This window comes from Nonomuraea sp. NPDC049141 (assembly GCF_040648415.1).
Lineage (GTDB): Bacteria > Actinomycetota > Actinomycetes > Streptosporangiales > Streptosporangiaceae > Nonomuraea.
This window is the reverse complement of sequence record NZ_JBEZDR010000011.1, coordinates 57672-114367: the sequence shown is the minus strand read 5'-3', so window position 1 is coordinate 114367 and position 56696 is coordinate 57672. Positions and strand designations below refer to the sequence as shown.

At 69.3% G+C, this 56696-nt stretch carries 53 protein-coding genes and 1 pseudogene (2 of these 54 cut by a window edge); 23 read left to right on the top strand and 31 right to left on the bottom strand.

Annotation, left to right across the window (positions count from 1 at the left end; genetic code table 11):
* Positions 1-638 carry the 5' portion of an aldo/keto reductase gene (locus AB0B91_RS31630; protein ID WP_358327282.1) on the bottom strand. It extends 340 nt beyond the left edge of the window, so the window shows 638 of its 978 coding nt (coding positions 1-638); the start codon lies at positions 636-638; its stop codon lies beyond the left edge, outside the window.
* A 198-nt stretch (positions 639-836) separates the two neighbouring features.
* Between AB0B91_RS31630 and AB0B91_RS31625 the strand changes: the two genes are divergently transcribed.
* Positions 837-1739 (top strand): helix-turn-helix transcriptional regulator, encoded by a 903-nt coding sequence (locus tag AB0B91_RS31625; protein ID WP_358327280.1) that lies wholly within the window; start codon positions 837-839, stop codon positions 1737-1739.
* A gap of 179 nt (positions 1740-1918) precedes the next feature.
* Here AB0B91_RS31625 and AB0B91_RS31620 read toward each other — a convergent pair whose 3' ends face one another.
* Positions 1919-3085, bottom strand: a complete 1167-nt coding sequence (locus AB0B91_RS31620) for an NAD(P)/FAD-dependent oxidoreductase (RefSeq protein WP_358327278.1) — start codon at positions 3083-3085, stop codon at positions 1919-1921.
* Between the two features lie 147 nt (positions 3086-3232).
* Here AB0B91_RS31620 and pafA point away from each other — a divergent pair, with 147 nt between their 5' ends.
* From pafA to AB0B91_RS31605, 3 genes are all read left to right on the top strand, one after another.
* Complete coding sequence (gene pafA, locus AB0B91_RS31615) at positions 3233-4591, top strand: Pup--protein ligase (RefSeq protein WP_358327276.1); 1359 nt, start codon at positions 3233-3235, stop codon at positions 4589-4591.
* 247 nt (positions 4592-4838) lie between these two features.
* Positions 4839-5522, top strand: coding sequence for a type 1 glutamine amidotransferase domain-containing protein (locus AB0B91_RS31610; RefSeq protein ID WP_358327274.1), 684 nt, complete (start codon positions 4839-4841; stop codon positions 5520-5522).
* Positions 5523-5833: 311 nt separating this feature from the next.
* Complete coding sequence (locus tag AB0B91_RS31605; protein WP_358327272.1) at positions 5834-6217, top strand: dihydrofolate reductase family protein; 384 nt, start codon at positions 5834-5836, stop codon at positions 6215-6217.
* Here the strand turns inward: AB0B91_RS31605 and AB0B91_RS31600 are convergent.
* Entirely contained in the window at positions 6172-6345 is a 174-nt protein-coding gene (locus AB0B91_RS31600; protein ID WP_358327270.1) for a LuxR C-terminal-related transcriptional regulator, read from the bottom strand. The two genes, AB0B91_RS31605 and AB0B91_RS31600, sit on opposite strands and share 46 nt — an antisense overlap.
* On the opposite strand from AB0B91_RS31600, the gene AB0B91_RS31595 reads away from it, so the two are divergent.
* Positions 6338-6631 carry a hypothetical protein gene (locus AB0B91_RS31595; RefSeq protein ID WP_358327268.1) on the top strand — a complete coding sequence of 98 codons (294 nt, stop codon included), beginning with the start codon at positions 6338-6340 and terminating at the stop codon, positions 6629-6631. The genes AB0B91_RS31600 and AB0B91_RS31595 overlap by 8 nt on opposite strands.
* An 11-nt stretch (positions 6632-6642) precedes the next feature.
* On the opposite strand, the gene AB0B91_RS31590 is transcribed toward AB0B91_RS31595, so the two are convergent.
* Together AB0B91_RS31590 and AB0B91_RS31585 are read right to left on the bottom strand one after the other, a co-directional pair.
* Positions 6643-6852 carry a hypothetical protein gene (locus AB0B91_RS31590; RefSeq protein WP_358327266.1) on the bottom strand — a complete coding sequence of 70 codons (210 nt, stop codon included), beginning with the start codon at positions 6850-6852 and terminating at the stop codon, positions 6643-6645.
* Entirely contained in the window at positions 6821-7042 is a 222-nt protein-coding gene (locus tag AB0B91_RS31585; protein ID WP_358327264.1) for a hypothetical protein, read from the bottom strand. Before AB0B91_RS31585 ends, AB0B91_RS31590 begins: the two co-directional genes overlap by 32 nt.
* Before the next feature lie 123 nt (positions 7043-7165).
* On the opposite strand from AB0B91_RS31585, the gene AB0B91_RS31580 reads away from it, so the two are divergent.
* The 4 genes from AB0B91_RS31580 to AB0B91_RS31565 all read left to right on the top strand — a co-directional run bounded on the left by AB0B91_RS31580 (position 7166) and on the right by AB0B91_RS31565 (position 9229).
* The gene (locus AB0B91_RS31580; RefSeq protein ID WP_358327262.1) at positions 7166-7723 is read left to right on the top strand and encodes a YceI family protein; all 558 of its coding nucleotides are present in this window, start codon (positions 7166-7168) and stop codon (positions 7721-7723) included.
* Between the two features lie 42 nt (positions 7724-7765).
* Entirely contained in the window at positions 7766-8368 is a 603-nt protein-coding gene (locus AB0B91_RS31575; RefSeq protein WP_358327260.1) for a dihydrofolate reductase family protein, read from the top strand.
* Positions 8369-8372: 4 nt separating this feature from the next.
* Complete coding sequence (locus tag AB0B91_RS31570; protein WP_358327259.1) at positions 8373-8960, top strand: dihydrofolate reductase family protein; 588 nt, start codon at positions 8373-8375, stop codon at positions 8958-8960.
* A gap of 68 nt (positions 8961-9028) precedes the next feature.
* On the top strand, positions 9029-9229 hold the full coding sequence (locus tag AB0B91_RS31565) for a Tn3 family transposase (protein WP_358327883.1): 201 nt from the start codon (positions 9029-9031) through the stop codon (positions 9227-9229).
* Between the two features lie 151 nt (positions 9230-9380).
* Here the strand turns inward: AB0B91_RS31565 and AB0B91_RS31560 are convergent, their stop codons facing one another.
* A complete protein-coding gene (locus AB0B91_RS31560) occupies positions 9381-10652 on the bottom strand; it encodes a serine hydrolase domain-containing protein (protein WP_358327257.1) in 1272 nt (423 codons plus the stop codon).
* Between the two features lie 201 nt (positions 10653-10853).
* On the bottom strand, positions 10854-11138 hold the full coding sequence (locus AB0B91_RS31555) for an LLM class flavin-dependent oxidoreductase (protein WP_358327255.1): 285 nt from the start codon (positions 11136-11138) through the stop codon (positions 10854-10856).
* 169 nt (positions 11139-11307) lie between these two features.
* On the opposite strand from AB0B91_RS31555, the gene AB0B91_RS31550 reads away from it, so the two are divergent.
* Positions 11308-11625, top strand: a complete 318-nt coding sequence (locus AB0B91_RS31550; protein ID WP_358327253.1) for a DUF4158 domain-containing protein — start codon at positions 11308-11310, stop codon at positions 11623-11625.
* A 246-nt stretch (positions 11626-11871) separates the two neighbouring features.
* Here the strand turns inward: AB0B91_RS31550 and AB0B91_RS31545 are convergent, their stop codons facing one another.
* From AB0B91_RS31545 to AB0B91_RS31520, 6 genes are all read right to left on the bottom strand, one after another.
* Positions 11872-11997, bottom strand: coding sequence for a hypothetical protein (locus tag AB0B91_RS31545; protein WP_358327251.1), 126 nt, complete (start codon positions 11995-11997; stop codon positions 11872-11874).
* 94 nt (positions 11998-12091) lie between these two features.
* Complete coding sequence (locus AB0B91_RS31540; protein WP_358327249.1) at positions 12092-13189, bottom strand: FAD-dependent monooxygenase; 1098 nt, start codon at positions 13187-13189, stop codon at positions 12092-12094.
* Entirely contained in the window at positions 13186-14913 is a 1728-nt protein-coding gene (locus tag AB0B91_RS31535; protein ID WP_358327247.1) for a LodA/GoxA family CTQ-dependent oxidase, read from the bottom strand. Before AB0B91_RS31535 ends, AB0B91_RS31540 begins: the two co-directional genes overlap by 4 nt.
* 16 nt (positions 14914-14929) lie before the next feature.
* Positions 14930-16156, bottom strand: coding sequence for a ferritin-like protein (locus tag AB0B91_RS31530; RefSeq protein ID WP_358327245.1), 1227 nt, complete (start codon positions 16154-16156; stop codon positions 14930-14932).
* Positions 16153-18405 (bottom strand): hypothetical protein, encoded by a 2253-nt coding sequence (locus AB0B91_RS31525; RefSeq protein ID WP_358327243.1) that lies wholly within the window; start codon positions 18403-18405, stop codon positions 16153-16155. The genes AB0B91_RS31530 and AB0B91_RS31525 overlap by 4 nt, the downstream gene beginning before the upstream one ends.
* Positions 18402-21761: a hypothetical protein gene (locus tag AB0B91_RS31520; protein ID WP_358327242.1), complete on the bottom strand. Its 3360-nt coding sequence runs from the start codon at positions 21759-21761 to the stop codon at positions 18402-18404. Before AB0B91_RS31520 ends, AB0B91_RS31525 begins: the two co-directional genes overlap by 4 nt.
* A 212-nt stretch (positions 21762-21973) precedes the next feature.
* Between AB0B91_RS31520 and AB0B91_RS31515 the strand changes: the two genes are divergently transcribed.
* Complete coding sequence (locus tag AB0B91_RS31515; RefSeq protein ID WP_358327240.1) at positions 21974-24832, top strand: AAA family ATPase; 2859 nt, start codon at positions 21974-21976, stop codon at positions 24830-24832.
* Positions 24833-24976: 144 nt separating this feature from the next.
* Here the strand turns inward: AB0B91_RS31515 and AB0B91_RS31510 are convergent, their stop codons facing one another.
* From AB0B91_RS31510 to AB0B91_RS31495, 4 genes and pseudogenes are all read right to left on the bottom strand, one after another.
* Positions 24977-26971 (bottom strand): FAD-binding protein, encoded by a 1995-nt coding sequence (locus AB0B91_RS31510; protein WP_358327238.1) that lies wholly within the window; start codon positions 26969-26971, stop codon positions 24977-24979.
* A gap of 203 nt (positions 26972-27174) precedes the next feature.
* Positions 27175-27522 (bottom strand): annotated as a pseudogene (locus AB0B91_RS31505) (DUF4158 domain-containing protein); the annotation flags it as partial.
* A 71-nt stretch (positions 27523-27593) separates the two neighbouring features.
* On the bottom strand, positions 27594-27887 hold the full coding sequence (locus AB0B91_RS31500; RefSeq protein ID WP_358327236.1) for a hypothetical protein: 294 nt from the start codon (positions 27885-27887) through the stop codon (positions 27594-27596).
* Positions 27888-28144: 257 nt separating this feature from the next.
* Positions 28145-28501: a hypothetical protein gene (locus tag AB0B91_RS31495; RefSeq protein WP_358327234.1), complete on the bottom strand. Its 357-nt coding sequence runs from the start codon at positions 28499-28501 to the stop codon at positions 28145-28147.
* A gap of 35 nt (positions 28502-28536) precedes the next feature.
* Between AB0B91_RS31495 and AB0B91_RS31490 the strand changes: the two genes are divergently transcribed.
* Entirely contained in the window at positions 28537-28758 is a 222-nt protein-coding gene (locus AB0B91_RS31490; RefSeq protein ID WP_358327232.1) for a hypothetical protein, read from the top strand.
* 475 nt (positions 28759-29233) lie between these two features.
* Here AB0B91_RS31490 and AB0B91_RS31485 read toward each other — a convergent pair whose 3' ends face one another.
* Complete coding sequence (locus AB0B91_RS31485) at positions 29234-29749, bottom strand: hypothetical protein (RefSeq protein WP_358327230.1); 516 nt, start codon at positions 29747-29749, stop codon at positions 29234-29236.
* A 35-nt stretch (positions 29750-29784) separates the two neighbouring features.
* Positions 29785-30426, bottom strand: coding sequence for a TetR/AcrR family transcriptional regulator C-terminal domain-containing protein (locus AB0B91_RS31480; RefSeq protein WP_358327228.1), 642 nt, complete (start codon positions 30424-30426; stop codon positions 29785-29787).
* A gap of 71 nt (positions 30427-30497) precedes the next feature.
* Between AB0B91_RS31480 and AB0B91_RS31475 the strand changes: the two genes are divergently transcribed.
* Together AB0B91_RS31475 and AB0B91_RS31470 are read left to right on the top strand one after the other, a co-directional pair.
* Complete coding sequence (locus AB0B91_RS31475; protein ID WP_358327226.1) at positions 30498-30746, top strand: hypothetical protein; 249 nt, start codon at positions 30498-30500, stop codon at positions 30744-30746.
* A complete protein-coding gene (locus tag AB0B91_RS31470; protein ID WP_358327224.1) occupies positions 30743-31702 on the top strand; it encodes a zinc-binding alcohol dehydrogenase family protein in 960 nt (319 codons plus the stop codon). The genes AB0B91_RS31475 and AB0B91_RS31470 overlap by 4 nt, the downstream gene beginning before the upstream one ends.
* 31 nt (positions 31703-31733) lie before the next feature.
* Here the strand turns inward: AB0B91_RS31470 and AB0B91_RS31465 are convergent, their stop codons facing one another.
* From AB0B91_RS31465 to AB0B91_RS31440, 6 genes are all read right to left on the bottom strand, one after another.
* A complete protein-coding gene (locus tag AB0B91_RS31465) occupies positions 31734-32153 on the bottom strand; it encodes a family 43 glycosylhydrolase (RefSeq protein ID WP_358327222.1) in 420 nt (139 codons plus the stop codon).
* Positions 32154-32229: 76 nt separating this feature from the next.
* Positions 32230-33084 (bottom strand): carbohydrate ABC transporter permease, encoded by an 855-nt coding sequence (locus tag AB0B91_RS31460; RefSeq protein WP_358327220.1) that lies wholly within the window; start codon positions 33082-33084, stop codon positions 32230-32232.
* Positions 33081-34016, bottom strand: a complete 936-nt coding sequence (locus tag AB0B91_RS31455; RefSeq protein WP_358327218.1) for a sugar ABC transporter permease — start codon at positions 34014-34016, stop codon at positions 33081-33083. The genes AB0B91_RS31460 and AB0B91_RS31455 overlap by 4 nt, the downstream gene beginning before the upstream one ends.
* Positions 34013-35248 (bottom strand): extracellular solute-binding protein, encoded by a 1236-nt coding sequence (locus AB0B91_RS31450; RefSeq protein ID WP_358327216.1) that lies wholly within the window; start codon positions 35246-35248, stop codon positions 34013-34015. The genes AB0B91_RS31455 and AB0B91_RS31450 overlap by 4 nt, the downstream gene beginning before the upstream one ends.
* A 147-nt stretch (positions 35249-35395) precedes the next feature.
* Positions 35396-37582: a hypothetical protein gene (locus tag AB0B91_RS31445; protein ID WP_358327212.1), complete on the bottom strand. Its 2187-nt coding sequence runs from the start codon at positions 37580-37582 to the stop codon at positions 35396-35398.
* Between the two features lie 43 nt (positions 37583-37625).
* A complete protein-coding gene (locus AB0B91_RS31440) occupies positions 37626-38843 on the bottom strand; it encodes a family 1 glycosylhydrolase (RefSeq protein WP_358327210.1) in 1218 nt (405 codons plus the stop codon).
* Between the two features lie 265 nt (positions 38844-39108).
* Between AB0B91_RS31440 and AB0B91_RS31435 the strand changes: the two genes are divergently transcribed.
* Both AB0B91_RS31435 and AB0B91_RS31430 read left to right on the top strand, forming a co-directional pair.
* Positions 39109-40095, top strand: a complete 987-nt coding sequence (locus AB0B91_RS31435; protein WP_358327208.1) for a LacI family DNA-binding transcriptional regulator — start codon at positions 39109-39111, stop codon at positions 40093-40095.
* Between the two features lie 112 nt (positions 40096-40207).
* On the top strand, positions 40208-42778 hold the full coding sequence (locus AB0B91_RS31430) for a glycoside hydrolase family 2 TIM barrel-domain containing protein (RefSeq protein ID WP_358327206.1): 2571 nt from the start codon (positions 40208-40210) through the stop codon (positions 42776-42778).
* Between the two features lie 772 nt (positions 42779-43550).
* Here AB0B91_RS31430 and AB0B91_RS31425 read toward each other — a convergent pair.
* The 3 genes from AB0B91_RS31425 to AB0B91_RS31415 all read right to left on the bottom strand — a co-directional run bounded on the left by AB0B91_RS31425 (position 43551) and on the right by AB0B91_RS31415 (position 46583).
* Positions 43551-44510, bottom strand: a complete 960-nt coding sequence (locus AB0B91_RS31425) for a LysR family transcriptional regulator (protein ID WP_358327204.1) — start codon at positions 44508-44510, stop codon at positions 43551-43553.
* Positions 44507-45202 (bottom strand): hypothetical protein, encoded by a 696-nt coding sequence (locus tag AB0B91_RS31420; RefSeq protein WP_358327202.1) that lies wholly within the window; start codon positions 45200-45202, stop codon positions 44507-44509. Before AB0B91_RS31420 ends, AB0B91_RS31425 begins: the two co-directional genes overlap by 4 nt.
* A 736-nt stretch (positions 45203-45938) precedes the next feature.
* Positions 45939-46583 (bottom strand): TetR/AcrR family transcriptional regulator, encoded by a 645-nt coding sequence (locus AB0B91_RS31415; protein ID WP_358327200.1) that lies wholly within the window; start codon positions 46581-46583, stop codon positions 45939-45941.
* Positions 46584-46675: 92 nt separating this feature from the next.
* On the opposite strand from AB0B91_RS31415, the gene AB0B91_RS31410 reads away from it, so the two are divergent.
* From AB0B91_RS31410 to AB0B91_RS31395, 4 genes are all read left to right on the top strand, one after another.
* Positions 46676-47641 (top strand): 2-dehydropantoate 2-reductase N-terminal domain-containing protein, encoded by a 966-nt coding sequence (locus tag AB0B91_RS31410; RefSeq protein ID WP_358327198.1) that lies wholly within the window; start codon positions 46676-46678, stop codon positions 47639-47641.
* Positions 47642-47800: 159 nt separating this feature from the next.
* Positions 47801-49006 carry a cytochrome P450 gene (locus tag AB0B91_RS31405; protein ID WP_358327196.1) on the top strand — a complete coding sequence of 402 codons (1206 nt, stop codon included), beginning with the start codon at positions 47801-47803 and terminating at the stop codon, positions 49004-49006.
* Between the two features lie 38 nt (positions 49007-49044).
* On the top strand, positions 49045-49239 hold the full coding sequence (locus AB0B91_RS31400) for a ferredoxin (RefSeq protein WP_358327194.1): 195 nt from the start codon (positions 49045-49047) through the stop codon (positions 49237-49239).
* Between the two features lie 228 nt (positions 49240-49467).
* On the top strand, positions 49468-49695 hold the full coding sequence (locus AB0B91_RS31395; RefSeq protein WP_358327192.1) for a hypothetical protein: 228 nt from the start codon (positions 49468-49470) through the stop codon (positions 49693-49695).
* On the opposite strand, the gene AB0B91_RS31390 is transcribed toward AB0B91_RS31395, so the two are convergent.
* From AB0B91_RS31390 to AB0B91_RS31380, 3 genes are all read right to left on the bottom strand, one after another.
* Positions 49675-50844 (bottom strand): cytochrome P450, encoded by a 1170-nt coding sequence (locus AB0B91_RS31390; RefSeq protein WP_358327190.1) that lies wholly within the window; start codon positions 50842-50844, stop codon positions 49675-49677. The genes AB0B91_RS31395 and AB0B91_RS31390 overlap by 21 nt on opposite strands.
* A 12-nt stretch (positions 50845-50856) precedes the next feature.
* Positions 50857-51573: a helix-turn-helix domain-containing protein gene (locus AB0B91_RS31385; RefSeq protein WP_358327188.1), complete on the bottom strand. Its 717-nt coding sequence runs from the start codon at positions 51571-51573 to the stop codon at positions 50857-50859.
* A 647-nt stretch (positions 51574-52220) separates the two neighbouring features.
* On the bottom strand, positions 52221-53558 hold the full coding sequence (locus tag AB0B91_RS31380; protein WP_358327187.1) for a hypothetical protein: 1338 nt from the start codon (positions 53556-53558) through the stop codon (positions 52221-52223).
* 350 nt (positions 53559-53908) lie between these two features.
* On the opposite strand from AB0B91_RS31380, the gene AB0B91_RS31375 reads away from it, so the two are divergent.
* The 3 genes from AB0B91_RS31375 to AB0B91_RS31365 all read left to right on the top strand — a co-directional run.
* Complete coding sequence (locus tag AB0B91_RS31375; RefSeq protein ID WP_358327185.1) at positions 53909-54112, top strand: hypothetical protein; 204 nt, start codon at positions 53909-53911, stop codon at positions 54110-54112.
* Entirely contained in the window at positions 54109-55248 is a 1140-nt protein-coding gene (locus tag AB0B91_RS31370; protein WP_358327183.1) for an NACHT domain-containing protein, read from the top strand. The genes AB0B91_RS31375 and AB0B91_RS31370 overlap by 4 nt, the downstream gene beginning before the upstream one ends.
* A gap of 497 nt (positions 55249-55745) precedes the next feature.
* Positions 55746-56696, top strand: the beginning of a protein-coding gene (locus AB0B91_RS31365) for a S8 family serine peptidase (protein WP_358327181.1). Its footprint extends 1089 nt past the window's final position; 951 of the gene's 2040 nt are visible here — the first part of the coding sequence; it begins with the start codon at positions 55746-55748; the stop codon falls past the right edge of the window.

The window sequence follows — 56696 nt, the reverse complement described above, 5'->3', positions numbered from 1 at the left end:
TTCCCGGTCAGGAAGCCGCGCCCCAACGGCGAGAACGGCACCAGGCCGATGCCCAGCTCGCGCAGCAGCGGCAGTACCCGCTCCTCCAGGCCCCGGGTCCACAGCGAGTACTCCGACTGCACGGCCGTGACCGGGTGGACGGCGTGGGCGCGGCGGATGGTGTCCGGGCCCGCCTCGGACAGGCCGATGTGGCGGATCTTGCCCTGCTCGACCAGTTCGGCGAGCGCGCCTGCGGTCTCCTCGATGGGTGTGTTCGGGTCGACGCGGTGCTGGTAGTACAGGTCGATGTGGTCGGTGCCGAGCCGCTTGAGCGAGCCTTCGACCGCGGTGCGGACGTTGGCCGGGCTGCTGTCCAGGTTCCAGGGGCCCGCGCCGCCGTGCGAGACCAGGCCGAACTTGGTGGCCAGCACGACCTGGTCGCGGCGGCCCTTCAGAGCCCGGCCGAGAAGCTCCTCGTTGGTGTACGGGCCGTAGATCTCGGCGGTGTCGATCAAGGTGACGCCGAGTTCCAGCGCCCGGTGAATGGTACGGATCGACTCGGCCTCGTCGGTGCCGGCGCCGGTGTAGCCATGGGACATCCCCATCGCGCCCAGACCGATGCGGGAGACCTCCAGGTCGCCCAGCATGATGTGCTTCATCGGGGTTTCTCCGTTTTCTGAAATGGATGTCGTGCGGCGTAGAGAACAGATGTCGCTCGTTGGTCGCGACAGATATCCACCTTCGTGTCGTCCCAGCTCCGGTGCCAGGGCGGGTCGTACCGGGGAGTGGCGTTCGGGGTAATGGCAGGGCCTCCCACCCGGCCACCGAGCACACCTGCGCGGTGTGAAACTGAAGACATGGCACTTCAGCGCACCACCAGCGGCAGCGATTCGGAGCTGGGCCGGTTCCTGCGCGCCCGCCGTACGCAGACCAGCCCCGAGCAGGTGGGCCTCATCATCGGCATGGGCCTGCGCCGGACTCCTGGGCTGCGCCGGGAAGAGCTGGCCACCCTCTCCGGGATCAGCATCGACTACTACGTACGTCTCGAGCGCGGCAAGGAGACCCGTCCCAGCCCTTCAGTGATCGACGCCCTCGCCCGCGCCCTGCAACTCGACGACCAGGAACACCAGCACCTGCGCGAGCTGGCCGCCCGCGCCGCCCACTATGCCTCCGAGCCGCCGCCTCCACCCAGCCGCACCGTACGCCCGCACCTGAAGCTGCTGCTGGAGACGATGCGCCCCAGCCCCGCCTACATCGTCAGCCGCAGCATGGACTTCCTCGCCTGGAACCCCGGCGGGCTCGCCCTGTACGCGGGCCTGGACGACTGGCCGCTCAAGCAGCGCAACCTCGCCCGGTACCTCTTCCTGCACCCCGCCTCCCACGACCTGTTCCCCGACTGGGACAACCAGGTCCGCGGCTGCGTCGCCCGCCTGCGCGCCCAGGCCGGCATCGCGCCGGACGCGCCCGACCTGACCAGCCTCGTCGGCGAACTCCTGCTGAAAAGCCCCGACTTCGCCAAGCTGTGGGAACGCTACGACGTGACCGGCCGCAAGCACACCCACAAGACCTTCCACCATCCCCACGTGGGCACCATCAAACTCAGCGCCCAGTCCATGAACCTGGAGGGCACCCCCGGCCAGCGCCTCGGCGTCTATGTCGCCGAGCCCGGCACCCCGGACCACGACGCGATGCTGCTGCTCGACATGAGCGCACCCCAGCGTGCCGCGAAGAACGAGACACAGCCTCACGCGCAGTCCTGACCCGCGCCTTCGAGACCCGACGAGCGCACGCCCACCCTGGCTCGCTAACGCCACGTTGCTGCTCACCGCCCCGTGGCGGAGTTCGTGTGGCGGGCGATGGATCTGCCGGAAGGAACCGCGGCGGTGCCGTGCTGTCCCGTGAAGCCGTGGCGAGCTGCTGGTGCTCTCGCGCTCGGCGGTCAGGATGGCTGGACTTCTTCGAAGATGGCGAGGGCTTGAGTGGGGTCCGGGCTCACGAGGCGTTCCAGACCGGCCGTCGTGATTTTCGCCCATCTGCCGGCCCGTGCCCACATCTGCTCCTCGAAGGCGCGGACGGCCTCGTCCAGATCTCTAGGGCCGGCGGCGATGGACTCGGCGAGTTCTGCGCCTTCCAGCATCGCGAGGTTCGCACCCGCCCCCAACGGGGGCATCAGGTGGGCGGCGTCGCCCAGCAGCGTCACCCCGGGGACGTGCGCCCAGGTGTGGGACACGGGCAGGACATAGAGGGGGCGGTGGACGAAAGCGGTGCCGTGGCGGAGGAGGTCGAGGACGGGAGCGGCCCAGCCGTCGAACACGGCCAGCAGGCTTGATCGCACGGCCTCGACGTCGTCCAGGTCCAGGCCCACGTCCAGGCCTGCGCGCCCGTTCAGGCCCATATGCCGGTCCAGGTTCGTGTGCCAGTCCAGTGGCGCGCGGAACTGGGCGCCCACCTTGATGTGGCCGCCGCTGTTGCGCTGGGCGACGAGGTTGCGGTTCACGCCGTACACGGCCATGGAACCGTCGCCGATCAGCCGGGCGAGGTCGGGGTGGCGGGTGTCGATGTCGTCCAGGGAGGTCTCGACGCGGGTGACGCCGGTGTAGTGCGGCGTCGCGGACGAGATTGCCGGGCGAACTCTGGACCAGGCGCCGTCCGCGCCGATCACGAGGTCGAAGGTCTCCTGTCGCCCGTCCGCGAAATGGACGAGCACGCCGTCCCGGGTCCCCGGCACTACCTCCGTCACGCCACGTCCCCACTGAATGTCGAGGGGGCCGCGCAGCAGGTCGCGGAGTTGCCCGCGGTCGATCTCGGGATTGGCCAGTTCACCCGGACGGGGTTTCCAGTCGCGAAGGACGGTCCCGTTCGTGTCCAGGATGCGCATGGCCTGCCCCTCGGGACGGGACAGCTTCTGGAACTCCGCCAGTAGCCCCGCCTTCTCCAGTGCGAGCTGGCCCATCCCTTCGTGCAGGTCCAGCGTGCCGCCCGGGGGACGGGCGTCGGGGGCGGGATCACGTTCGAGGACGGTGACGGGGTGACCATGGCGGTGCAGGACGCGGGCGAAGGTAAGGCCGGCGGGGCCGCCCCCGATAACGGCGATACGGTGTCTCATGGCGATACACTGTATTTGTTCGTGACGGTGTAACGCAACAGTACGACGTAGCGGCCATGCGCGCATACTCTTCGACGCCGACCACCAGGTCCTCACCGACCACCGGATGACCTGGGCGAGAGCGTGATGGGGGAGTAGCGTGAGGCAATGGATCGTCGCATCTTCGGCCTGGAGAACGAGTACGGCGTCACGTGCACGTTCCGGGGACAGCGCAGGCTGTCCCCGGACGAGGTGGCCCGCTACCTGTTCCGGCGGGTCGTGTCCTGGGGCCGGTCGAGTAACGTCTTCCTCCGCAACGGCGCCCGTCTGTACCTGGACGTCGGCAGCCATCCCGAGTACGCCACGCCCGAGTGTGACAACGTGATCGAGCTGGTCACGCATGACAAGGCGGGGGAGCGTATCCTGGAGGGCCTGCTCGTCGATGCCGAGAAGCGGCTGCGCGAAGAGGGCATCGCCGGTGACATCTATCTCTTCAAGAACAACACCGACTCCGCGGGAAACTCCTACGGCTGTCACGAGAACTACTGTGTGGGCCGGCACGGCGAGTTCGGGCGGCTGGCCGACGTACTGATCCCGTTCCTGGTCACCCGGCAGATCATCTGCGGCGCGGGCAAGGTGCTGCAGACCCCGCGCGGCGCGGTCTACTGCGTCTCGCAGCGCGCCGAGCACATCTGGGAGGGCGTGTCGTCGGCCACCACCCGGTCCCGGCCGATCATCAACACCCGGGACGAGCCGCACGGTGACGCCGAGCGGTTCCGCCGCCTGCACGTGATCGTCGGCGACTCCAACATGAGCGAGACCACGATGCTGCTCAAGGTCGGCGCGACCGATCTGGTGCTGCGCATGTTCGAGGCGGGCACCGTCATGCGCGACCTGTCGCTGGAGAACCCGATCCGGGCGATCCGCGAGGTCTCCCACGACATGACCGGGCGGCGGCGGGTGCGCCTGGCCAACGGGCGCGAGGCCTCCAGCCTGGAGATCCAGCAGGAATACCTGTCGAAGGCGAAGGACTTCGTCGAGCGCCGCGGCGGCGACGCGATCGCGCACCGGGTGCTGGAGCTGTGGGAGCGCACGCTGCACGCGGTCGACACCGGCAACCTCGACCTGGTGGCGCGCGAGATCGACTGGGTGACCAAATACCAGCTCATCGAGCGCTACCGCAATAAGTACGACCTGCCGCTGTCCTCGCCCAGGGTGGCGCAGCTCGACCTCGCCTACCACGACGTGCACCGCAAGCGCGGCCTGTTCTACCTGCTGCAGAAGCGCGGCTCGGTGGAGCGGGTGACCTCCGACATCAAGATCTTCGAGGCCAAGTCGGTGCCGCCGCAGACCACCAGGGCGCGGCTGCGCGGCGAGTTCATCCGCAAGGCGCAGGAGAAGCGGCGCGACTTCACCGTCGACTGGGTGCACCTGAAGCTGAACGACCAGGCCCAGCGCACCGTCCTGTGCAAGGACCCGTTCCGCAGCGTCGACGAGCGGGTGGACAAGCTCATCGCCGGCATGTGAACGAGCGGCCGGCCGGCACCTGGAGCTGAACGGCCGCACGCCGCCGGAGGATCGCCGTGGCGCTGAGTTACGGCAGGGCGACGGCGATGCCGCGGCCGCCGAAGAAGCTGTCCGTAGGTCGGAGGGATTGGCGGTCCTCTTTCTGGCGTACCTCTACAAAATGAGCCACACGGAGCCACGACAACAAGCCGAAGACTGAGCCGCTCTCTTGAAGCGCTCGCGGAAAGGAGATCATCAGGTGTCACAAGTGCTCGTCATCCTGACGTCCCACGGACAACTGGGCTCGACAGGACAGGCAACGGGCGTGGGGTTGCAGACGTTCGCGTCACCGTACTACGCACTGAAGGAGGCTGGCGTCGAGGTTGTCGTCGCATCACCCCTTGGTGGCGACCCGCCGGTCGATCCGTTGAGCTTCGGCGAGGGCGTCGAGACGGTGGCATTGCGGAGGTTGAACGAGGATGTCGACGCGCGAGCGCTACTGCGTGCGTCGCTGCCCCTGCGGAACGCGGCATCGACTGACTACGACGGCCTCTTTTTCGCGGGTGGCCATGGCGGGATGTGGGACTTCCCCGATGATCCCGTGGTCGGTGGCCTCATCGCCGCAGCGCTGAACGCGGGCAAGCCCGTCGCCGCGGTGTGCCACGGTGTTGCCGCATTGTGCGGGGCCGATCCGGTGAGCGGCCGACCATTTGTCGAGGGTCGGAAGGTGACGGCACTGACGAACCGGGAGGAGGCCGCACTCGAACGCGACGCTCTCGTGCCGTTCTTGTTGCAGGAGCGACTCATGAAACTGGGTGCCGAGTTCGAGGAGGCGGCCGAATTCACCTCGCACGTCGTGGTCCACGGCTCTCTGATCACCGGGCAGAACATGCGGTCGGCAGACGAAGCTTCGCGCGCCTTTCTAGCCGCACTCGCCTCGCGGTGCGCATAGGACCAGGTCGCACCGACCCACAGCCAAGAGTCGAAACCAACCTCCTCGACAACGCGGCCGGAGCGGTTGAGGAAACGCTCTCCGGCGGAGTGCTGATGGTCCGTAACACCGGCCCGCACGTTCCCCAGGAACGCTTGCGCGTCCCGATTTGAGGGCTCATAGCCGGGCGCTGGCTCGTCGGTCAGAGGGTGTCAAGGCAAGCGTGATGGGGCTCATCGACGCGGTCGACACGCTGATTCTCGGCGCGAATACCTACGCCCAGGCCAAGGGCTACTGGCCGACGCCCCTGGGGCGACTTTCCTGCCGCGACCGTGACGCGCGACCCTGCCGCCACCATCCGGGAGCTCAAGGAGCAGAGCGGTAAGGACATCTGGCTGTGGGGGAGCTTGAAACTCATGCACTCCCTGCTGGACGCTGGCGTCGTCGACGTAGTCCAGATGCTGGTCTGCCCGGTGTCACGCGGCAAGGGAATGCGCATTTTCGAGGATCGGCAGGACCTGAAGCTCGTTCGAAAACGGCGTGGCACTTCTGCGCTACGAGATCAAGAAATATGCGGAAGGTCCGCACTTTCGAAGAATCGGACGCCGTCACAGACAGCAGCCATCCCGCCGCGGCCGCACTTACCCCACTGTCCTGGAAAGCCTGGCCTTCACGTGTGTGCCGCGACTCCCGACGTCAAGGAGACGGCATGGTGATCGAGGAACAGCCGGGCGACCAGGTCGCCGCGTGAACCGGTGCCCGACTTGGCGAAGATCGACTTCAGGTGGTCCTGCACGGTGTACGACGACACGTGCAGCCGACCGGCGATCTGCTTGGTGGACAAGCCCTTGGCCACCAGCCTGGGTGCGCGCTCGGGCCCTGGCCGGCCGGAGATCGGTCGGCGCAGGTGCCGCACTCGTTGCCGGGCCGCAGAGGGAACGGGCCTGGCGGGCGACAGCGGAGATCACCAGAGGCAGCCGAGCGCCCGCTCTGTCACCGGTGCCCAGCTCGTCCAGCAGGCGATCCGCTGCCTTGTCGGACATGCGCACGCCGTCATCGGCGTCGAGGATCAGCAGACCGACGTCGTCGTCACCGGCCTGTGCGTCACCGAGCAACAGGCCGCGCCGTAGTCCATCGGTGATCAGGGGGCGATCGACGATACGAACTCCACCTCGGCCAAGGAGAAGTACGGGCGCTTGGCCTCCCGGAACACGGTCAGCTGCCCCCAGGTCCCCGTGCTGCCGGCGAGCACCACCCGCAACTCATCGGAGAATCCTCCGGGGCGACGGATCTCCCGCTGGCGCAGGCTACGGTCGAGGTCACCGGCGGGTCCGCCGCAGCGCCGCCTCATTGTCGATCTGCCCGGGCGGCAACGCGGCCGCGGCCACGCCGTCGGCAATGCCGATAAAGGCTTGATTCTCAGAAACCCTCGATTTCCAGAGAAGATCACCAGACGGCTTCGCAGGGCTGGTGCGCAAGGTCATCGCGTACGGAATCGGCGTCCCCCACGCGGTGCGCAGGCGTTTTGCGGTCGTGTTCACCAGCAGAACTCATCGCCTGCGCGGTGACATTTGTATCTGTTCACCGGGGCGGCCACGGCGACAAGGTGGACTTCATCGGAGACCGCCCGGGCAGGCCGGGCCGCACAAAGGGAGCCCAACGCCATGATCACCGTCGATAGCACCCTCGCCGCCGGCGCCTGGGTCGGCGATCCCGTTCATTCCGACATCTCGTTCAAGGTCCGCCACATGGGCGTCGGCAAGGTCAGGGGGAAGTTCGCGCTCGCCTCGGCGGCGCTGAGCGTCGGCGAGGGCGGCGGCCGGGTGACCGCCCTCATCGACCCCGCCTCTGTGCACACCGGCAACGAACAGCGCGACCAGCACCTCCGGTCGGCCGATTTCCTGGACGTGGAGAAGTACCCGCAGATCGAGTTCACCTCGACCGAGGTCCGCGGCTTCGACGGCGAGACCTTCATCCTGGTGGGAGAGTTGACCCTGCACGGTGTCACCAGGACCGTCGAGATGGAGGCCGAGTTCCTCGGCGTCGTCGACGACCCGTCAGGCGCGGAGCGGACCGGGTTCTCGGCGACCACCACCATCAGCCGCGCCGCGTTCGGCGTCGACATCCAGCTCGGCTTCGGCGCAGGCAACGTCGTGGTCGCCGACACCATCGAGATCGCCATCGAGATCGAGTTCACGGCCACCGAATCGGACCCGCGATGACTCTCGTGGCACCGCGTTGGACGTACTGAAAGGACCGGAAACGTGAGTAAGACCGTGCTGTACATGTCGATGTCGGTGGACGGGTTCATCGCCGGGCCGAATGCGGGGCCGGGCAACGGGCTCGGTGACAAAGGGCATCGGCTGCATGAGTGGTTTCTGCCGGATGCCGACGCCGATCACAGGAGAGACCTCGACCGCCTGGCGGGCGTGAACCATGAGGTCATGGACGAGGTCATGGCCACCGGGGCGGTCGTCGTCGGCCGGCGGACGTTCGAGCTCGCCGACGGCTGGGACGGCGACCACCACGATGGCGTGCCGATCTTCGTCCTGAGCCGTCATCAGCCCGATCCAGAGCTGCGATGGCCCAGGGTCACCTATGTGAGCGACGTAACGGCCGCGATGAACATGGCCAAGGACGTGGCCGGCGACAAGGACGTACTGGTCCACGGAGCCCGCACCGCTCAGCTGGCACTTGCCGCCGGCGTCCTCGACGAGCTGCAGATTCACCTGGTCCCGGTCCTGATCGGACAGGGTGAACCGCTCTTCGAGGACATGCCGCCCGACCACATCGAGCTTGAACTGCTCCGTGCCGCGGACGGGCCGGGCGTGACGCACCTGCGTTACCGCGTGAGGACGGGGGGCTGAGGCGATGGCGCTCATCCGGCTGTACATGACCATGTCCCTGGACGGTTACGTCACCGGGCCGCAGGACAGCCCGGACACCCCGCTGGGAATCGGCGGGTTCCGGCTTTTCAACTGGCTCGACCGGCGCAACGCCCCGGGACCCAGCGGACAGGTGTACACCGAGGCGCTGGCCACCCGCGCCGTCATCGCCGGCCGCCGCACCTACGAGCACGCCGACCGCTGGCAGGGCGACCATCACGACGGCGTCCCCGTCTTCGTCCTGACCCACGACGTCCCGGACGACCCGCCGCCGGGCAGCGTCCGCTACGTCACCGACGTCGGCGAGTGCGCCGCACAGGCCCGCGCGGCGGCGGGGGACGGCGACGTGATGGTGCACGGTGCCGGGGCGGCGCAGGCGCTGCTGCGGGCAGGGCAGCTCGACGAGTTGGAACTGCATGTCGTACCGGTCCTGCTCGGGCAGGGACGTCGGCTGTTCGACGACCTGCCGGCCGAGCACATCGAACTCGACCCGGTCCGCCGGTTGACCACGCCGCAGGTCGAGGACCTCACGCAGCACGTCACGCACCTGCGCTACCGCATCCACCGCCCATGACCCCGCGAAGCCCCGGCTTCAACTGCGTCACCCTGTGACAGATACATCACGGAGAGTGAAGCGACTACCTGACCGAGGAGGAACTGCGCCGCGAAATCCATGAGGGGCTCAACGTGGTGGAGAACTGGAACTCGGCCAACAAGGACATCTTCTACGGCAAGGCCGGTGATCTGACCGGCGACGACCGCGATCACGTCAAGGTCTCCGCGCTGGCCCTGCACCTGGTCCAAGCCGCGATCGACCGCCACGACCCCGACGGCATCGCCTGAGCAGGGTGCGGTCGTGGCGGTAGGTGGCGGCGAGGATCGCGAAGCTGATGGCGTCGATCGCGATGACGGCCGCGGCGTTGGTCGCGCTGATGAGGATGCTCGCCAGCAGCCTCACATGAAGGGCGAGGCTCAGCTCGTTCGTGGCAGCGCGTCAGCCCCCGCCTGGTGGGTCGCTTGGCCGGCCGGTGATGGCCTGATCCTGCCGCTGGAGGATCTCCTCGAACTCCTGGAGGTCGTCGTAGTTGCTGAGGACGATGCCGACCCAACCGGAGTCCAGGTAGATGGTCCAGCTGGCGCTGACACCGCCGCTGCCACCGCCGCGGTTGAACACCCACTGGCCGTTGTTGATGTGGAGCGGACCCACGTACGCCTTGAACGCCGGGGCGCCGAGTCGGTCACCGGGGCCGGGGAGCTTGGCCCCGGTGTACAGGTCGGCGTAGGGCCGGTCCAGCACCGTGCCGTCGCTCAGCGCGCGCGCGAACCGGGCCAGGTCCGGCGCGGTGGCGAAGACGTTGCCGATGAAGCTGCGGCCCGGATTCTCGTATGGTCCCTGCTGGCTCAGGCTGTCCTTGTCCAGGTTGCGGACGGCGTCCACCCGGCTGCCGTCGGGCTGCCGCATGTACGGGTGCGCGATGTGCTCGTCGGTGAGCCATTGCGTCCTGGTGTAGTACGCCGAGCCGCGCATGCCCGCGCGTCCGAAGACGTGCTCGTGCATGTAGTCCCAGTACGTCGTGCCGGTCACGGCCTCCACGATCTGCGCGGCGATGGCGCCGGCGACGGCGCCGCCGGCGGTGTGGCCGCTGGAGCCCGCGCCGGGGACCCCCACCAGCCTCGCCTGCCGGGCCCATTGCTGGTTGTACTCGTGCACCTCTTCCCGGCTGTTGAAGACGCGATGCACGTCCAGCACCGGCGCGTCCATCCAGGACATGCCGATGATCAGGTGGTGGATGGTCACCTTCTCGGCGATGTCTGTGGCGATGCCGTCCAGGTAGGTGCCCACCGTGTCCGACAGCTTCACCTCGCCGCGCTGCACCAGCTGCAGGACGGCCATGGGCAGGAACGGCCCGCCCGCCGAAGAGAGGTTGAATGCGACGTTCTCGTGGTTGCGGATCCCTCTTTCCCTGTCGGCCATGCCGTAGCTGCGCGACAGCACCGTCCGGCCCCGGTACGACAGCAGCACCACGCCGGAGAACTTGTCCTGTGCGGCCAGCTGCGCCACGAACCGGTCGTAGGCCCCGCCGGGCAGGGTGTCCGGCGGGATCCGATCCTGCCCGGACGGCTCGGACGCGGCGGCGGGGGCGGTGTCGGCGTGGCCGAGCCCAGCGCCTGACAGCGGCGTGCCGACCGCCATCACACCGGCTGCCAGCCCGCCCCATCCGAGCAGCCGCCGTCGCTCGACACCACGTACGGAATCCGAGTCCATGTCATCGCCCTCCCCGCGCGAGGGAGGAGGCGAGTGCTCGTTGAGGGACGCGATGGTTCCGCGCGCTGTTGGTCATGGCTGCGATACTTCGTCGCCAATGTCATCGGCCCGCGCGCATGATGTCACCGTCTCTCGACAAGCCCCTGATCTCGACCGGGACTCCGTGACAGTGGGTGTCGGCCGCAGCGCGGTACCGGAGTTTTAGGTCGGCGGCTTGCGGGCGACGATGCCCACTGTGTCGGCCACCCTGGCGGCGAGCGACAGGACCCGCTTGCCGAACGCCCCCACCCGGATCGGTGGGTGTGGCTGCTGCACGGGTTTGGGGAGGCCGTTGAGGGTGTGTACGGTGTAGTGCTCGCCCTTGAACTGGAAGGGCTCCGGTCCCCACAGGCCCTTGATCACCTGGACGGATTCCTCCAGGCGGCTGGCACGGACGTCGAGCGGATCCCGGCCCAGTCCGAAGAACAGCTCGTGCTCGACCTGCACGCGCCGGCGCCGATGCCGAGTTCCATACGCCCGTCGGAGAGCACGTCGATGGTGGCTGCGTCCTTGGGGGCCGGCCGGAATACGCCAGAAACGGGCCGCGTGGTGGTGAGAGGGGTTGATCGCTAAGGTAGGAGCGCTGCCAGCTCGGTGATCTTTCCGGGGGCTAGGGATGACGTCGATCGATCGGACGGCGTATCCCCGGTTTGCGCGGGTGATGTCGGCCCGCGAGTTGGCCGAGACCTTCACCCCCACTGATGATGAGGTGGACTGGGCCCGGGGCCGTACTCAGGACGAGCAGCATCTGCTGGCTCTGCTGGTGTGGTTGAAGTCCTACCAGCGGCTAGGTTACTTTCCGAAGCTGGATCAGGTGCCGTCGGCGGCGGCCGCGCACGTACGCGGCATGCTGGAGCTGCCGGAGTCGGTCGAACTGGAGCAGGCCGCAGAGCGGTCGGCCAAGCGGCACCGGCAGTTCGTGCGGCGGACCTGATCAATGTGGCGCTGGAGGAGTTGGGGTGCCGTTAACCAACGTGTCATAGGCCGCCAAACCTCGAAGATCCCTTGCCTGACCTTCTGTAATGCCGAAGGGCCCGGCGCGGATCTATGGGCATGGAACGTCCGCCGCTTGGCATGGATGAACTCATCGAGCACTGGACTGTGTTGAGCGATGAGGCTGGCCTGGTCAGTGCGAAGCAGGAAGGCACTCGTCTGGCCTTCGCGCTTTTGCTGGGGTACTTCACGCAGCACGGGCGCTTCCCGGGCTTCCGGCCGAGGTGGATCCCGCCTGCCTGCTGGTCATGCTGAGGGCCGCCGCCATGGCGACCACCACGCTGCCGAACGTCGTCGAAGGCGTCTGCGGCACGGATCCCAGTCTCCCGAGTTCCCCGAGCATTTCGCCGATCAGGTCGCGATCCTCGCCCGGCTCATCGGGCTCGACCCCGCCTGACCCCGCGGCGCTACCTGCCCGGCGCGCCCGCAACCGGCCGGGAGGCGGCCGAGCGTCTGTGCCAGAACGGGGCGTCCGGCCAGCGGGTCTCGACGCCGTAGTAGCCGCGGCGTTGCAGCAGGTAGGAGGTGTAGCGGGCGCGGGTCCGCCGTTCGTGGGCGGCAAGGGGGAGAGGGTCGCCGCCGAGGGCCGCGCGGACTCCGGCCGCCACCGCGAACCCCGAGCGCAGGGCAGTCACGACGCCGGCCGAGGAGAGGGGGTCCAGCGCGGTCGCGGCGTCCCCCGCCGCTGCCCAGCCAGCGCCGTACAGGCGTGTCAGGCAGTACGAGGCGGCCGGGACCGTACGCACGGCCGGCGGCGGGCCGGGACGGCCGAGCAGGCCGAAGACCTGCCGGGTGCGGCGCAGGAGGGCATGCCAGCCTGCCGGGGCGGCGGCCGACGAGCGCCGGATGACGTCGGGGTCGCTGAAGAACGCCGCGACGGTCCGCGCCGGGCCGAGCGCGGCGGCGTACCACCAGCCGTCCTCCGCCGATTCGAGCACGGTGTGCTGCGGCGTCCCCGGCATGCGGGGGACGTGCGCGTACGCGCACATCTGCCGGTCCGCCCGGAGCGGCGCGGCGAGCCGCCGGGCCAGCACGCCGGCCCGGCCCGAGGCGTCCACCGCGAAGCCCGCGCGCACTTCGCCGCCCGGCACCACCAGCCGCCAGCCGTCGCTGTCCCGCCGCGCCCCGGCCACCCGCGTCCCCTCCAGCACGACCGCCCCCGCCGACCGGGCCGCCGCGACGAGGCCCGCGTCGAGGACGTCGCGGTCGACCAGCCAGCCGCCGCCGAGCGGGTCGGTGAAGGCGTCCCGGCGGGCCAGGCCGGGCGCCCCCCACGCCGAGGCGACGCCCGGCGATGGCGGGTGCCCGTCCCGCTCGAACCGCTCCCACGCCCCCATCCGCCGCAGCAGCGGGCCGGCCTCCGCCGGGATCGACTCGACCATCCGGGGCCGCTCCCGGCGCTCCTCGCCGAGGAGGACCACGCCGACGCCGGCCGCCCGCAGCGCGACCGCCGCCGCGCATCCGGCCGGCCCGGCGCCGACCACCGCCACCTCGGCCCGGATCATCGGGCGCCCGGGGGTTCGTCGCGGGGCAGGGTCCGCTCGACCTCGACGAACAGGGGGTCGTCCGCGGTGCCCTTGTTGACCACGAAGCCGAGCCGGGACCAGAGGGTGACCATGTCCAGGTCGTCGGCGAACCCGACGTAGTCGTCGGCGTTCTGGTCCCCGTCCGTACCCACCCAGGGCACCTGCCGCAGTCCGTCCTTGTCCTCGACGTACACGAAATCGGGCCGCTGCACCGGCCACCACCAGACGAACCGATCGCCGACCTGCTGCTGGGAGCACTCGTTGAAGTCGGCCTGCCAGGGCAGCGCCATGTACTTGGACAGGTCGCCGGGCTCCAGCCCGAGGCTCGGGTCGCCGCCGAGCGAGAGCGGCGGCCGCACGCCGGTCTTGCGGCGGATCCGGAACGGCTCGGCGTAAATGTCGGGGTTCCGGCAGATCCAGGTCATCTCGATGCCCGGGGAGAACGCCCCGCCGACGCATGCCGACAGCGCGACCCGGTCCCGCAGCTCGCCGGGGGACGGCTCGGGCGCGCCCTTGACCGTGAAGTTCCCCGCCGCCCACTGCTGCAGGAAGAAGAACTGCGTCCTGGTCAGGGTGAGGTAGCGGGACGCGAGCGGGCCCGGCTCGAAGCAGTTGTCCCCGCACAGGAACGGCATCAGCGGCAACCCGCCGTCGGGCGAGGCGAACAGGTCGGATCTGTCGGGCGGCCGGATGAGGTCGAGGTAGAAGCGGCGCAGCCCGTTGAAGACGGGGGAAGGGTCGCCGAGCTTGTCGAAGTCGGGATCGTGTGGGTGGGACGGGATCGCGACGACCCACCGGTAGTGGTGCGCCCGCGAAAGGATCGGCTTGATGTCAGCCTCCCAGTCGGGCAGGTGGTCGCGCTGCCAGAGTCCGTCGTGGAAGATCTCCGGCCGCAGGCCCAGCTTCCGCACCGCCACGTCGAAGATCGTGTCGTGGAGCGTGACGAGGTTGGTCAGCTCGGGGGCGAACCGGGGCGGGGCCGCGATCACCCACACGGACGCGTCCACGTCCACCGTCCGGCCGTCCCGCATGACGATTCGGGCCGTGACCGGGCCGTCGGCGGTGTCGTCCCACCACGAGTCGTTGTTGGCGTAGTCGTCCACGACCGGATCGGCGGCGGTGCTGCCCGAGGCGCCGTAGCCGCCGAGCACGATGAGCCGCCCTTCCTCATCGGTGCGCAACTCGCCGAGGCTGTCGACGGACCTCGGCCGGAGGTTCTCCGGCGGGAAGGTCATCGGGTAGCCGTCGGGGTTATCGGTCCGTGAGAAGGCGACCCTTTGACCGGGCTTCGTCAGCGTACGCGGCCCCGGATCGATGATCATCTTTTCCCGTTCGGCGGGATCGGTCACTCCGGCGTTGCGCAGCGGGTGGTCCGGTGCGTAACCCGACTCGCCGGCGTTGACGATGAACTCGTACCAGATCGCCTTCTTGTTGGCGAGATGGACGGTCCACTCGATCCGCTCGACGCCGTCCCGCCCGGGACGTACCGGGCGGCCGGGGTCGGTCTCGTCGCGATAGGAGTAGACCTCGAACCGCTCGCCCTGCCGGCGCAGCCGCCCCTCACCGTCCCGGAAGTCGGCGGGGGTGAATGTGCCGCCGCCGGGCAGGATCGGCAGGCTGCCGGGCCGCTCCGGGGCGAGGTAGAACTCGGGGCTGTCGCCGACCCGGACGACGCCGATGGCCGGATGGATGCGATAGGACATTGCTGCGGTCTCCCTGTCATCCGTGCAGCGGGCTGAACGCGGCATCTGCGGCGACGGCGGCGGCCAGCGTCCGGTGGGCGATGCCGATGTTGTGGCGCCAGAGCAGGCGGTAGTCGCCGCCCAGGGATGCGGGCGGCCGGGCGAGCAGGTCGGTGGCCTCGGCCACGATCTCCGCCGCCTCGCGGAAGCGGTACACGAACGCGGGCCCGGCGTTCGGCCCCAGCGCGGGGTCGGCGGCCGGGTTCAGCGGAGTCCGCAACAGCAGGGTCGCCAGGGCGGGCAGGGCCGCCTGCATGACGGGAAAGGCCGTCTGGAAGAACGGGCGGGGCGCGGTCGTCTTGCCGAACGCCTCGCCGAGCGCGGTCAGCACCAGTGTGTAGCAGTTGTCGAACAGGTGGGACAGACGGCGGAAGTCGCCGTCGAGGGCGGCGTCGGACGGGTTCGGCTGCATCGGATGGATAGGCGGCAGGCCGACCTCGCCATCGGCGATCCGCTGGAAGCGGCGGTAATGGGAGAGCTCCCAGGGGACGCCGATGATCGGCCCATAGGTGCCGTCAAGCCGGTCGCCGTAGTGGTCGTAGCCGCCGTACGGCTCCTCGTACGGCGCCGGCGGCTGCTGGATCAGCGCCCCCTCGCCCTGCTGCATGATCTCCATGATCGCCGCCTTCGCCGTGGCGAGATCGTGGACGATGTGCAGCTGCCCGCCGCCCGTGCCGACGTAGGTGTCGTCCCGCTGGAACCCGGTGTCGTGCCCGAACACCTCCTTCTCGCCGTACTTCGCCACGCAGGCGACGAAGCCCTCCTCGATCGCCTTGTAGAACTGCCCGATAGTGTCGTACAGCTCGCCCTCGGCCGGCGCGTCCGGGCTCGGCTCCGGCTCCTCGATCCGCATGAACACGGTGCGCGCCAGTGCCGGCGAGAGCGGCTGAAGCTGGATGAACGGCCCGCCCGCGGCGTGGCCGAGCAGGTACGACGGGTAACTCGGCACATAGTCGGGCCGCAGCGAGGGGATGCGGCCGATCGCGTTCATCAGGTTGGCGACCTGCATCATGTGCAGCATTTCTTCGATCACCACGCCGCGGATGAGGCGGCACGCCTCCGAGGCGGGGTCGCTGACCGAGTAGAGGGCGCACAAGTACGGCGGGATCGTGGACAGCTCGATCCCCAGCGCGCTCTGGAGATGGTCGCCCAGCGCGGCGATGGTGTCGATCGGCCTGTGGATCAGGGGCAGGGGTGGGCTCATGACGCATCGTCCGTTCGTCGGGCCGGGAGGTCGTTCGCGGCGGGCCGCAGGACGGTGCCGGCGTCTTCCTCGGGGGCGTCGGGGGTGAGGAGCACGACGGCGGTGCCGCCGATGGCGGGGGTGCGCGGGTCGGCGGCCAGCACCAGGACGGCCTGCGGAGCGTCCACCCGCTCGGGCGCGGTGTAGACGCCGTTCCGGTCGATCGTGCCGACCTGCGGCAGGACGCTCCACGCGGCCGGGAACGGGTCGCCGGAAAGCGTCGCGGCGAAGGACAGCGTGCCGCCCGGCCCGAGCGGCGCCGGGGCGTACGGGGTGACTTGCACGGCGGCGGGCGTCGCCGGGAAGACGACGATCCGCGCCTCGCCGGTCCGGTCGCCGATCCGCGCGCTGATCGTCACCGGGGTCGGCTTGTCCAGCTTCCTGGGCGGCGTGTAGCTGCCGTTCGCGTCCAGCTTGCCGACGGCCGTGGAGAGGGACCAGGTGGCCTTGTCCGCGGACCCGGGCAGCGCGGCGGTGAAGGCCTCCGGCTGGGCGCCGGCCTGGAGGACCGAGATGATCGGCGAGATCCGGACGTCGGCGGGGGTCACCACGACCGCCGCGTACGCCTGCTGCCTGTCCGCGGCGGCGGTGACCACGACGACCTTGGACCCGGTCACGGCGGCCGGCGGCCTGTACCGGCCGGTCGCGTCGATCGTGCCGCCACCGCGCGGGACGGACCAGGTCACCGGCCGGTCGGCGGTGAACTGGAGCGTCTCGCCGGTCGCCACGGAGGCTACCGGGGGCGTTACGTCGAGGTCGGATGCCCGCAGGGTGCCGAACACGACCAGGTCTCCGGGCACGTGCGCGCTCTCCAGGCGGGACGTCTGCCGCCCGGGGAACAGCAGGTTGGTCACCGCGAACGCTCCGACGTGCGGGATCTCGAAGCCGACCAGCAGTTCGGCGAACAGGTCCCTGATCTGGCGGGCGATCCAGTCGCAGACGGTCTGCTCGATCTGCTTCCAGGGCAGGCCGAAGAGGTCGGCCAGCCAGTTCGAGTCCGAGGCCGAGAAGCTCACCGCGATCCCGCCCGCGGCGGCGAAGGAGATCATCCCGGTGACCGGGTCGACCGACGGCCGGTGCGCGACGGCCAGCTTCACCATCATCGTGGCCTGGCCGTCCTGGCAGATGAGAGTGGTCATGCTCCACGGCTGCGGCCAGTCGTGCTTCCACTCACCGGCGAGGCCGTCGGCGGCGGGGGCGAAGGAGATCCCCTTCAGGGTGACCATCACCGGCTCCGGTTTTCCGCACCACCCGGACTGCATGTTCCCGAGCTGCAGATCGAAACTGCAGGGCACGTGGACGCGCCCGTCCGTGACCGTCGCCGACCACAGGTCGGCGGCGTCGCCCGCCGCGGAGACGACGACCCCGGTGGCGTGTGGCGACAGGGCGTTCTCCAGGGCTTGCCGCAGGATCTGGCCGACCAGCACTCTGCCGGACACCAGCAGCGCCGTATCCATTCCGGCGGGCACCGGGTTGGCGAGGGGCAGCACCGTCTGGTTTCCGCCCTTCGGGTGGTAGGTGGTGGGCACGAACAGCAGCACCCGTCCGGCGTCGGCCGTGTCGCTCTGGTCCCGCTGCGTGGCCAGCTCGAAGTCACCCGCGGGGGTGAGGTCCGTCTTGTTGGGCGTGTAGTCGAGGGTGCCGAGCGCGTACCGGTACCCCGTGGCGTGATCGCGGAGGAAGCCGAGGAAGTAGGTGCCGAGGATGGTGCCCGCGGCGTCGGTCATGCCGAGGTCGGCGAAGAACTCCTTGCCGTCCTCGATCCGCAGGACGACGTGGGTCTGGCTCTCGACGTCGCCCCGCACCTTGCCGAGGGGGACGGTGCCGGTGACGGTGTACCCGTGCCCCTCGGTGATCCACTGGGTGGAGACAACGCTGGTGCTCGCGCCGTCGGCCACGACGACGCGGACGATCCCGGCGAGGACCGGGATCGTGAGCAGCGCCGCCTGCGGGTCCTTCTCGGGGTCGAACGCGATCAGCGGGCGGCCCAGCACGACGTCCTGGAACTCGACCGCGTAGTCGCCGATGACGGGCACGCTGCCGGTCAGGGGCGGGAGGTGGTCGCCGTTGGCGAGGTCCATGGCGAACTGGCGCTGGAACAGGTCGTTCACCTTGTGCGCGGCCAGGGCGTACACGACGTCCCAGCCCTGCGTCACGCCCCTGTCCCGCAGCCGCGCGAGGATGTCCGCGGCGGTCGGCCCCGTGGTCATGACTTCTCCAATACGTCGTAGTCGAAGTCCCCGAGGACGTCGAGGACGAGCTGCACCGCGAGCGAGCCGCCCTCGCTCGAGTCGACGACCTCCGGGATCAGCAGAGGCTGGCCGACCCAGGGGAGGGGGGCCATCACGGCCTCGAAGATGTCCACCGGGGTGGTGTCGGGGTCGTGGTCCTCAAGCTGGTAGGAGGCCCCGGCGACGCCGGAGCCGATCAGGGCGAGGCCCATCAGGCAGTCCATCACGGTGTTGGCGCGGAAGAGCTGGGACGAGTCCCTGTCGGAGATCTTCTTGAACAGCCCGCCGAAGTCGACAAGCGTGAAGGCCGCGTCGGTCAGGATGGGCACCCAGAAGCAGCCGTACGTCTCGTTGCTGAGCTGGGCGCCCCTGGTCGTCGACCGCCATTCGTCCGCGGTGGGCGCGAAGAGGCGCTGGACGACGGCGTTGGCGACGAAGTCGAACGCGTTCCAGCACACCGCCGCCTTGTCGCTGACCGCTACCTGCATGTTCGCGTAGTTGACCAGGTCAGTCACCGCGTCGACGCCCATCAGGACGCACGACATGGCGACCTGCGCGTCGGCGAGTCCCCGGTCCGTGGCAGACGCCCCCTGCGCGCTTGCCGTCACCCTCGGGTCGTACGGCCCGCGACCGGTGCGGAGCAGGCACGCGAGCGTGACCGGGGCGGCGTACGCGAGGCAGATCAGCCTGCCCAGCGTCATCTTGTCCGTACGGCCGTCCGGCCGCACCACGTTCTCCCAGAACCAGGTGAGCAGCGGATCGTCGGTCATCGGCGCGCCAAGGGCCGCGGAGAGCCCGCGCACGACCTCGGCGGCGAGGTCCAGCAGCGCGACCGCAGCCACGTCCACGCAGTCCAGGGCCAGGTCGATCAGATCGCGGAGCACTGTCAGCAGGTCGGCTGCCCGGGTGCGCCCGAGGGCGGCAGGGTCGCGGAACCAGGGCTCGCACAGCGCGGTCAGGTCGCGTACGGCCCTATCGCCGTCCCGCAGGAACCCGGAGTCCTCCACCGCCTTGATCAGCCGTTCCCCGAGGCTGTCGGACAGCCCCGGGACCTTCGGCAGCGGGTGGCCGGCGAGGCTGGTCATGACCTTCGAGAGCACGTACTCGTTCTGCGCCGTGCTGCCGGGCACGGCGGACATCGCGCCGACCGGCGGCTTGATCGCGGTCAGGCCGCGGCCGGCGGCGATCTCGGCGATGGTGCGGTCGCCCAGGGCGGCCACGGCCCGGTCGAGCCCCGCGTCCACCTCCGACTTCAGGTCCGCGAAGAAACGGCCGGCAGCCACCGCGGCCGAGTCCTCGAGCCAGGTGGAGACCTGCGACAGGCCGCCGGTCACGTACCCGTGGAAGGCGTCCATGGTGCGCCAGACCGAGTCCCAGTGCAGTTCGTCCTGCACCCAGTCCTTGAACCGGTGCCAGGCGGCGCCGATCGCGTCGAGCACGCCCCGCAGGAACGAGCCGAACTCGGCCGCGCCTTCGACGACCAGGCCCTTGGCGAGGGACCACACTCCCTCGGCGTACTCCAGCAGGGCCGAGGCGGTCTGCGTGTTCGGGTCCACGATGAAGTTGACGAGCTTGGCCGCGCCGGTCGAGATCGCGTGCCAGAGGTCGGCGAACCAGCTCCCCAGGCTCTCGGCGAACAGCTCGCCCGCCAGGTCCGAGTCACCCACGGCGAGCTCCACGGCGGCGGCCTCGCGGTGGAAGTCCGCCATCCTGGCTGCGACCGCCTCGCTGGTGTCGTACCGGACGAACCGGGGGGAGGCCTGGTCGCGCAGGTCCAGCTCGAACCCGCCCTCGGCGGGCTTCGCGTCCGTGCAGGCCCTCGCGATCTCCATGATCGCGCCCGCCGCTGCGTCCGCCAGTTCGGGGGTCGAGTCCGGGAGCAGGGGCTTGCCGCCCGCCCGCGCGCCGAGCAGTGTCTGCGCGCTCATCGGCGGGATCGTCGCGCGGCCCGTGAACACCGGCGCGCGACCGGCGAGCGCGTCGAGCAGGTAGCCGTGCGGGGTGATCGCGAGCGCCGCCGGGGCGCCGTCGGCGCGCGCGGTGAACGTGACGGGGTCCAGGCCCGTGGCGGGCTGGGTGAACTCGACCGCGCCGGTCTCGTCCGTGGTGAGGACGGCGGGCAGCGCCGGCCGCGCGACCGCGCCGCGCCCCGCGATCTCCAGCCCCACCAGCCGCGAGGGAGTCAGCTCCACCCGGACGCCCTGGCACGGCAGGCCGTTCGCGTCGGTGACGGTAAGGCGGGTCCGGTAGCGGGAGACGCGGGTCGGTGCGGCGGCGGACGCCGCGTGCACCGGGACCCGGGTCCACCGGCCGGCTGGCCCGTCCCGGCTGAGCAGGTCGAGACCGCCGTCCACCCGGGTGACGGCGACCACGCCGGAGCCTGCGGCGGGGGTGCGCACCTGGACCGCGTCGGTGTCCAGCGGGAAGATCGGCGCCCACTTCGGCGAGCCGTCCCCCGCCCAGGAGGTCTGCCGCAGCAGCCAGAGCCTGCCGTTCGGGTCGCATCCGTAGCAGCGCAGCAGCCCGTCGTCGCCGACCTCGGCCGAGCCTTGGACGACCACGCCCAGCGGGATCTGGGTCGGCGTGTCGCTGAAGCCGGCCGAGGTGTACAGGTTGTGCGCGGTGTCGGTGAACACCGCCATCGCGGAGTCGGCGTGCGCGTACGTGGCCAGCAGACGCGCGACGGGCGCCTTCACCTTGACCACCGCGGGATCGGCGGCCACCCGCCCCTCGACGCCGGGCCAGATCCGCAGCTCGCCCCCGGCCGCGCCGAACAGCACCCACGCGTCCGGGGAGGTGTACGCCAGCCGGGCCTCCCCGCCGAGGAGCCTGCCGCCAAGGTTCACCTCGACGGCGCCCCACTTCCCGCCGTCGGCCGTGCAGAGGACCAGGTCGCCCTTCGCGGTCACCCCGGTGACCGCGAATGCCCCGGTCAGCGGGATCTCCGAGACGCTCAGTCCGGCGCACGGCGGCAGATCCTGAGAGGCGGACCACTTGCCGCCGCGCCGGACGGCGTGCAGCAGGGCGGTGTCGGTGGCGTAGAACGCGTGCACGAGTCCGTCCCCGTCCACCAGCGACACGATCTCCGAGGCGTCCGCTCCGCGCGGCAACGGGCGCAGCGTGCGGCCCGGCGAGGAGTCCGCCGGGTCCCGTAGCTCCACGGCCCCGGCGCCCGGGGTGATGGCGAGCAGCAGCGTGTTCCCGTCGGCGTCGATTGCGACGGACATGTGGTTGGGCGCCTCCGGGGCGACGCTGACCTGTTCGATCAGCAGCACGTCGGCGGACAGCCGCGAGTCCGCGGCGACGCGCAGGGGAGGGGTGTGGTCGATCGGCATGGGCTGCTCCAGAAAGAGGTCTCGGATGCGGCGGCGGGGTGTGGTGGGCGGCGCTCGGCGGGGGGTGTCAGCGCAGTCTCATGCCGCGGCGGCGCGGCCCGCGTCAGGGTGCCGACCCTGACATTTGCCGCCTGCCCTCCGCGGGCTGATCTGGATGCCGCGGGCTGATCTGAATCTGTTCACCGCGGCAGGGGCCGACATACGGTGGGTGCGTGGCGGAGCGGGTCGGCGAGGGGTCCCTGCTGGAACGTGGCAAAGAGGTCGCCGCGCTGCGGGCGGCGATGGAGGACGCCCGCGCCGGCCGCGGCTCTCTGGTGGTGGTACAGGGGCCGCCGGGTGTGGGGAAGACCAGGCTGTGCGCGGCGGCCGCCGAGTGCGGCCGGGCGGCCGGGCTGCGGGTGCTGGAAGGGCGGGGCCGGGAGCTGGAGCGCGAGATCGCGCTGGGCGTCGCGCTCGAACTGCTCACACCGCCGGTCACCGCCGCGACGCCAGCAGAGCGCGCCCGGCTGGTGCACGGCATGGCCGCGCCGGCCGCCCCGCTGTTCCCCGGCCTCCTGCCCGGGGCGGAGTCCGCCGCGCGCCTTGAGGCGGACGTCATGCTGTTCGGGTTGTGCTGGCTGGCCGCGAACCTCACCAGGTGGGATATGTCCGGCATGGAGGTCCAGCCCATGCTGGTCGCCGTGGACGACGCCCAGTGGGCGGACGAGTCGTCCGTGCGTTTCCTGGCCATGCTGGCCGACCGGGCCAGCAGGCTGCCTCTCTCCATGGTGGTCGCGGTGCGCGACGGCGAGGGCGAGACCGACGTGTCCGCGCTGCGCGCGCTGACTGCCCGGCCGCCGCACCGCCTGCTGGCTCCCGAGCCGTTGTCCGCCGCGGCGGTCGACCGGCTGGTGGCCGAGGCGGCGCCGGGCGCGGCTGCCGGCCTTGCCGCCGCGGTGGCCCACGCCAGCGGTGGAAACCCGTTCCTCGTCGGCGAGCTGCTGCGATACCTCCAGGGTGGCGGTACGGTGCCGGCGGCGGACGCGGTCGCGGGCATGGTGCCCGACACGGTGATCCGCTCGGTGCTGGCGCGGCTTGCCCGGCTGCCCAAAGGCGCGGGCCGGCTCGCCGCCTCGACGGCCGTGCTCGGCGACGGCACCCCGCTGCGCCGGGCCGCCGCGCACGCCGGCCTGGAGCTGCCGGCTGCCGAGCTCGCCGCCGACGCCCTCGCCGGGGCGCACCTGCTCCGCCCCGGCGACCCGCTGGCGTTCGCGCACCCCCTCGTCGCCGCGGCCGTGCACGCCGACCTGCCTGCCTTCGCCCGCGCCCGCGCCCACCGCAGCGCCGCCGACCTGCTCGCCGCGGACGGCGAAGGGGTCGAGAAGGTCGCCGGGCATCTCCTGGCCGCCCGGCCCGAAGGCGACCCCGCCGTGGCCGGCGTGCTGCGCGAGGCGGCGCGCCGCGCGCTGCGCCGGGGGGACCCGGCCGCCGCCATCCGCCTGCTGCGCCGCGCCTTACCCGACGAAGCGCCCGGCGAGCGGCGCAGCGAGCTTCTGCTCGAGCTGGCACGCGCGCAGGTGATCGCCGGCGATGTCGCGGGGCACGCCTCGGTCACCGAAGCCCTCGCCCTGCTCGACGGCGCGCCGCCGGACGTCAGGAGCAAGGCGCTGAACCTGCTCGCGCAGATCAGGCACGCCCGCGGCGACTTCTCCGGCGCTGCGAAAGAGCACGACGCGGCGCTCGGCCTGCTGGAGCCGGGCAGCGCGAAATGGCAGGACGCGCTGGCCGGCTATTTGATGGTCGCCACGTTCCACCCGCCGCTGCGCGGCGACGGCGAGCGGCGGATCGCCCCGGTGCTCAGGGAGGCCCGTCTCGGCCGGCCGCCCGACCGGCCTGGCCTGCTGGCCCACGTGGCCCTCAGGCTCGCGCTCGCCGGAGACCCGGTGCCCGAAGTGCGGCGGACGGCCGCGCTCGCGCTCGCCCGGGACCCGCTGGTGGGCACGGGCGGCCACGGCGCGCTGCTCGGGGTGGTCGTGCACAGCCTCGTCATCGTCGGCGAGCTCGCCGACGCCGAGGCCGCGGCCGACGCCGCCCTGTCCGCCGCCGCCGGCCGTGGAGACGTGCTCGCCTACGCCAGCGCGAGCTTCCACCGCGCGCTCGCCCGTTACCATCAGGGAGGTCTCACGGCGGCGCTGGCCGACGTCGAGGCAGCCCGGGTGCCGTACGCCGAGGGCTGGATCTCGGCCGGGGGCTGGATCGGTTTCCTGCTCGCCCGGCTGCATCTCGAACAGGGCGACGCCGCCGCCGCGGAGGAGGCGCTCCACCTGGCTGACCGGCGCCCGCCCGATGGCATGGACATGGCCTTGGTCCTCGACTCCCGTGCCCGGCTGGCCCTGCTGCGCGGCGAGCCCGCGGTGGCGCTCGACACCGCCCGCGCCGCCGGCCGGCAGCTCCAGCAGATCTACGAGATCGACCATCCCGGCCTGCTGCCGTGGCGTACCACCGCCGCCCTCGCCGCGCACCACCTCGGCGACCACCGCACCGCCCAAGGCCTCGCCGGCCAGGAGGTCGACCGCGCCCGCGCCGTCGGCGTGCCGCAGGCCGTCGGCGCCGCGCTCCGCGTCGCCGGCCTGGTCGCCCGGCCCCGCCCCGACATCGACCTGCTCGCTGAGGCGGCCCGCACGCTGCAGCAGACCCCGGCGGCGCTCGAACAGGCCCGCGCCCTCGTCGACCTCGGCGCGGCGCTGCGCCGCGCCGGCCGGCGGAACGACTGCCTGCAGCCGCTCCGCCAGGGGCTGGAGCTCGCCGACCGCATGCGTGCCCGCCCGCTCGCCGAGCGCGCCCGCGCCGAGTTACACGCCGCCGGCGTGCGGCCGCGCAGGGCCGCGGTGGCCGGCATCGAGGCGCTGACCCCGGCGGAGCGCCGAGTCGCCCTCCTCGCCCTGCACGGGCACAGCAACGGGCAGATCGCGCAGGCCCTGTTCGTCACCATCAAGACCGTGGAGACCCATCTGGCGCGCGCCTACCGCAAGCTCGCGATCAGCAACCGCCGCCAGCTTCAGCAAGCCTTCGGCGCCGCCGCCGCCCGGTGACACCGGGGGTGCTGAGCTGTGGCCAAGGCCCGCCTTCAGTCGCGTCACCGGCTCCCCGGCGCCGAAGCTCACGACAGTCCCATACCCGGTGCTGTGGACCGCCGGAGTGTTCGTACCGCTCATGCGTGAACTGCGTATCACTCACTACCAATGGGACCGGCCGTTCGTCGCGGACTCCACGGCCATCACCCAGACCTTCGGCCTCAAGCCCCAGCCCATCGACGACGCGCTGCGCGAAGCGGCACAGCTCGTGGGGGGCTGACGGCTTGCCCACGCTGCGCCTGTGTGACGCATCCCGCGCCGATCCGCGGTCTTCTCCGTCGTGCGGCGGTGGAGGGCCTCACGCTGTCCCGGGGCGGCAAGCCCGTCCGAGCTCGAGCATGGCTCGATATAGGGCGGTGGGTGCCGGGGCGGGGGCAGGGAAGAGTGCGCCGCTGAAGGGGGATCCGCGCCGTCGAGTGCCGCCGTCGCGCCGAAGTCCAGCGCGGCGCGCCGAGCGCCTTGCCGTAGATCGGTCGCCACCGTGCCGGCTGCCCCGGCGTGGCGGGCCAGCGCGATGACGCACAGTCCGACGCCGCCCGCGCCGATGACAAGCACGCGTTCGCCGCTTGTCAGGCGCGCGGCGCGGTGTACGGCTCCGTATGCGGTCAGGCCCGCGCAGCCGAGTACCGCGGCGTCGGCGAGCGGCCATGCCGATGGCCAGTCGTGGGGCAGGGGGAAGACGGCGGTCGAGGGCAGCACGACGTGTCTGGCCAGGCCGCCGACTCCGGAGGCGCGCAATGATGCGCCGTCGGGGAACCGGTACCGGTGAGTGCCGTCGAAGCGCAGACCGTCGCGCTGCATCGCCGATCGGAAGGCTGCGCAGTCGTCGTCCGCGCCGGCGGCGCACGCGGCGCATTTGCCGCAGGGGACCAGGAAGGAGCAGACGACTCGATCGCCCGGCCGTACTCGGCCGACCGATGGGCCGGTCTCGGCGATGGTGCCGGACAGCTCGTGCCCGAACACACAGGGCGGGGCGACCGTGCCGTGTCCCCGCAGCTTGTGCACGTCGCTGTGGCATGCTCCGCAGGCCGCCACCTCCAGCAGGACTTCGCCTTCCTGTGGTGCGGCCACCTCCACGGGACGGATCTTCAGCCCGGGGTCGACCCCTTCGAACACTGCCGCGACTGTGGGCCTCCACCCGCTCACCTGACACCCCCATCCGTGTGCGAGCCCGCCACGCCCGCAGTATCTATGGAGGAGCGTGCGCCCGGCGGCGCCCGCGATCCTGCCGAAGACGGCTCCCGACGTCAGCCCGCTGCCGCCCGGGTAGTTGCCCGAGAACAGGCCACCCACCAGTTCCCCCGCCGCGTACAGCCCTTTGATCGGCCGTGATTCCTCGTCCAGCACCCGGGCGCTGGTGTCAACGTGCAGCCCGCCGAAGGTGAACGTGATGCCGCAGCTCACCGCATACCCATAGAACGGCGGTGCCTCCAGCGCCAGCGCCCAGTTCGACTTGGGCGGTTCGGCCCGCGCCCGCCGCCCGTCCTTGATCGAGGGGTCGAACGGTTCGTCCACGATCGAGGCGTTGAAATCGTCCACCGTCGGGCGCAGTCCCTCGGGGGAGATGCCGAGCCGGCTCGCGAGCTCCTCTACAGTGTTCCCATCGGCCCAGGTGATCGGCCGGCTGTCGTATTCCTCGGTACGCAGCATCGGCCGGGTGGTGGCGTCGAACAGCTGCCACGCGATGCTGCCGGGCCGCCGGAGGATCTCACGACCGTACTTGGCGTAGGTGTAATTGCGGTAGTCGGCGCCCTCGTCCACGAAGCGGCGGCCGTCGCGGTCCACCACGATGCCCAAGGGGTAGCTCTGGCGGGTGTACTGGTTGGTCAGGCGTCTGTCGCCGCCGCCGGGTGGGGCTCCGGCGTCCCACGCGACGCTGTGGCAGGTGCCGTAGTCGCCGTAGGGGGCGGCGCCGAGGGCGAGGGCGAGTTCGAGGATCGCGCCGTCGTTCGTGGGGGTGCCGCGGACGATCGCTCGGGCCCATTCCGGACCCAGGTGGCGGGCCCTCAGGCACGAGCTGGCCTCGAACCCGCCCGCGGCCAAAACGACCGCGTGGGCTCGCACGGTGTGCTCACCGCTCGCGTCGGCGTACGTCACCGCGCGGTCACCGCGTCGGCGTGGCTCCGATGGAGCGCCGTCACGTTGGCGCCGTATCGGATCTCGACTCCAGAGGCCACCGCCGCCGCGGTGTGCTGAGCGATCAGGCCCTTGCCGCCGCCGACCGTGCCGAGCGCGAGACCGCCGAAGAACTTCCAGGTGCCGCCGCTCTCGTACGCCTGCCGCTCGAACATCAGCCGCCAGCCGTGCAGGAAGGTCCGGAACCGGCGCGTCAGTTGCCGCTCGCTCCAGCTGTTGGTGTCATCGAAGGTGTGGTAACCGTAGGCGTCCCGGATCATCCACGCGTGCTCGTACGTCGTCTTGGGCCGCTCGGCGTACTTCTTGACCTGCGACGCGTCACCGATTCCCAGCTGCTCGGCCAGGTAGTCCACCACCGGCCAGGGCACCGCGAGCGGATCCTCCAGGAACAGCCCCTTGTACCGGACGGTCCTGATCTGGACGGCGACGCCCAGCCGGTGAGAATCGGCTCTCGACTGCGCGATCACATTCCGGTCGAAGCTATCGAGGAAGAAGAACTTCTCCAGGTCTGACCTTGTACAGCCACAGGTCTGCCGTCTCGCCCCCGATCCGCCGAACCCGCTCCCAGAACCTCAAAGCCAGGTCATAGCGCTCCAGGTAGTGGGCGGTGCACCGGGGGCCGGAGACCCTTGCCCTTACCGCCGTTGTCGTGGGCGTCGTTGGTCTGGATGGTGGGCCGGTCGGTGCCTTGAGGACTGCCGGGCGACGGCTGGAAGAGGCCGATCCACACCCGCAGCGTCGGCAGATCGGGGCGGGAGCTGGTCCAGTGCACGCTGCGGTAGCCGGCGTTACCCCGCCGAGCGAAGCCGTGCTCGGTGAGCAGCTCGGCGACGACGGTGAAATCGTCTCCGGAGGCCGGCCTCGTAGGCCCTCCCACCAGTATCAGCGGCCAGGAGGTCATTTCTGCGAATCACGCACCGTCACCATCGTCATGCAGAGCTCCTTTGCCCCTGGTGACGCCGACCCGAGTGGGGGCCCCGAACGGCCTACCTTGCCCAGTTCTGAAGGCCCGAAAGGCGCATCCGCCCGGCCGCCGCGCACGCGGCAGCCCGGCGCCGGAGCCGAGGCGACGGACCCGGACGCCGTCGACCTGAGTCCTGCATCGCCGTGCTGCTCCTACGCGACGCGTTCGGCTCAGCCCTGCGTTGACAACCGCAGCACCGCCTTCTTCTTGGACAGCGAGAGGGCGCTGATGGTGATGCCGTTGAGCGTGCTCGCCGAGCCCTCGCTGAAGTACGAAGAGCCTGACACGCCAGGCCCGCTGGACTTCACGCTGACGCCGCTGGCATTGAAGGAGATGGTCAGCTTGGTGAAGACGAAGCTGGGGTCGATCCGGAACGAGACCTTCTTGGTGACGGTGATCTTGCAGTTGCCGTCGTAGCAGGCACGCAGGTTGGGCTTGGCGGCGGCGGACGCCGTGGGGGCGATGGCGGGGACGAGGGCGATGGACGCGGCCACCGCCAGGGCGGCGGTCCTGATCGTGGCGGACATGATCCTCCTTGCTCTTCACATGAGGTTGGGACGGGGTGATCCTTGAGCCCTCCCAGTGTGTGGCGGCTGCTCCGGGACCGGTCCCGGAGCAGCCGAGCCCCATCGAACACACCCACCTGGACGGGCATTCGGTCATCACGATGGTGGAAGCGGCGCTGGCCCGCCTGGTCGGCCACGAGATCGACCACCTGCTATCCGGCGCTGCCGTGATGAAGAGTCCTGTCTCTGCTGGTCAGACGTCGGCGGCCTGCCGTTGACGTGAATGGTCGATTGCCCGGCCTGGTCGGGCCGCAGAGGAGAGTTGTGCTGATACCGAGCGGCTGACCTTGGATTCCTTGCCGCTCTGCCGCACACCGGTCTCTGCGAAGATCCGGTTGCGCTGCCGGTCGAAGTCAGCCTTTCATCTTGAGCAGTTCGGCCTCTCGCTCGGACATCTTCAGCCGAACTTCATCCGGGGTGTCGGCGGCGGTCGCTGACCTGTCGCACCGAACCGGCCCCCTGTCTTCAGATAGATCAACGCTCAGCTCTACGGCGATCACGGAAAGCGACTGGGCAACTCACACGCCTCTGTGGACAACCGCAACGCGGGCCCTGCCGCCAGGCAACACAACCTCGCACAACACAACGATCTTCCGGGGAACGGCTTCCTTGTCTATCGGCGTGTGCTTTCTCATGCTCATGGCCTTACCCGGGCCGAAGCAGCCGGAGGAACAGCGCACTCCAATTAGGTGATCAGAGGCGCCACTGCCCCTTTCTCCCGTACTCGGCAACCGCCTCCCTTCCACGAACGCGGCGGTGATGGCTTCGACCGCAGTGGCAAACGATCACCAGCGTCCCGGGAATCTCGAAGAATCCGCTGGTCACGGGTGGGTTCGTTGGATTTTCGGCCAAGACTACGGTGACCCCATTGAGGGAGTCGAGCTGGGTCTGTAGCGACTGGCGCACCGTCGAGGCGCGGGCGTAGCCGATCTTGGCGTGCCCGGGCGTCTGGGTGCCGGCGGCGGGGCGGGGTAGTTCCACCCAGACGGTCCCGGGTTTGCGAAGCGCCGGGGTCGGCACGTTGAGCACCTTGGCCAGGGACGGCACGAGCCGGAACCGGGCGGTGTGGTATTGGGCGGCCACCTTGCCCCGGCCGGTGCGGCGCAGGAGGACATCGGGCAGCCGGACGCCGGGCCGCTGTTTCGTAGGTGAGGGCCTTTGAAACAGCGACGATGTCGGCTTTCTGTGTTGGGGACTCGGGGTGCTCATGCCATGGCTCACTCGCCTGCGGAGCGGCTGACCGGTCAGGACGTGGGGTCGGACTGCGCCCCAGGACCATGGATGATCTGTTCCAGACAATCGCGGAACAGATCGTCGACGGTGCGGCCGGGTTGGAAGTACTCGGCCACACCGGCCATCACGGTGGGGTGTGCCGCGGCGTAGGCGGCCATGTCGAAGCCCTCCAGGGCGTCCGCGTCCGGGCGGCCGAGCTGTTCCTCCAGGACGTAGCCGACGGTGAAGCGCAACACCGTCAACACGATCAGGCGAGCCTGCCGCAAGGGAATGCCCCGCCCGACCAGTGTGCTCATCGCCAGTTCGGAGATGGCGGCCATCTTGAGGGACAGTTGGGAGGCCGCGATGATCCGAGCTCCGTCCGGGTGGGCCAGCAATGCGTGCCGCAGCCGCCCGGCCAGGCCGATCAGCCAGTCCTGCCAGCGTTCCTCCGGCGCGGGCGACGCCAGCTCGGGGAACTGCTGCTCAAGAATCGCCTCGGCGATCGCGGTGACCAGCGCCGCCTTGTTCGGGATGTGCCAGTAAAGGGTCGGCGACTGTACGCCGAGCCGGGCGGCCAGTTTGCGCGTGGTCACGCCGTCGAGACCCTCGGCGTCCAGTAGCGCGACGGCCTCGGTGACGATCCGCTGTTTGTCCAGAGCCAATTCCTGCACCTCCCTTCCTGACCCTATCAGTGATAGAGTCCTCTATCAGTGATAGAGACTCACGCACCAGGGAGGCAACGATGAGACACCGGCACTCGCTCCGCGACCTGCTGCACAGGGCGACCCATCGCATTCCGGGGGTTCCCGCGCACACCGAGTGGCCGGCCGGCCACCAGAGCCAGGCCCGCCACGGCCATGGGTGGCAGCACCCGCTCACGCACCACCGTTCGCACCACCACGGGTTCAACCACTCTCCAGCCCGTCCGCCTCGCGTCCTGGCGGCGTGGCAGACGCGGATCGCCCGCTTGTTCGGTCAGGAACTGGGATGAAGGCGGCGGTGCTCCACGAGGTCGGCGGCATCCCGCGCTATGAGGACTTCCCCGATCCGGTGGCCGGCGACGGCGAGGTGATCATCGACGTCAAGGCGGTCGCCGTCGAGAACGTCGACAAGGCGATCGCGGCCGGTACGCACTACGCCAGCGAGAAGTACATCGGCCGGTTTCCGGCGATCCCTGCCTTCGACGGCATCGGCGCCCTCCCGGACGGCACGCTCGTCGGGTTCGGCAACATCCGCCTGCCCTACGGCGCGCTCGCCGAGAAGGCCGTGGTGCCCCAGGGCTCCTACGTGCCGATCCCTGACGGCATCGACCCGGCCGTGGCGACCGTGATGGCCTCGGCCATCACCGCGATGTCGATGAAAGCGGCCGCGGGGTTCGTTCCCGGGGAGACGGTGCTGGTGCAGGGCGCCACCGGGGTGGCCGGGCGGCTCGCGGTCAAGGTGGCCCGGCTGCTGGGCGCCGGCCGGATCGTCGCCACCGGCCGCGACTACGACCAGTTACGCGAGGTACAGGCCATCGGGGCCGACACAGTGATCAACACCGCGGTCTCCGACGAGGCGCTGGCGCAGGCGTACCTCGACGCCAGGGGGGACGGCTACGACGTCGTCGTGGACTACCTGTGGGGCAGGCCCAGCCAGATCCTGCTGCGTGCGCTGGTGCCGCGGTCGTTCGCGTTCGGCAAGCCGACCCGGGTGGTCCAGATCGGTGAGTCGGCCGGCACCGAGCTCGCCCTCGCCGGGTCGAGCCTGCGCACCTCCGGCGTGGAGATCTACGGCGCGGCCAAGGGGCTCGACCCGCAGACCATGGACGAGGCGTACCAGCAGATCGTGACGTGGACACGGTCCGGCGAGCTCACCTTCGATGTGGAGAAGGCCCCGCTGAGCGACATCGAGACCGCCTGGCAGCGAACCGACCTCAAAGGCAGGCGACTCGTCGTGATGCCATGACCGGCCCGTGTCCACGGCACACCAGCGATGATCACCGGTCAGCGTTCCGTCGCCGTCCCCACCCACGACGTCGACGGAACCGTCTCGAGCGGCGGTGCCTGGCCCCGGCGGCCGCAGCCCCCGCTCCGGGGCCGCGCGCGGTGCCGCCCTCGGCGATCGCCGATGTGGTAGAGGTGCGGCGCCTCCGGGAACTGCGGACCGGTGCCCCCCAAGCCAGATCGGGGTCGATGCCGGGCAGATCGCTCCATACCGGATCCGACCACGGGCCCTCGGGACGGTCACTGGAGATGAGGAAGGTGCCACCGGCGCCGACCAACGTAGTGATCACGTAGAACCGGCCGCCATGGTGACGGATGGTGGGCGCGTAGACGCCACGCGAGGCCGGGATGCTCGGCGGCAGCCGTAGCTGTGAGGGACGGTCCAGGACGTTGCCGAGTTGCTCCCAGTGCACCAGGTCACGACTACGAAAGAGTACGCATCGAAACTCACAGGGTGGTGGTTGCGCCGCCGGATCTGGTCGGGCCTGCCTACTTGATCGCGCCCGCGCCGATGCCCTTCACGATGTGACGTTGCGCCATCAGATAGAAGATCACGACCGGCACGATCGAGATGGTCGTGGCGGCCAGGAGGATCTGCTGCTGTGGCGTCTCGGCGGAGGTGAAAGCGGTCAGACCGCGCTGGACGGGCATGAGGGAGTTGTCGTCGAACAGGACGAGCGCCATGAGGTACTCGTTCCACGCTCCCAGCCCTTGAATGACCGCCACGGCGGCGAGGCCGGGCCGCGCCAGTGGGAGGATCACGTTCCAGAAGATGCGCAGCGGACCGGCGCCGTCCAGCGCGGCCGCCTCCTCCACAGCGCGGGGCTGGCTGACGAAGAAGCTGCGCATGATGAGCGTCGACATCGGGATGCCCGAGGTGATCAGGATCAGTACGTAGCCGACGGGATTGTTCGTCAGGTTGAGTGAGATGAGCAGCTTGTACTGCGCGAGGAACATGGCGGGAGCGGGGATGATCATCACGGCGAGGATGACGAACGTGAACACGCTCTTGCCCGCGAAGTCGAGCCGCGCGAGCGCGTACCCGGCGAGGCTGGACACCAGCAGGATGCCGATGACGGCCGATCCCGTGTAGAGCACGCTGTTGCGCAGGTAGATGCCGAGTTCTCCCTGGACCCATGCGGTCACGTAGTTGTGCCACTGCGGGTCCGCGGGCAGGAAGCTGTCGTTCGAGAGCAGCTCCGTGAGGCTCTGCAGAGATCCGGACAGCATCCACAGCAGGGGGAACAGCGCGATCAGCGCGGCGACGCCCAGCAGTCCGTACAAGCCGATCTTGTCGAGGCGTACCCTCCGTCGGGTCCCGCCTTCGGCCCTTGCCGTCATCATACGCGGGACCTCCGCCTGGTGATCGTGAGCTGGATCACGGACAGCAGCACGAGGGCGCCGCCGAAGATGACCGACATGGCCGCGGCACTGCCGTAACGCCAGTTGACGAACGCCTCGTTGTAGATGGCGAGGGTCGGCACCATCGTGTGCTGGCCCGGTCCGCCGTTGGTCAGCACCTGCACGGTCCCGAAAATCTGGAGCGCGGCGAGCAGCGTCAGCAGGCTCACGATCGAGGTGACCGGAGCCAGCTGCGGCCAGGTGACGTACCGGAATTTCGACCAGCGGTTCGCGCCGTCGAGTTCGGCGGCCTCGTACAGTTCTTTGGGCACGTCCTGCAGCCCCGCGAGGAAGAGCAGGAAGCCGAACCCCCAGTGGAACCAGACGAACACCGCCGCCACGACGGGCAGCGCGACGGCTGGCTCGCCAAGCCAGTTCTGCTGTAGCGTGCTCAACCCCACCAGGCTGAGCAGCCGGTTGAGGATGCCGGATCCAGGGGCCAGGATGAACGAGAACAGCAGACCGACGACGACCACCGACAACACGCCCGGCAGGTAGAAGACGGTGCGGAAGAAAGTCCTGCCGCGGGTGATGTTGTTGACGGCCAGCGCCATGCCCAAGGCGACTCCGTTGCCGACGACGAACCCGACGACGCCGAAGAACAGGACGTTGCGCATGGACGCCCAGAAGATCGGGTCGGAGGCGACGAAGTCGTAGTTGGCCAGCCCCACCCATGGGGTGTCGGGGCTGACGCCGTCCCAGGACTGGAAGCTCAGCAGGATCGCCTGCGCGAACGGCGTGATCGTGAAGATCCCGATGAGCGCGATGGCCGGCGCCAGGAACAACCAGCCGATCAGGTTGCGCCGGAGAGTGCGCCTCCCGCGCGGCGCCCGAGGTGGACGCCGCACGGGAATCGCGAGGTGCTGCGCCGTCATGACGTACGGTCCTGCGCCGCCTGGATGTTGGTGAGGACCTCGTCCACCGTCGCCTCGCCCAGCACCAAGCGCTGAGACTCCGCTCTGATCGCGGTGATCACGTCAGGTGTGAAGGTCGTTGACATGACTTGCATGTTCTTCACGCCGGCGGCGAAGCCCGCGAGCTGGTCGGGGATGTCCGCGCCGGCGAGGAGTTCCGGGTTGCTGGGGAGGATGCGAGCGGTCTTGGCGAACACCGCCTGCTGCTCGGGCTCGGTCAGCCACTTCACGAACGCGAGCGCCTTGTCGGACTGCTTGCCCCTCGGGTTGATCACCGCGCCCTTCCCGGGGATACCCGGCGAGCGCGGGTCGTGGACGCTGCCGGGAGCCTTGGGGACCCCGGTGGAGAAGTAGTCGTCGAATTCCGGGTTCGTCCTGTGGCCGACCGCGATGCCGGGGGCGGCGTCGAAGATGGCACCCATCTTCTTGGTGAAGAAGGACGACTCCACGTTCGGGTGGTCGTCCTGGCCACCGGGGATGGAGTCGTCGGCGAGGACACCGGCCTTCTTCACCTCGGCCAGGAACTGGAAGGCGTTGCGCCAGCCGTCCTGTTTCCAGCTCGCTTTCCCGTTGAGGGTCGCTTCGATCTCGGCGTCCGTCAGCCAGTTCGAGGCGAGGGCCTGGATGATGTTCGGCGTTTGCGAGGCCGCGATGGAGAATTTCGCCTTCTTCGCGGTGAGCGCGTCGATGAACTCGGCCGTCGTCGCGGGCGGCTTTTCCGCAGATATTCCGGTCAGCGCCGGGTTGATGAGGAAGCCGTACGTCTGCGTCTCCCAGTGCACCGAGTAGACGCCGGGCTTGACCCCGAGGTTGTTACCTTCCTGGAACGTCGACATCTTGAGCACGGCGGGGCTGAAGTTCTTGCTCCAACCGGCGTTCAACTGGGAGGAAAGGTCCATCGCCCAGCCGGCCTTGTAGAACGGCGCCATCTGGGACGCGTCGAACGACGAATAGATGTCGGGCATGGATCTGGACTGCGCCTTCGCCTGCAGCTTGGGCAGGTAGTCGACCGGACCGGGCGTGTCGACAGTGATCTTGACGCCGGTCTTCTTGGTGTACTGCTGCGCGAGTTGTTTGAGCGCGGCCTCTTGCCCGCGCGACTGGTTCATGAAGGTCAGTCCGGCGTCCCCGGTGTTGGTGGATTCGCCGGATGACGAGCAGCCGGCCAGAGCAAGCACTCCGACGATCGCCAATGATCCTGCGGTCGCGGTAATGGTGCGGCGGCGAGCGCCGCGTGTGGTGGATTTCGTACCCATAGTTCTCGCCTCTGGAAGCCTTGGATGGAGGAGGCATTCTTCGGTGAACGCCGTTCAATGCCGATGAAAGTGGTTCTGGCCCTGTCAGTCGGCTGCCGGCCGACCGTTCTCCTTCCGTGTCCATGAAGAGCCGCTCAGGACGCTGGGGCGGGGGAGCGCGCCGAGTCCTTCTGACGTGAGGATCCAGCCGCGGGGAAGTTCTGCCCCCTGGTCCACCGCTGTGGCGATATGCGCCATCGCGGCCAGCAGTCCTCCATTCGCCGGGAGATAAATCGTGAGGAATCCCGGCATTTGCGGATTGTGTCCGTTGGGGAGGAACATGTTCTTCGGTGAAGGAAGCAGAAGGGCGTCGATCGCACGGCCGACATCGCCGAGACGGGCCGCGGACATCGCCATGACGGGGTAGTCCCAGCCCCAGCTGGACTGCAGGTCCCAGCGCTCCCATACGGCATCGAGCGTCGCCGACATCGTGGCCGGGTCCACGAGCTGCGTGTCCGGAAGCCACCCCAACGCCATGAGCATGGACGGGTGATCCTTCCGGATGAGCCACGGGGGCGTCGCGATGGCCGCGTACGTACCGTCGGGAAGCAATGCGGGCCGGCTCATGTTCCGCGCCACCCGGTCCCACTCCTGGCTCGGTTCGAGACCGAGCCGCGCTCTCCACTCGTTCGCCACGCCGAGTGCCCATGACCAGTACGCCAGCTCGAAGGTCGGATCGGTGTTCGTCGCCCGGTCGGTGAGGTAGCTCTCCTGCGCGGGGATGAGCGGAGGCGGCAGCCTGAAGGATCCGTCGCGTTCCTCGGCGAAGTCGGCCATGAAGTCGGCGGTCGCCTCGACGAGCGGGTAGTGCTCACGCAGGAACGACTCCTCGCGCCCCTCGCCGCGCAGCGACTCCAGCAGGTAGATCACGTGCGGCTGCTGCCACAGGAGGAAGACGCCGATGTTGCTCGGCGACTCGCGCGCGGACGGATCGGTCTGCTTCGGCCAGCGGGCTCCGCGATACCCCTGTCGGCGGGCGGTCGCCTTCGCCGCCTCCAGGGCTTCGTGATACCAGCGCATGCTGCGTTCGAGCAGGTGCCCTCGCCCCCACATCGGGAAATGCGCCGCATGCCACCAGTGCATCTCGAGGTGGAACTTGCCCGACCAGGTGTTGTACGTCAGACCGGACTCCGCGGGAGGCGTGACCCCGGCACTGTTGACGGCCATGAGGTACTGCGAGAGAACGACGCGGCGTTCCAGTTCCGCGGCGCGCGCGTCCGTGCTGCCGGCGAGGCTGACCGCGGCACCGGTGCTCCAGTGCTCCGCCCACCAGGTCCGCGCGGACGCGCCGACGGCGGAGAAGTCGTCCTTGTCCGGTCGCCGATCCTGATCCGGCATCAGCGTCACCACGACCTCGAGAACGGTGGCGTCTGTGTGCGCGATGACCGAGCCGGTTCCCGCACGCAGGCTGCCGGTGGTGCGGACGCCTACGCCGTAGGTCAGCGCCTCCACCGTGCGCCGTGCCTGCCAGTGGCGCTCCGTCCGCTGGTCCCAGACCGTCTCCTGCGCGAGCGGGAGTTCGAAGGCGGCCAGGCCGTCCGGCTGTTCGTCGAACACCCAGGCGACGCCCCACCCGCGAAGCAGCAGGCCGGATTCGACCCGCACGGCGAAGCGGTGGTCCCGCGGGTCGGCGACGGTGGTGACGCGGACGCGCTCGCCGTCGAGGACGTACGCGGCCTGGATCGTTCCCGTCCACAGGTCGAGCTCGGTACGGACGTCGGTGAGCGCGGCCGGATCGTCGAGCCCCGTCCCGTCGGGGCGGACCAGAGCGAGGCGGCCGAGGTGGGCGCGGCGGGGGTTGAAGTGGTACCACGCGCCCGCGACGAACTCGTCGGCGATCGGGTCGCCGGCACGGTGCAGACCCATGCGGTCGAGATAGGGCACCGGGCCGCGGGACGTCTCGTACAGGGTGGTCGCGTCGTCGAGCCGGAGCGCCCGGTCGGCGCGCGTCTCGTACCAGCCCCAGGTCGACTGGGTACGCAGGGGGATCTGGAAGTCGTCGGCGTCGAAGACGCGCGGGCGCTGCTCGGGCAGGCCGGACAGCCCGTCGTGAACGACGCGGTGCGGGTCGGGGACCAGTTCGTGGAAGGATGGGAACGTCTGCAGCCCGGAGATGTCGACCGTGAGCGCGATGTCACCGTTGCCGACCGTGAGGACGTCAGCGGGGTGCGCGGACGTCAGCACGGGGTTGTGCCGTCGCACGAGTCGGCGCCGGTCGATTGCCTCGGACATCCTCGCCTTTCCTTGAATCTTGAGTTTCAGCCGCTGAGGTCTCTCAGAGCGCGTTGGCCTTGGCGACGCCGCCCAGCCACGCGAGGCTCGGCTTGGGCCGGCGCTCGAACGTCTCCCGGTCGACGGCGACGAGGCCGAACGTCGGGTCCCAGTGCCCCCACTCGTAGTTGTCGAGCAGGCTCCAATGGAGGTAGCCCCGCACGTCCACGCCCGCTGCCATCGCCTCGGACAGCGCGTCGAGCGCGCCGGCGGTGTAGGCGATGCGCCGGGAGTCGTCGCCGGTCGCGATGCCGTTCTCGGTGACGACGATCGGAACGTCGGGCAGGACGTCGGCGGTGTGCCGGACGGCGATGCCGAGGGCGTCGGGGCGGTACGCCGTCCGCACGAGGGTGTTGTCCGGGTGGACGGGGTGCGGTTCGATACCGTCGAGCCCCACCCACTGCGCCGAATAGGCCTGCACCCCGATGAAGTCGTCGCCCCGCGCCGCCTCCAGGTAGAGGTCCTCCCAGACGTACTCGAGCCGCCGGCGCACCTCCTCCGCCCCAGGACGGGTCTCGAACGCGCGGCTCGCGACCGACCATCCCACCCGGGCGTCCGTGCGCTCGCGCAGCACGTCCCGCGCCGCCTGGTGCGCCTCGATGAGACGGCGCCCGATCTCCGTCGGCGGAGCCGGCTTCGCCGGCCGGGGCGTGTCCGCCTCCAGCGTGGGGCTGAGCCACTCCAGACCCGAGTCGGGGTCGAGCGTAGCCTCCGCCTCGCGCACCATGATCGCGAGCATGTTGGGCTCATTGATGGTGCAGACCCACTCGACGCCGTCGAGGATCGAGGTGGCCGCCTCGACATAGGCGCGGAAGCGGTCCACGGCCCGTTCGCCGCGCCAGCCGCCCTCCTCGGCGAACCATCTTGGCGAGGTGAAGTGGTGAATCGTCACGAACGGGACGACGCCCGCGGTGAGACATGCGTCGATCATGCGCCGGTAGTGCGCGAGCGCCGCGCGGGACACCCGTCCCGGGGCCGGCTCGATGCGCGCCCACTCGATGCCGAAGCGGTAGGTGTTCAGGCCCGACTCCGCGACGAGCCGGATGTCCTCGGGGTATCGGTGGTAGCTGTCGAGGGCGTCGCCGCTGCGATCCGCCCCTGGCATGCGCTCCTCCTGCGCCCAGAAGTCGCTGTTGACGTTGTTGCCCTCGACCTGGTGCGGCGCGCTCGCCGCACCCCAGAGGAAGCCGTCGGGGAAGGTGTGCATTCGTCTCTCGATCACATGTCGGTCCGGCGCGAATCAGCCGTAGCGGGCTCCGAATGCGAGTCAACGTAGCCGCTACGTCGCGAGAAGGTCAAGGAAAAACGTGTACCGGTCTACGACATCTTCACTAGTCAATGTGGGCATGTTCTGGATCATTCGCTAGTCTTCATAGACCGGTCTATGCGGACGATGATCCCGGCGTCGTAGGATCGGCAGGACTTGGCTGGAGAAGGGGATGCCCATGGTCGCGCCTGAGCGACGACGACGAGTGACCATTTCCGACGTGGCGAAACACGCCGGGGTCTCCAAGGCAGCGGTCTCCAAGGTCATCCGCAATGACTACGGGGTCAGCGACGCCATGCGAGACCGCGTCAAGCGGGCCATCGACGAGCTCGGCTACCGCCCCCAGGCCGCCGCGCGGGCGCTGCGGGGGCGGGCCTTCACCATCGGCGTGCTCATGCAGCACATTGGGATCCCGTTCTACGCCGAGATCATGACCGGCCTGGTGGAGCAGCTCGCCGAGTCCGACTATCAGGCGATCATGATCCAGGGAGGCACCCTCGACAAGACCGAGAAACGTGCCCTGGAGGCTCTGATAGACCGGCAGGTGGACGGCATCCTCATGATCGCCCCACTGGTCGGCCGCACCCAGCTTGAGCAGGTGGCGCGCGACATCCCCACCGTGGTGCTGGGCCGCCACGACAGGTCGCCGGCGTACGACTCGATCGTCGACGACGACAGGGTCGGCTCCGAGCTCGTCATGGAACACCTGATCGCGCTCGGCCACCGTCGCATCGGGCACATCACCTTCCAGCAGGAGCCTGGACGGGCGGCCGACCAGATGCCGCGGATCAGGGCCGAGACCTACGAGCGGGTGATGCGGGACCACGGGCTCGCCGACGAGATCGCCGTCGCGGCGACCTCGTACTCAGAGGAGGGCGGCTACGACGGTGCCCGAGAGCTGCTGAGCCGCTCTCCGCTCCCCACCGCGATCTTCGCCGGTTCCGACGAGGCGGCCCTCGGCGTGCTGGCCGCGCTGCACGAGGCGGGCCTGTCCGCCCCGGACGACGTCTCCGTGGCCGGCTACGACAACACCAGGCTGGCCGCCCATCCCAACATCGCGCTGACCACCGTCAACCAGGACGGAGTCGTCATGGGCCGGATGGCCGGGCGGCTGCTGCTCGAGCGCATCGAAGGCCGCACGTCGCCGGTGCACTTCTCGGTCATTCCAAGCCTGGTCGTCCGGCGCTCCACCGCCTCTCCCCGCTGACGTCCCGCCTTTACCGGAACGCGAACACCGCCGGAGTGAGGAGATCGACTTCCTGCGCCGACGTGGTGTTCGGCTCCGGCATCACCGTGTGGCAGGTGCCCAGGGACGTCGCGTGCGGCCTGCTCCCCGCTTCGGCGTGGACGGCTCCTACCTGCCCGGCTCGAACCAGCCGATCCGGGCGAGCATGCCCAGTCCCCGTGACGAGATCGACATAACCGGCAGGTCGTACACCTCTGATCTTCAGGAAAGTCATGTCCCGAGGAGTTATGTGATCCGCACATCGTTCAACGACGACTGGCAGTTCCGTCCGAAGGTCAATCCTTTCGCCGAACTCGCGGGGACCGCGGTCCCGTTCGAGCCGGTGATCGTGCCGCACGACGCGATGATCACCCGCGACCGCGAGGCCACCACGGACGGCGCCGCGACCGCTTATTTCCCTGGTGGGGCGTACGAGTACCGCAAGACGTTCCTGATGCCCGAGGAGCACCGCGGTAAGCGGATCATGCTGGAGTTCGAGGGCGTCTATCGGGACGCCACCGTGTTCATCAACGGCAACTATGCCGGGCAGCGCCCGTACGGGTACTCGCGGTTCTACATCGACGCCGACCGGTTTCTGCGGTTCGGCGAGAACAACGAGGTCCGGGTGGAGTGCCGGACCCACCAGGACTCGCGCTGGTACTCCGGCGCGGGCATCTACCGCGACACCTGGCTGCTCGTCGGCGAGGTCGTCCGCATCAGCCCGGACGGCGTCCGTGTCACCACCCCGGACATCGATGCCGAACGCGCGGTCGTGGAGGTCGCGACCACGATCGAGAACGACTCCAACGACCTGCGCACCGTCGAGCTGGTCATCGAGATCCGCGATGCCGCGGGAACCGTCGTCGCCTCCGACACCGCGCCGATCACGGTACAACCCCACGAACCGGCCATCGGTCGCCAGCGCATCTACGTCCGCGACCCCGCGCTGTGGAGCCCGGACTCGCCCGCGCTGTACACGTGCGTGGTGTCCATCACGGACATCGACGCCATGGAGGTCGCCTTCGGCATCCGCTCCTTGCGCTTGGACCCCGAGCATGGGTTGCGGATCAACGGCGAGACGGTGAAGCTGCGCGGCGCGTGCGTGCACCACGACAACGGACCGCTGGGGGCCGCGACGTTCGCCCAAGCCGAAGAGCGCCGCGTGCGGCTGCTCAAAAACGCGGGATTCAATGCGATCCGCATGTCGCACCACCCCATGAGCACCGCGATGCTCGACGCCTGTGACCGTCTCGGCATGCTGGTGGTCGATGAAGCGTTCGACATGTGGACCTGGAGCAAGAGCCCGTTCGACTACAGCCTCGACTTCCCGGAATGGTGGGAACGCGATATCGAGGCGATGGTGGCCAAGGACGACAACCATCCCAGCGTCGTCCTCTACTCCCTCGGCAACGAAATTCCCGAAACCGGCACAGCCACCGGGGCCGCATGGGGCCGCAGACTCGCCGAGAAGGTTCGTGCGCTGGACGACACCCGCTTCCTCACCAACGGGATCAACAACCTCCTGGCCCTGCTGCCTGATCTGCGCGTCCAGGAAGGCGACGACACCGGTATCAACACCCTGATGGCCGACAGCGGATTCGACGTGAACGCCGTCGCCGGCTCCGACCTGGTGACCACCCGCACCGCCGAGTCCTACAGCGTGCTCGACGTGGCCGGGATGAACTACTCGGAGATCCGCTACGCGACCGACCGCACGCTGTTCCCGAACCGGATCATCCTGGGCACCGAGACCTTCCCACCCCGCATCGACAACAACTGGCGACTGGTCAAACAGCACAGCCATGTCATCGGCGACTTCACCTGGACCGGCTGGGACTACCTGGGCGAGGTCGGGGTCGGCCGGCCGCAGTACGCCACACCGGATACCCCGCGCCCCACGTTCATGGCGCCGTATCCGTACCTGCTGGCCGATTGCGGGGACATCGACATCACCGGTCACCGGCTTCCTGTCTCCTACTACCGACAGATCGTTTTCGGCCTGCGCGCCCAGCCCTACCTCGCTGTCCAGCGGCCGCAACACCATGGCAAGGCCGTCATCAGCAGCCGGTGGGCCTGGAGTGACACCATCGCCAGCTGGACCTGGCCCGGCCACGAGAGCGCCCCGATCATCGTCGAGGTGTACAGCGACGCGGACGACGTCGAACTTCTCGTCAACGGCCGCTCCTTGGGACGCAAACCGGTCGGCGAACAACACCGCTTCCGCACCGAGTTCGAGATCACCTACGAACCAGGCGAACTGGTCGCGATCGCCTACCGCGACGGCGTCGAATCCGGCCGCGATATCCTCCGCACCGCGACCGGCCCCATCGTGCTGCACGCCGCACCCGATCGACCGGTCATCACGGTCGACGTCGGTGACCTTGCCTATATCACTTTGACCTTGGTCGATTCTGCCGAAACAGTGCACACCGCTGCGGATCGGCCCGTGCGGGTGGACATCTCCGGCGACGGAACGCTGATCGGCTTCGGCAGCGCCGACCCGGCGAACAAGAAAGGATTCAACTCGATCGAGCACCACACCTACCAGGGCCGCGCCCTCGCCGTGGTGAAACCGACCGCACCCGGCACCATCCGCCTGACCGCCACCGCCCCAGACTGCGACCAGGCCGAAGTACTGGTCACGGTCGAAAAGCCGGCCCGGTGACGGCCGGACGTTCGTGACTCACCGGCTCCCATGCTGCAAGGGCTCCTGCCGACCCCGGTCAGACGGTGGCAACGCCGTCCGCGAGCAGCGTGCTGTCGGTCATGAAGGCCGACAGCTTCGAGGCGCGCGATGTCGTCGGGACGCCGGCGCGGCCGATGGGGCTGTTCACCATGAGGGGTCCCAGTAGCTATCGAGCAGAATCCAACGAACCTGCGCTGACGTGGTGCTCCGCGCTGAGATAGAAGGACATCTGCCCTGGCTATCGGTGTTGAGGGCTGGCGGAAGTTCGTCGGCTCAGGTGGGCAGGCGGGTGTTGCCGAGGGAGGCGTGGACGGGAAGTTGGGGTGCCGCGTCGGGTCGGGGACGGGTTGGTTCCGCAGGCTGGTGGCGTCGCAGGGTAGGGAGAACGCTAGGAACGCGAGCTTGATCTCGCGGTCGGGGTCGCCGTTGGCGTGCATCACGACGTCGATGTGGCCGTCGGTGTCACGTTGTAATTAATCTACAATGTAAAGGCGGTGAGCGAACACGATTTACATATCCGTCAACCCACATACAAACCATCAACCGCATCCTGCAGTGAGAAGGGCTTGTTCGGAGCGGCGGCTGGCGTCGGGGCGCGGGTTGTTCGGACCTAGCACCTCGAACAAGTTCCGCATTGGTGCACTACCGACTCTGCGGCGCAGATCACGCAGAGGCTTGGTGTCACGAGGTCAGCGACGCCGTCACCACTGGACGCGGCACGCGCTCGTGGCGGCGAACGGGAGCCTCCGCCTCATACGACGGAATCCTGGACCGGGCCCGCGAATTCCCTGCCGGGACCCGTCCCTTCAGCGCGGCTGGGTTGGGGTGTGAGGGTAATGGCCAATTCGGCGAAGGCGGTGGCCGTTGGGAGCGGGTTGGCGGGCAAGGCGAGAAGGATGGTGCGCTCAGCAGCCGGGTCCAGCGGGATCGCGTGCACGCCCGGGCGATGGGCGGGCAGCGACAGTTCAGGGACGATGCTCACCCCGAGCCCTTCGGCGACCATGGCGAGAATGCTGTTGGTGTCGCGCACCCGGTAGTGGCACTTCAGGCTCGCCCCCGCCGCCCGCGCGAGTGCCGTGATCAGAGGCTCACAGCCGCCCGTGGACATGATGAACGGCTGCCGGGACAGTTCGACCATCGGTACCGAGTCGCGGACGCCCAGTTCGTGACCGCTGGACAGGACAGCCAGCATGCGGTCGGTGGCGAGTGGTCGCGCCATCAACCCTGCAGGGAGCGCGGCCGTGGTGGCCCGTGCGCCCGCCACTCCGGCTGACACAGTGGCGATATCCGCCGCTCCCGTTTCGAGCCACTCCAGCACCTCGTCGTCCGAGCCTTCCATCACCGTGAGCCGCACCTGTGGATGCGCATCCTCGAACCGGCGCAGGATCGGCGGCAGCAGCCGGACGTTGGCGCTGGGGATGACACCGATGCGTAGGCTGCCACGCTCATGCTTCCGGGCTGCGGCCACCTCCTGCTCCAGCGCTTCCACCTGGGTGAGGATGAGTGTGGCGCGGCGGCACACGGCACGCCCAGCCGCCGTCAGGCTCACCCCGTGGTTGCCCCGCACCAGCAGCGCGACCCCGAGTTCGCTCTCCAGGGCGCGCAGCGCGTGGCTGACGGCAGACTGCGTGGTGGCCAGTTCTTCGGCGGCCCGGGTCATGTTGCCGGTGCGTGCGACCGCCTGCAGGATCCTCAGTTGGGTGAAGGTCATAGCGCCGCGCGCAGCAGGCCGACGACCAGCGGGTGCGGGGCCTCAGGACGCGAGCGGGTTTGCGGCACGAACAGTGTGGCCACGTAGTAGGGGTGGCCGGGAATCTCCAACACCCGGGCCTCGCCGTCACCGTCCACTCCTGTGACTGAGAAGCCACCGTCGTGCAGGGTCTCCTGTCGGCTGGGGTCGAGACCGAAGTTGCAGTAATACTCCTCTTCGACCTCGGTCCGTCCGTACAGTGCGGCCACGCGGGTTCCGGGGACCAAGGTGACAGGCATGGTCTTGCCGGCCAGCGAGCAGGCCAGTTCCGACACGAAGAGGGTTGAGGCGTATGGGTCGTACTCTGCGTGCTGGGCGTCCTCGTAGCCGAGCACGTGGCGGGCGTACTCGATGACCATATGCTGGCAGCCGCCGCATGTCCCAAGGGTGGGCACGCTGTGCTCGCGGCCGTGCCGAAGCGCGGCGAGGGCGCCGCGCAGACTGCGGTACGGACTGCCGGGCGCGCACCACAACACGTCGGCGGCCTTGACCTCGGCCAGGTCAGATTCGAGCGGTTTGGTGGCCAGCCAGCGGACGTCCACCTCGATGCCGAGGTGCGCGGCGGCGTGCCGCAGCGCGTCGTCGGTAGCCACGTGCGGAGGAAAAGCCAGGTCGCGGTCGCCAATGACCGCGACGCGCAGAGATCGGTCCATGGCCCCACTATGCGACGTTCCGGCCTGAGCACCAATACCAGACCATGCGTGCGCCATGAGCAATCGCTCATATCCAGGCGGGAAGCCTCGCGGGTTTCGGAACCTCCGTCCCGCACTCACCCAACCGGCCAGCGCACCCAAACCCGCCAGACCCGGCCTCGGACGCCCACCCGGCATCCCTACCCGCCGACCCGCGCCCCGCTACGACGTGGGCAAGACCGTCAAACGCGGCCGCACCCTCGCAGCACTACAACAATCCGGAGGATAAAGAACAAGCTTCGGCATTGGGGGAGAAGGGGGAGCCGGCGGGCGATGGGGAGTGGGCTGGTCGGCTGGCGGCCGATGGGAGTGGTGCTCGCCGTGTCGGCGCGGGCGCGGGGGGTTCAGGCTGTGCAGGCTCGCCGAACACGGCCGTCACTGCTTGGCCCCCGAGGGTGGCCAGAGCGCCGATGGGAGGTCGCAGGGGAGCAGGTGCGGCAGCGAGACCGGCAACTCCCGTAGCGGCAGCCGGTCCGCCGGTTATCCAGGGTTGGAGGACCCTTCCAGCAGGAGAGGACCTGGCCGACCTGGCCACCGACTACAGCGTCGGACGCTCCACCATCCACCGCATCATCCACGAGCCAGAAACCCCCACGTAGAACGCAGGATCATCGTCCCCCAAGCGATCACACACCGGCGTTGGGCGTCACTCTTCGCTCAAAATCATTCTCATCGCCAACGGCTGTTCCTGGGTTCCTCAACTCGATGCCGTGCCGCTGTTTGCACTTCGTGCACCTCTCCTTCCGGAAGGCGTACGGATGGCCGCCTGGGCTGAGTGCGAGCTGCGCAGCCCGTCCAGCACGAGGGTGATGACACCGTCGGCCTCGGCCCGCCAACCGGGGCGGTCATGGGCCGCGCCGATGCCGTGCAGCGCCATCATCACGGCACCGGCATCCACGTCGTCGCGAACGGCGCCGTCCCGCACGGCGGCGGCCACCAGGTCGGTGACAGCCTGCTCCAGCGCCCGGCTGCCCTCGGCGAGGGCACCCGAGCGATCGGCCATGAGCGTGGCCAACGTCCGGGCCATGCCCTCGTGGGCGTCTATGTGGTCGACCATGCCGTGTAGGAAGGTCGCCAAAGCCTCCGCCGCGGGCAGCGTGGCCTGTAGCTGGCGGGCGCGGTCGCACAGCGCGGCGACTTCCCCGTGGTAGACCGCCTCGGCCAGCGCCTCCCGGGTGGGGAAGTGGCGGTACAGCGTGCCGGTGCCCACCCCGGCCAGCTGGGCGAAGTCATCGAAGCGCAGGTCGAAGAAGTCCCCGGCGTCGAAGACCTCTCGTGCCTTGGCGATCAGGACATCGCGGTTGCGTTGGGCGTCGGCCCGCAGCGGCTTGTCGGCGGTCATGCGCTACCTCGCGTTGACAAATGGAGATGATCTCCATATCTTGAAAGAAGTGGAGATTGCCTCCAAATCGATCGTACCCCACGAGGTGCAGCGTGAAGATCCTCATGTTCGGCCGAGGCGTGATCGCCACCATCTACGGCTGGGCCCTGGAACAGGCGGGGCATGACGTCGAGTTCTACGTCCGGCCCGGCCGCGCGGCGACGTACGGGGACGCGGTGGACCTCGACCTGTTCGATACGCGGCGCCGGCTGTGGGGGCAGCGCGTCGCCGAGGAGTGGTCGGTGCGCTACCGCGAGGCGCTGGAGCCGGACCACGACTTCGACCTGATCGTGCTCAGCGTGCCGCACCACCGCCTCGCGGAGGCGACGGCCTTCCTGTCCTCGCGTGTCGGCCAGGCCACGGTGCTGGTCTTCGGCAACATCTGGACCGAGCCGCCGGCCGCGATCGGCGCACTACCGCTCGACCAGATCGCCTGGGGCTTTCCCCAGGCCGGTGGCAGTTTCGGCGCGGACGGCGTGCTCCACGGGGCGCTGCTGCCGTCGGTCATCTTCGGCACACTCGGCCAGCCCCCGACCGACCGGGAACGGGCCGTGCGCCAGGCGTTTCGCGAGGCCGGGCTCCGGATTAAGGAGCAGCCTGACTTCCGCGGCTGGCTGTGGGTCCATTTCGTGTCGGATGCCGGCCTGTTCTCGCAGGGCCTGCGGCTGGGTTCCCTGTCCAAACTGGCCGGGGCAACGGGCGACCTGCGCGAGGGGCTGCTGGCCGGCCGCGAGCTGCTGCCGCTCCTCCAGGCGCGCGGCCTCGACCTGCGACGGCACCGGGGCGGTGTGCTGCTGTTCCGGGCGCCCACCTGGCTGACGGCACCCGTGCTCGCCTGGCTGACTGCTCATGTCGCGCCCGCGCGCGTGAGCCTCACGGCGCACTCCGACCCCGACGCCGAGGAGCCGCGCGAGGTCTGCCGGGACACCCTGGCCGAAGCACGACGGTTGGGCATCTCGGTACCGCGACTGGAAGCGGCGGAACCGAACTTCGCCCGCGAGGGGACAGGTCGAGTCTGAATTTACCGATGTCGTCGGTCCCGGTGGTTCATTGCGGCTCCTTGGTCCACCGCATCCCAGAGCCAAACCCGGTCGCACCGGTCGGCCAACTGCCGTTCACACACGGCTTTCGCTGTCCAGCCTCTAGCGCCTGTCCGTGACGTCGTGGAAGGAAAAGTCATGACTACCGCCGAGAAGCACGAGTTCCCCATGGCCCGTACGTGCCCGTTCACGCCGCCGCCGGCGTACGAAGAGATCCGCGAAGAAGAGCCGGTCTCGCGGGTTCGTCTGCCCGACGGCGGGTGGGCCTGGGTGGTCAGCCGCCACGAAGACGTGCGAACCGTGTTGAACGACCGGCGGTTCAGCGCCGACCGGCAGCATCCGGAGTTCCCGCAGCTGGTCAAGGGCGAGGCGGCGTCCCGGCGGCCGGACGAGGAGCGCGTCCTGATCGCGATGGACGCGCCCGAGCACGGGCCGGCGCGCAAGGCCGTACTCGGCGAGTTCACGGTGCGCCGGTTGGAGGCGCTGCGGCCGCGGATCCAGGAGATCGTCGACGGGCAGATCGACGCGCTGCTGGCCGGGCCGCGGCCCGGTGACCTGGTGGACTCGCTGTCGCTGCCGGTCCCGTCACTGGTGATCTGCGAGATGCTGGGTGTGCCCTACGCCGACCATGAGTTCTTCCAGGAGCACACGGTGAAGGTGATCAAGCAGTCGACGCCGCCCGAGGAGCGGTGGGCGGCCGCGAAAGCCGTCCAGGGCTATATGGCCGACCTCATCGCGGAGAAGGAAGAGAACCCGCCGGACGACCTGCTCGGGCGGCAGATCATCAAGCTGCGCGCGGACGGCACCTACCGGCGGACGTCACTGGCCGGCATGGGCTTCCTGCTGCTCGTGGCCGGCCACGAGACGACGGCGAACATGATCTCGCTGTCGACCGTGGCGTTCCTGCGCAACCCGGAGCAGCTCTCGATGATCAAGGCCGACCCGGGCAAAACGCTCAACGCGGTCGAGGAGATGCTGAGGTACTTCACGATCATCGACGTGGCGACGGCCCGGCTGTGCGTCGAGGACATCGAGGTCGGCGGGCAGCTGATCCGCGCCGGCGAAGGAGTGCTGGCGCTAGGTTATTCGGCCAACCGGGACCCGCGGGCATTCGAGAACCCGGACGAGCTCGACATCGAGCGCGGCGCGCGCCACCACGTCGCGTTCGGGTTCGGGCCGCACCAGTGTCTGGGCCAGAACTTGGCTCGGATGGAGCTACAGATCGTGTTCGACACGCTGTTCGGCCGCGTCCCCACGCTGGAGCTGGCGGTGGATGTCGACGAGCTGCCGTTCAAGGACGACGCGAACATCTATGGCCTGTACCAGCTCCCGGTGACCTGGTAGCGGACGAACTGCCATCCCCATCTCAGGAGGAGAGGGCCATGAAGATCATCGTGGACACCGGCAGGTGCGTCGGTGCCGGACAGTGTGTGCTCACTGAGCCCGAGCTGTTCGACCAGAGCGAGGACGACGGCACAATCATCGTGCTGAACGAGACGCCGGAGGGCGAGCTGGTCGAGAAGGCCCGCGAAGCGGTGCACGTGTGCCCCAGCCGGGCCCTCTCCCTGGAGGAGTGAGTCAATCCGTGGATGGCCTTACAGCCTGAAAGGATCACGCTGATCGGTGTGGGACGCCGAACGGCGCGTCTCCGCTCAAACAGGGAGAACTCTCACAATGCGGCACTAGGTCGTCACTGCCGTGTGACATGTGCGCCGGTCCGACTCGGATCATGCTGACGTCGTGGCCGGCGCGTTGATGGAGCTTGTCTTCCAGCTCGGCGCCGGTTGGCGGGGTCGGCCTCGGCCGTGAGCGCGATTCGAGGGCCCCCGGCGAACGCGGACGAGTTCGTCGGCTTCCAGCCCGATCCGCTGGCCCGGTTCGTGCTCGATGCCTGCTTCGGCAAGGCGCTACGCGAAGCCAAACCTTCCACCCGTACCGGCCGAGCAGTCGCGCTGACGATCTGCTTCCCATTCCCGGAGCCGCACCACCACCTCGGTCCTGGGATCAGTCCCCTACGAGCTGACCAGCGCTAGATCGAGCACGTCGATGCCGACTGGGGTGCGCTCGGTCGCGATCCGGCTCATCGACCACGGACCGGGGAAGCGGTGCAGCAGTGCGTGAACCGCGATGGCGACCTCGTGGCGGGCCAGGTGCGCGCCGAGGCAGAAGTGCACCCCGTGGCCGAAGGAAAGGTGTTCGTTGGGCGTTCGGTCGGGCCGGAACTCGTGCGGCTCGGCGAACACCCGGGGGTCCCGGTTGGCCGAAAGCACCATGGCGATTACCCGCCGGCCGGTCTCGATGGGGTGCCCGGCGATGGTGGTCGGACCGGTGGTGAACCGGTCGGTGCCACCGATCGGGGGTAGGAACCGCAGCACCTCCTCGATGGCAGCGGGTATCAGTCCAGGGTCAGCACGCAGCCGGGCCAGTGCTTCCGGGTGAGCCGCCAGGCACAGCACGATGTTGACCAGCAGGGTTTTGGTCGTCTCGTGGCCGTTGATGAGCAGCAGCGTGCAGAAGTTGAGCAATTCCTCGTCGGAGAGCCGGCTGCCGTCCGGTTCGGCGGCCAGCAGAGTGTCGATCACGTCGCCTTGGGGTCGGGCCCGGTGTTCGGCGAACACCTGGCGAAAGTACTCGGCCAGTTCGGCGTGCGCGGTGCGGAACGCGGCCTGACGCACCGGGTCCTCGCTGAACGAGCCGGCGAAGGAAGTGATCGCCTCGGTCCAGCGCACGAAGTCCGGTTGTCGGTCCGCTTCCACTCCGAGCAGCGCGGCGATGGTGCGCACCGGCAACGGGAGACCGAGCCGGCCGATCACGTCCAACTCACCGTCCACCTCGGCCAGTTGGGTCCGCACGGTATCGGTGATCGAGGGAAGCAACGCCCGGATCGCGCGGGGTGTGAAGGCCCGGCTGACCAGCCGGCGCAGCAGGTGGTGCCGGGGCGGGTCGATCGCCGACAGGCCGCCGAGAATCGGGTTGTCCCGGTGTGGCACGGGTTGCGCGCTGTAGCGCAGCTCGTCGGACGAGAACGCCGGGTAGTCGGCGAGCACCTGCTTCACCTCGGTGTAGCCGTGCACCACCCAGGCCTCGAACGGTTCGACGAAACGCACCCCGTCCCCGGCGAGACCGTCCCGTGCGCTCTGCCGGTACCAGTCGAGGATCTCCCTGACAACATCATCAGCCATGCGTCGAGTGTGTTAGCCCCGGCTGGTCGAGGCTTGGAGAAAACGGACATCCGGCAGCAACGTGGTCGGCGGCGCCCCCATCGCGTACCGGAACTCGGCCAGCAGGTGCGCCTGGTCGTAGCAGCCGCTGCGCACGGCGATGGCCGCCCAGTCCGGACGCTCGCCCTTGGCCACCGCGGCGAGCGCCGCGGCGAGCGCGTGGTGCAGCCGCACCACCCGCACGTAGGACTTGGGCCGCAGCCCGACCGCCACCCCGAACCGCCGCCGTAGTTGCCGCTCGGACAACCCGGCCCGGGCGGCATGCTGGACTACCGGCGTACCTGGCGCCGCGTGCATCGCCGCCAGTACGACGCGCACCCGCTCGTCGACCCGGCATTGCCCGGCCCGCGCCCGCACCAGTGCCAACGCCCCGGCCAGCCGCTCGGTCACCGACCCGGCCGGCTGCCCGACCTCGATGGGCGCCCCGGCCAGCGGCACCTCGTCGGCTGCGACCCCAAACAGTCCGGTCACCGTCCCCGGTCGCAGCCGCACCCCGACCAGGGGCCCGCCCTCGGGCAGCGGTCCCTGCCGGACTCGTGTCTCCGGCCCGGCCAGCCAGCATGCCCCGTCCGGCATGACCAGCAGGTCGACGGCAGGTTGCGGCAACCCTCTCGGCACCGCGTCGCCATCCAGCACCCAGCTCCCGGCCACCAGATGGGCCAGGTCGGCAGGCACGGCCAAAGCGGTCACCAGTGCAGTCAACCCGGCGACCGCCTCGTTCGCCAGCGATTAAGCGGACCACGGACGCGGGACGGAGCACGCGGGAGGGGCTCCGCAGGATCGGGCCGGCCTCAATCTCCCCGAACTCACGCCCTTCGTGCGCCCCGGCCCCTGAAAGGCCGTGAGTTCCGGCTGAAGAGCCTTGAACAACGTCGAACCCACGGCCGACGTGTCGGTAATGAAGCTGTCATGAAGTACACGCGATCGCGTCCGCCCAGGTCAGCGGGATGCGTGTAGGGGGACAGAGTTACCATCCCGTCGGGTGTACTCGTTCGGTCGTGGGGTCTGCCACCAGGTCAACGTGATCGCGTGTACCTGGTGGGACGGATCATCCGCCGTGGCCCCGGCTATTCGGTCCGTGTGGTGGCCCCGCTTGCGCTTCACCGCGCCGTGCTGGAGCAAAGTGCGGCCGCTGCCGGCAGTGCCGGCCCGGCTGAGCGCAAGGCGCACCGGGTGTACGCCGCCCGCGTCGCAGCCGTCCAGGCAACCCGACTGCATGGGGGCATGACCTGCGGAAACCCTCCGGCGAGACGCATTCGAACGAAAGTCACGGCAAGCCGCTCAACTCTGCTCTGCTGATGGGACTTTTCGTTCGAATGCTCGTCATGCCCCAGGTCCTACTCAACCACAAGACCGGCCTGCCGGGCCGCTGCCACGACGACATTGGCGAACGCCTCGTATGCCAAGCTGTCCTGCCCCCCGCCAAAGTCCTGGGTATCGCGGTATTCGACGATCACCGCGGGCGATTCCCTGGTGGCGTTCATCTTGCCCATGGAATAAGTGAACATCCCAACGGGCCGAGCCGCGTGCGGGGTATGCGCGGGATACCCGAGCGGAGGGGAGAGCTTGTCATAGTCGCCGCCGCGCGGCCCCATCCCGGTCACGTCCTGATCGAGGTCGGCCGCCGTCCCTGGGTCGCCATGACGGATCGAGTCGAGCCATTCGCCGATCGTGAGCGGGTTGGCGAACAGGTCCCTTTTGTTGCCGAGACTGTACGGCCGGGGGCAGACCCGGCCGGACTTGACATCAGGGGTGAGGTTGTTGTTCACCTTCGCGTCGAAGGCCGTTCGGTCCTGGTCTTCCAGGACCATCCGGTAGAGGGAGCGCAGGTTCGTGCGGGGCAGCAGGGGAAAGCCCGCTTTGGGTCCATCGTCACTGGTGAGGGTCTGCGTGGCGAAAACCCACATGCTGTAGTGGAGCAGCACGACGAAGGCGTAGAGCGTCGGGCTCGGGTTCATGCCCTTCAACCAGGCTTCGGCGCGTTCGATGATCGCGCCATCGAACGACCCCAGCCGTGCAGGTAAGTTCACAAGCGGGACATCCAACGTAGCTTGGACCACACCACGAGTCTTTGCCCCCTCGCGGGCGCCGGGGGCGCCGACGGCCAGACGGTCGTCCCGGGGGAAGACGACCGGTGCTGCGGGAGCGGGGGTGAAGTTCCACTGGACGATCGGATCGTGCAGCGTGAGAATCAGCAGGTTCCCGTACGCGGTACCCAGCGTGAGCGCTGGCTTGTTGCTCGGCGGAACCTCTTGGGTCCCGACTTTCAGCCGTCCGCCCTGCTTCATCATGACCGGTAACAGAACGCCCCGCTGGAGGTTGGCCATACGTACAGGCTTTTTGCTTTCGCTGTCCACTACCAGATTCGAGTCCGCGGCGAAGAATTTCCCGAGCTCTGGTGAAAGCCGCTCGATCTCCACTGTTCGGCCCGTGATCAGGGTCAGTAGATCGCCGATGAACAGAAGTTGTTGGCGCAGAGCCACCCAGGTCTCTACGGGATCGCTGATGATCTCGACCTCGCCCCCGTCGGATTCGATCGCGATGCCTGCGTTTTCGCTGTAGAAGACCCTTCCTTTGGAAGGGACATCGCCGCACGGGTGCCAGGAGCCGGCGTCTTGGTGGTAGAACCTGAGGTCGGTGTGTGGGAACTGCCATTCGAACCCGATCCTCGGCATGATGCCCCTCCCATCGTTGGACGTTGTCGTCCTCTGTCTAGAGGATTCGGCGCGGGTCTTTGATACATGTCTGGATGAGACAGGGTAGGAGCCTCCTCATGGGGTGCGGGCGATCCGCAGCGTCGCCTCGACCGTCCAGGCCGAGGCGACCACCCCGAGCAGGGCCAGTGCGACGGCGGCCCGCCCCCCGTCCTGCGTGCCGCGCGACGTCGCGGTACATCGTCGCGGTCGCCGCCACCCCGGCCCGTGCGCCGGCCCCCCACATCACCTCGGTGGATGCGGTCAGGGTCCCGGCGAGGCAGAGCATCGCCGAGGCCAGCAGCCCCAGCCCGCCGAGCGCCTGCGCTCTCATGTTCGTCGTCAGGGCCGGCGGTGCGTCGGCGGGATCGGGTCGGGTCGTGCTCGGCAGCGATGTGAGCGGAGATTTCTTCGCCCAGGCGGATGTCGTGGCCGAGGCTGGCCAGGTGCTGGTGGCGCCGGGCTGGGTAGCCATTGTCACAATTGGCGCGCAAGTGCTGCCAGGCGGCGCGTCAACAGTGACGATATCGGTGTGATCGGGCAAGGACGCGGCTGGCGGATCCTGCTCGCCACGCTGTCCATCATTTCCGTCGCTGCGCTGGTGGTCGCGGTATGGCGTGCGTACACACCGGGTGAGGCGGTAAATCTTGCTGATGTCGCCGCCGTAACATTGGCCGCAGCCACGACCATTGGCGCCGTCGGGATATGGAGCCGGCGCCCCCCAACCGAGGCAATGCCGACCGAAGCCGATATTGACACTGCCGCACGGGTACTGGCCGGGCTCGTGGAACGGCAGTGGCGCGCCGAAGCCCGGCACCGTCTGCTGGATGACCCCGATCCGATCCCGGTGCAATGGCAGCTCATCAAGAACAAGAGCGTGATGAGCCACCCCTATTTGATCGCTCCCGAGACCTTCACCTTCACCGGCGGCACCAGTGACATCGCCGAATTGGCGAGGCGCTTTCGTGCATTGAAACGAGGACGGCTGGTCATCACCGGCGCGGCAGGCATGGGCAAGACCACCCTGGCGGTACAGCTGCTGCTGCAGTTGCTGTCCACACGACGAGCCGATCAGGCCGATCACGCCGAAGCGAGCGCGCCGGTGCCGGTGCTATTGCCGGTTTCCGGCTGGGACATCACGCTCTATCCCCGGCTGCACGAGTGGCTTGCGGCGCGCCTAGTCCAGGACTACCCCGCGCTGGCTGCCCCACAGCTCGTCCGGGGCGCCGCCGCACTAGTGCAAGACGGGCATGTTCTGCCCATCCTGGACGGCCTGGACGAAATTCCCGGCCAATCTCGCCCCAAGATCATCAACGCGCTCAACGACTCACTGACTCACCGCGACCAACTCATCATCACCAGCCGCACCACCGAGTTCACCAGCGCAATTACCCAAAATGGCCGGCCGCTCAATGCCGCCCTGGTCATCGAGCCCAAGGCCCTCACGCGCGATGCGGCAGCCCACTATCTGACCACCTGCCTGCCCGGATCCCTGCCGCCCGCGTGGGAGAAAGTCCTGGCCGCGCTGCGTTCCGGCGCCCTGCGTGGCCTGACCCAACTCGCGGCGACTCCCCTGGGGTTGTGGCAGATTCGTACCGTCTACCAGGCCCCTGGAGCCGGCCCCACGTCGTTGACCGGCCCCTTGGGCGCCCACCCGTCTCCGGGCCGCTGACGTCCGGGCCACGGTCCTCGCCACGGATCTTTGCCATGGACAGCGTCACGAAGCGCGCCAAGGCCAGGGCATACTGTTCCGCCGCCCGGCACGCCTCACCGAGGATGAGCCCGGCACATCTCGGGGTGATCGGTATCCGCTGATCGGACTGCGAGGCGGGCCGCATCGGCACATCGGTCGTGGGCGGTCTGGCGTCGTTGAAGTGCCGTTTCGTCTGAGGGATTTGTGCGCGTTGGGCGCTCTCTCCCGCAGGGCCGTCTGGACAGGTCGGGGTGTTGGAACGGGCGGTGGAACGCGGTGGAACGCCCTTCTAGGTAGGGCGGCTCTGCCTCGGGGTTATGCCATCGCGGAGCCGCCGGGGGGTTCATGCCGGCCACCGGGGTGCGTGGTCGGCGCCGGCTCGTCCACTCCAAGGAGGATGCAGTGATCGACCGTGTCCAAGACCGGTCCGGCCGAGGCTCGCGGATCGAGCCCGCGGCCGGAGAGCGGGATGAGCGATGACGGGGGAGCCCGTTCCCGGGATGCGGGATTTCCGGCTGATGGTGGCGCCGGAGCCGTTCGACCCCGCGGAAGCGGAACCATCCCACCAAAAACCGTCCCACCAAGAACCGCCCCCCAGCGAGTCGTCCCAACGCGAGCGCCCCGCCGCGGCGGGCGTGGCGCGAGGGACGGTCGTGCAGGTCGCGGCGTTGCTGAGCGAGCCCGACATCGCCCGCCTCAAGGCGTCGTACGGCCTGCGCCTGGACAAGTTCATCCCGAACCTGGCCTACCTCGAACGACTCGACACCGCGACCGCCGACCGGGTACGCGCGGACTTCCTGGTCCGGGCGGTCATCCCGTTCCCGCAGGCGTCGAAGCTCGCCCCCACGATCCCCGCCACCGGGCCGCTCGACCTGACGATGGTGCTGTTCGAGGACTCGGACCCCGTCGCCGTCACGGCGAGTCTGACCGCGATCGGCGCGCGTGACATCGCCACGACCGACGACCGGGAGAGCGGCGGGCGGTTGCGGTTGCACCTCACGCTCGACGATCCGTCCAGGGTCGCCCAGGCCGCGGCGATCGACGACGTCATCTGGATCGAGCCCGAGCCCGAGTTCACCCTCATGGACGCCGGGGCGGCACGGGTGATCCAGTCGGGCGACCCGTCCAGCGGCCCGGTCTGGATCCACAACATGCACGGCGAGGACCAGGTGATCGGGATGATCGACCAGGGCGGCGTCGACCTGGATCACTGCTTCTTCGCCGACAACCCGCCGAACAAGCCCGGTCCGAACCATCGCAAGGTGGTCCGGGCATTCAACGAAGGCGTCGTCGGCCGGCACTTCATGTTCATGGCCGGCATCATCGCCGGTGACCAGCTCGGCTTCTCCGGCAATCACCCGAACCGTGGCGGCGCGTGGGCCGCCAAGCTCGTCACCCGCAGCCTCGGGGACCTGAAGCGAGAGAAG

Coding starts and splice junctions, on each gene's coding strand:
- AB0B91_RS31625 (WP_358327280.1), top strand. CDS start 837: ATGGCACTTCAGCGCACCACCAGCGGCAGCGATTCGGAGCTGGGCCGG.
- AB0B91_RS31620 (WP_358327278.1), bottom strand. CDS start 3,085: ATGAGACACCGTATCGCCGTTATCGGGGGCGGCCCCGCCGGCCTTACC.
- pafA (WP_358327276.1), top strand. CDS start 3,233: ATGGATCGTCGCATCTTCGGCCTGGAGAACGAGTACGGCGTCACGTGC.
- AB0B91_RS31590 (WP_358327266.1), bottom strand. CDS start 6,852: ATGAGGCGGCGCTGCGGCGGACCCGCCGGTGACCTCGACCGTAGCCTG.
- AB0B91_RS31580 (WP_358327262.1), top strand. CDS start 7,166: ATGATCACCGTCGATAGCACCCTCGCCGCCGGCGCCTGGGTCGGCGAT.
- AB0B91_RS31570 (WP_358327259.1), top strand. CDS start 8,373: ATGGCGCTCATCCGGCTGTACATGACCATGTCCCTGGACGGTTACGTC.
- AB0B91_RS31560 (WP_358327257.1), bottom strand. CDS start 10,652: ATGGACTCGGATTCCGTACGTGGTGTCGAGCGACGGCGGCTGCTCGGA.
- AB0B91_RS31550 (WP_358327253.1), top strand. CDS start 11,308: ATGACGTCGATCGATCGGACGGCGTATCCCCGGTTTGCGCGGGTGATG.
- AB0B91_RS31540 (WP_358327249.1), bottom strand. CDS start 13,189: ATGATCCGGGCCGAGGTGGCGGTGGTCGGCGCCGGGCCGGCCGGATGC.
- AB0B91_RS31535 (WP_358327247.1), bottom strand. CDS start 14,913: ATGTCCTATCGCATCCATCCGGCCATCGGCGTCGTCCGGGTCGGCGAC.
- AB0B91_RS31530 (WP_358327245.1), bottom strand. CDS start 16,156: ATGAGCCCACCCCTGCCCCTGATCCACAGGCCGATCGACACCATCGCC.
- AB0B91_RS31525 (WP_358327243.1), bottom strand. CDS start 18,405: ATGACCACGGGGCCGACCGCCGCGGACATCCTCGCGCGGCTGCGGGAC.
- AB0B91_RS31520 (WP_358327242.1), bottom strand. CDS start 21,761: ATGCCGATCGACCACACCCCTCCCCTGCGCGTCGCCGCGGACTCGCGG.
- AB0B91_RS31495 (WP_358327234.1), bottom strand. CDS start 28,501: ATGTCCGCCACGATCAGGACCGCCGCCCTGGCGGTGGCCGCGTCCATC.
- AB0B91_RS31485 (WP_358327230.1), bottom strand. CDS start 29,749: ATGAGCACCCCGAGTCCCCAACACAGAAAGCCGACATCGTCGCTGTTT.
- AB0B91_RS31475 (WP_358327226.1), top strand. CDS start 30,498: ATGAGACACCGGCACTCGCTCCGCGACCTGCTGCACAGGGCGACCCAT.
- AB0B91_RS31470 (WP_358327224.1), top strand. CDS start 30,743: ATGAAGGCGGCGGTGCTCCACGAGGTCGGCGGCATCCCGCGCTATGAG.
- AB0B91_RS31460 (WP_358327220.1), bottom strand. CDS start 33,084: ATGATGACGGCAAGGGCCGAAGGCGGGACCCGACGGAGGGTACGCCTC.
- AB0B91_RS31455 (WP_358327218.1), bottom strand. CDS start 34,016: ATGACGGCGCAGCACCTCGCGATTCCCGTGCGGCGTCCACCTCGGGCG.
- AB0B91_RS31445 (WP_358327212.1), bottom strand. CDS start 37,582: ATGTCCGAGGCAATCGACCGGCGCCGACTCGTGCGACGGCACAACCCC.
- AB0B91_RS31425 (WP_358327204.1), bottom strand. CDS start 44,510: ATGACCTTCACCCAACTGAGGATCCTGCAGGCGGTCGCACGCACCGGC.
- AB0B91_RS31420 (WP_358327202.1), bottom strand. CDS start 45,202: ATGGACCGATCTCTGCGCGTCGCGGTCATTGGCGACCGCGACCTGGCT.
- AB0B91_RS31415 (WP_358327200.1), bottom strand. CDS start 46,583: ATGACCGCCGACAAGCCGCTGCGGGCCGACGCCCAACGCAACCGCGAT.
- AB0B91_RS31405 (WP_358327196.1), top strand. CDS start 47,801: ATGACTACCGCCGAGAAGCACGAGTTCCCCATGGCCCGTACGTGCCCG.
- AB0B91_RS31400 (WP_358327194.1), top strand. CDS start 49,045: ATGAAGATCATCGTGGACACCGGCAGGTGCGTCGGTGCCGGACAGTGT.
- AB0B91_RS31390 (WP_358327190.1), bottom strand. CDS start 50,844: ATGGCTGATGATGTTGTCAGGGAGATCCTCGACTGGTACCGGCAGAGC.
- AB0B91_RS31380 (WP_358327187.1), bottom strand. CDS start 53,558: ATGCCGAGGATCGGGTTCGAATGGCAGTTCCCACACACCGACCTCAGG.
- AB0B91_RS31375 (WP_358327185.1), top strand. CDS start 53,909: ATGTTCGTCGTCAGGGCCGGCGGTGCGTCGGCGGGATCGGGTCGGGTC.